Source organism: Kitasatospora sp. NPDC127116 (assembly GCF_042677365.1).
GTDB lineage: Bacteria > Actinomycetota > Actinomycetes > Streptomycetales > Streptomycetaceae > Kitasatospora > Kitasatospora lactacystinica.
The window spans coordinates 1-45882 of sequence record NZ_JBHXTL010000084.1 but is presented as its reverse complement, the minus strand read 5'-3'; the positions used below and the strand labels follow the sequence as shown (position 1 = coordinate 45882).

Annotated in this window: 18 protein-coding genes, 1 pseudogene and 1 CRISPR repeat array; of the genes and pseudogenes, 11 read left to right on the top strand and 8 right to left on the bottom strand. The window is 73.6% G+C overall.

Annotation, left to right across the window (positions count from 1 at the left end):
• Positions 1-35: 35 nt before the first annotated feature.
• Positions 36-726: direct repeats of the CRISPR family, unit length 37 nt; unit sequence GTGGCGGTCGCCCTCCGGGGCGGCCGAGGATCGCAAC.
• A 75-nt stretch (positions 727-801) separates the two neighbouring features.
• Positions 802-951 (top strand): hypothetical protein, encoded by a 150-nt coding sequence (locus ACFVHV_RS28990; RefSeq protein WP_380354792.1) that lies wholly within the window; start codon positions 802-804, stop codon positions 949-951.
• A 132-nt stretch (positions 952-1083) separates the two neighbouring features.
• Here the strand turns inward: ACFVHV_RS28990 and xerC are convergent, their stop codons facing one another.
• The 6 genes from xerC to ACFVHV_RS28960 form a co-directional block, all read right to left on the bottom strand.
• Entirely contained in the window at positions 1084-2244 is a 1161-nt protein-coding gene (gene xerC / locus ACFVHV_RS28985) for a tyrosine recombinase XerC (protein ID WP_380354789.1), read from the bottom strand.
• A 1194-nt stretch (positions 2245-3438) separates the two neighbouring features.
• Entirely contained in the window at positions 3439-5868 is a 2430-nt protein-coding gene (locus ACFVHV_RS28980) for an ATP-binding protein (protein ID WP_380354786.1), read from the bottom strand.
• 78 nt (positions 5869-5946) lie between these two features.
• Complete coding sequence (locus tag ACFVHV_RS28975; RefSeq protein ID WP_380354784.1) at positions 5947-9111, bottom strand: hypothetical protein; 3165 nt, start codon at positions 9109-9111, stop codon at positions 5947-5949.
• Positions 9108-12755 (bottom strand): AAA domain-containing protein, encoded by a 3648-nt coding sequence (locus tag ACFVHV_RS28970; protein ID WP_380354781.1) that lies wholly within the window; start codon positions 12753-12755, stop codon positions 9108-9110. Before ACFVHV_RS28970 ends, ACFVHV_RS28975 begins: the two co-directional genes overlap by 4 nt.
• A 23-nt stretch (positions 12756-12778) precedes the next feature.
• On the bottom strand, positions 12779-16450 hold the full coding sequence (locus tag ACFVHV_RS28965) for a hypothetical protein (protein ID WP_380354778.1): 3672 nt from the start codon (positions 16448-16450) through the stop codon (positions 12779-12781).
• Between the two features lie 3 nt (positions 16451-16453).
• Positions 16454-17884, bottom strand: a complete 1431-nt coding sequence (locus ACFVHV_RS28960) for a hypothetical protein (RefSeq protein ID WP_380354777.1) — start codon at positions 17882-17884, stop codon at positions 16454-16456.
• Between the two features lie 1335 nt (positions 17885-19219).
• Between ACFVHV_RS28960 and ACFVHV_RS28955 the strand changes: the two genes are divergently transcribed.
• The 3 genes from ACFVHV_RS28955 to ACFVHV_RS28945 are packed head-to-tail and all read left to right on the top strand — an operon-like array spanning position 19220 to position 21544.
• Entirely contained in the window at positions 19220-20023 is an 804-nt protein-coding gene (locus ACFVHV_RS28955) for a methyltransferase domain-containing protein (protein ID WP_359898524.1), read from the top strand.
• The gene (locus tag ACFVHV_RS28950) at positions 20020-20664 is read left to right on the top strand and encodes an AAA family ATPase (protein WP_359898525.1); all 645 of its coding nucleotides are present in this window, start codon (positions 20020-20022) and stop codon (positions 20662-20664) included. Before ACFVHV_RS28955 ends, ACFVHV_RS28950 begins: the two co-directional genes overlap by 4 nt.
• Before the next feature lie 10 nt (positions 20665-20674).
• Positions 20675-21544 (top strand): NAD-dependent protein deacetylase, encoded by an 870-nt coding sequence (locus tag ACFVHV_RS28945; RefSeq protein WP_380354774.1) that lies wholly within the window; start codon positions 20675-20677, stop codon positions 21542-21544.
• A 72-nt stretch (positions 21545-21616) separates the two neighbouring features.
• Here the strand turns inward: ACFVHV_RS28945 and ACFVHV_RS28940 are convergent, their stop codons facing one another.
• Positions 21617-22273: a hypothetical protein gene (locus ACFVHV_RS28940; protein ID WP_380354771.1), complete on the bottom strand. Its 657-nt coding sequence runs from the start codon at positions 22271-22273 to the stop codon at positions 21617-21619.
• 698 nt (positions 22274-22971) lie between these two features.
• On the opposite strand from ACFVHV_RS28940, the gene ACFVHV_RS28935 reads away from it, so the two are divergent.
• The 3 genes from ACFVHV_RS28935 to ACFVHV_RS28925 all read left to right on the top strand — a co-directional run bounded on the left by ACFVHV_RS28935 (position 22972) and on the right by ACFVHV_RS28925 (position 25254).
• On the top strand, positions 22972-24249 hold the full coding sequence (locus ACFVHV_RS28935) for an MFS transporter (RefSeq protein ID WP_380354768.1): 1278 nt from the start codon (positions 22972-22974) through the stop codon (positions 24247-24249).
• Between the two features lie 84 nt (positions 24250-24333).
• Positions 24334-24786 carry a very short patch repair endonuclease gene (locus ACFVHV_RS28930; protein WP_380354766.1) on the top strand — a complete coding sequence of 151 codons (453 nt, stop codon included), beginning with the start codon at positions 24334-24336 and terminating at the stop codon, positions 24784-24786.
• A gap of 33 nt (positions 24787-24819) precedes the next feature.
• Positions 24820-25254, top strand: a complete 435-nt coding sequence (locus ACFVHV_RS28925; protein ID WP_380354763.1) for a glutaredoxin domain-containing protein — start codon at positions 24820-24822, stop codon at positions 25252-25254.
• Between the two features lie 79 nt (positions 25255-25333).
• On the opposite strand, the gene ACFVHV_RS28920 is transcribed toward ACFVHV_RS28925, so the two are convergent.
• Positions 25334-28375, bottom strand: coding sequence for an AAA family ATPase (locus tag ACFVHV_RS28920; RefSeq protein ID WP_380354795.1), 3042 nt, complete (start codon positions 28373-28375; stop codon positions 25334-25336).
• A 230-nt stretch (positions 28376-28605) separates the two neighbouring features.
• On the opposite strand from ACFVHV_RS28920, the gene ACFVHV_RS28915 reads away from it, so the two are divergent.
• The 4 genes and pseudogenes from ACFVHV_RS28915 to ACFVHV_RS28900 all read left to right on the top strand — a co-directional run.
• Positions 28606-29751, top strand: coding sequence for a transposase domain-containing protein (locus ACFVHV_RS28915; RefSeq protein WP_380354761.1), 1146 nt, complete (start codon positions 28606-28608; stop codon positions 29749-29751).
• A 700-nt stretch (positions 29752-30451) separates the two neighbouring features.
• Positions 30452-31189 carry an alpha/beta fold hydrolase gene (locus tag ACFVHV_RS28910; RefSeq protein WP_359898533.1) on the top strand — a complete coding sequence of 246 codons (738 nt, stop codon included), beginning with the start codon at positions 30452-30454 and terminating at the stop codon, positions 31187-31189.
• Positions 31190-31353: 164 nt separating this feature from the next.
• Positions 31354-32607, top strand: a complete 1254-nt coding sequence (gene ccrA / locus ACFVHV_RS28905) for a crotonyl-CoA carboxylase/reductase (protein WP_359898534.1) — start codon at positions 31354-31356, stop codon at positions 32605-32607.
• Between the two features lie 262 nt (positions 32608-32869).
• Positions 32870-45882, top strand: a pseudogene (locus ACFVHV_RS28900) (type I polyketide synthase); the annotation flags it as partial.

Below are 45882 nucleotides of genomic sequence, written 5' to 3'. Positions count from 1 at the left end.
GGGGAGGCCATGCTTCACGTTCTCCTGGAGCACCAGTGGCGGTCGCCCTCCGGGGCGGCCGAGGATCGCAACCCCGTCGAGAGGAAGGATCGGCACGCCATCTGCTGGTGGCGGTCGCCCTCCGGGGCGGCCGAGGATCGCAACTCAGTTGGGAAGCCAAAGAGCTCTACCGTGCTCTTCGTGGCGGTCGCCCTCCGGGGCGGCCGAGGATCGCAACCTGCTGGACGAGCACCTGATCTACCACCGGCAGGCCGTGGCGGTCGCCCTCCGGGGCGGCCGAGGATCGCAACGATCTCGCCCAGGGCGGGGCGTACCAGGACGGAGGCGTGGCGGTCGCCCTCCGGGGCGGCCGAGGATCGCAACTGACGTCTCGGCCATGCGAGGAGTGCGACGTCTGCGGTGGCGGTCGCCCTCCGGGGCGGCCGAGGATCGCAACCGCATCGCCCGCTCGCCCAGCATCCGGTCGTCGAGTGGCGGTCGCCCTCCGGGGCGGCCGAGGATCGCAACCTCAGCCTGCTGATGAAGGCGAAGGAAGGCCGGCCGTGGCGGTCGCCCTCCGGGGCGGCCGAGGATCGCAACTGCGCGGGCAGGGCCACAGCCCCTACCGGGACCTGCGTGGCGGTCGCCCTCCGGGGCGGCCGAGGATCGCAACGGTGTGGCAGGTCTGGTTGTGCAGAGCGACCGCGCGTGTGGCGGTCGCCCTCCGGGGCGGCCGAGGATCGCAACCGGCGCCCCGTCAGGACCCACGCCCTCCGGGGCGGCCGAGGATCGCAACTCCTCCAGCCATCGGGCGACGTCCTCATGCTCTACAGCTCCCGCTTCGACGGCATTGAGGATCCCGACGGCGACGCCAACCGGCAGCTCGGTGTGGGGGACCTGCGCGCGCAGGCCTGGTTCGAACCGTTCGGGAACGTCGAGGCCCGTGACCGCCACCGCAGCTTCCGCCGCTGAACGGCCGAGCCCGCGCCGGACGGCGGGCGGAGGCACCTTGTGTGCCTCCGCCCGCGGTCCGCGACAACCGGGTAGGAAGGCCGACTGGGCACTTTCGGCCCGGCACGGCAGGTCGGGCGACCGACCGGGCGGCTATGCGGCAAGTGGCAGGTCGTCGTCGCCAGGGGGGACGGCTCGGAGCCGCCCCCCCTGGGCTTGGTCGAGGGCTCGGGCGAGGGCGTTGACGGCTTGGTCGGCGGAGTCCTTGAAGAGGTGGCCGTAGAGGTTGATCGTGGTCGCGAGGGTGGCGTGGCGCAGGGTCTTGGACACGATGGCGATGGGGATGCCTTCGGCGATCATGATGCTGGCCGCGGTGTGCCGCAGGTCGTGCAGCCCGATCTTCGGGAGGTCGAGTTCGGCGGTGCGGTTGCGGAGCTGGTCGAGGACCCACTGGGGCCGCAGGGGCGATCCGTCCGCGTGGGCGAAGACGAGGCCCTCCAGCTGCCCCGTGGGGTGGGCGGACATTTGGAGGGCGGCCTGGCGGTGGAGGGCGGTCATGACTCTGGGGGAGAGGCTGATCCAGGCGCGGCTGGCCTCGGTCTTGGGCTGGTTGAAGTGGAGGTCGCCGTTGTCCACGGCGGACAGGGTCCAGCGGACGAACAGCTTGCGGTCCATGAGGTGGACGTCCGACCAGTGCAGGGCAAGAACCTCACCGCGGCGCATGCCGGTACCGAGCAGGACCTCGAACAGGTCGGCCAGCTGGTCGGCGTACTGCTCGGCGTTGTGCCGCAGGAACGCCGCAGCCTGCGCCGGGGTCCAGCAGGTCCGCTCCTCGGCGCGGGGCTTGGGCGGCACGCAGTGCTCGGCCGGGTTGAACTTCAGCCGCCACGACCGCACCGCGTGGTTCAGCGCGTTGCGCAGCGTCGAGACGACCCGGTACAGCGCGACCCGGCCCCGACCGGCCTTGCGCTGCGCGGCCATCCAGTCCTCGATCTGCTTCGGCCGCAGGTCCAGCAGCCGGCAACGCCCGAACGCAGGGATCAGGTCCCGCTCCACGTACGCCTTGTAGCCGGCGTAGGTGTTGACCGTGAGCTCCTCCTTCCGCGCCGCCAGCCACTCCCGCAGGTACTCCGCCACGGTCGTGCGACGCTCCTCGTACGCCCCGCTCAGCTCACCCTCCAGCACCGCCGCCAACTCCTGCGCCGCCTCGGCCTCGGTCGCGAACCCGCCACGACGCCGGGTACGACGCCGGCCGTCCTCCGGTGCCAGATCGACGCAGTACGTCCACGACCCGTGCGCCGCCTCCTCCAGCAACCGCTCACACCATGCACCCAGCTGCTTCCCGCCCTCGTCCCGGCACCCGCACCGCCGGTACACCCTGCCCCGCTGCGCACGCTGTCCCATGAGCTTCCCCTTCTCCCGGACTGCCTGGTGAATCTGGGGCAAGAGTGGCTGTTGTGTCGGGTGTGGCGGCAGAGCGCGTTGGGCGGTGCGCGAAGCACTCAGAGCCGGAAGGCGAGGACACGCTCAAGACGACACACCGCCCGGAAGATCACGATCCGTAGTTGGTGGGTAAGCGACCGTGATCCGCCCGCAGGAGCCGGCCCCGCGAGCCGGCCAGCGCCGTAGATACAGCGGCTGTTGGGATCGCACGGTGGTGCTTGCTGAAGGGCCGACAGATCTCGGTCACCGGCAGTAGCTGCGGCGGAGCGGCCAGCCTGGGGACCATTTTGGGACCACACCCGATGAGCGCTCATGAACGCTGATGGTCGAAAGCGGACGCTTGTGCGCAAAGTAAACACTGGGCCACCGTCAGCGGCCCGTAGCATCACTTCCGCTAAGAGTCTCCAACTCACGTGCACCTCAGGATAGTTGAGCATCAAAGAAGCCGAGATCTTGAGGTCTCGGCTGTCGACAATAGTTGAACCCCTTGACTGGGGGTCAAGGGGTCGCAGGTTCAAATCCTGTCGTCCCGACTGGGGTTCGCCCCATTGTCGCAGGTCAGAGGCCGTTTTCTCGTTCGCGAGGAAGCGGCCTTCGGCGTGCTTTGGGCCTGCCTCTCACATTCGTCTCACGGTTTTGCGGTTGTGACGCTGTGGCTGGGAGTTGTTTGGTGTGGCGAGCGAGCGGCTGCATGTGGCTGTTCTGCCGGGATGTCCGATCTTTCGGTCACCGTAGGGGATCAGCGGTTGCTTACCGTGATCGCGAATCCTGAACGACGGTTTGGCACTTGACACTATTTGGTGCTCGGTCAAGTGCAGGCCGGGTGCTCCAGCGGCAGCCCGGCCCCAGCGTTCTTCGCGTAGTGAGCTCAGCGGTATGTACTGCTGGCTGTGACGCCAAATAGATCGCTGGCCACGACGGGCGGCAGCCCGCTGACGGCGTCGATCACGGCCGTATCTCGGGCACCGGCGCTTTGCAGGTCGTGCTGAGCTATGAGGATCTGGAGCCTGGGCCTCCTCCGCCGGGCCTGGTGCGGGCCGGGACGCCTTCGGCCGAGCGTCGGTGTCATCGGCCGACCCCGCGCGAGGGTTGGGGAAGGTCGAGGTGTACGTGCGCTCCCCGCAGGGTTGGGTGCGCGTCTCCTGCTGGTCCGACGGTGATTTCGGCGGGGCCCTCGGCTACGTCGGCGAGGATGCTGCGAACCTGGTGCAGCCCGTGTCCCCGGTCGGGTCCCTTCGTCGTCTGTCCCTTCCGGAACACCAGGGTGGGGCGGTCCTGAAACTGTCCTAGGAGTCCCTCCCCGCTGTCGAGGATGTCGATGACGAGGTCGGGTTCGTCGATCTGGACACTGACCTGTACGGTCCCGCCGCCTGCGGCGGACACGGATTCGGCCGCATTCTCCAGGATTTCGTAGAAGACCACTCGTAGAGCGTCCGCCGAGAGGGCGGCACGCGCGTCAACAGGGCAGCGGATGTCGACCTCCACCTGCGCGTGGGCCGCGCTCAGCTCGACCACCAGTTCCCTAAGTACCTGGTCCAGCAGTGAGGTTCCGTCAGGCGCAAGCCGGTCTCCGGCCTCGGTTTGGGCGAGCATCCGGCGGGCAGTGGAGAGCAGTTCGTTTCCGTCCGTGGAGTCCGCGCTGTTCAGGGACTGGTAGGCGGCGAAGGCGGGGGCGAGGCGGTGCCGGTTGAGGTGCCAGTCGGTGAGCCGCGCGAGCAGAAGTGATCGGGTGCCCGGGGGTTCGGCGGCCGCTGCTGCGGGGAGGCGGGCGACGGCATGAGTCAGCCGGTCCTCGGCGTGGTGGGCGAGCATGCCGAGGACCTTCGCGCGGGGCAGCAGCCTGAGGTCGTCCTCGCCGTCCGGGCGCAACAGTCCGTCGGCGGCCAGCGCTGCCGCCCCGGCGGCCACCGCGGCTGCGGTGTCCTTCTCGCTTGTCGCCGCCATGGCGGCCGCTGCTCGAACGTCGTCCATGCCGACACGGCCGTCGGAATCCGCGACGTACAGCGCCGCCCACAGGGTGACCAGGGCGACCTGGTCCGGGCAGCGGCCCGCCAGGTGCTCCTCCATGGCGCGGACCAGGTCGGTGTCGTCCTCCCACGAGGCGAAGCGGCCGCTCGGGAGCAGAGCGGTCCGGGGCTGGCCGGGCGCGGCCCGGTGCAGCATGGTGTGCAGCAGACCGGTGTCGAAGCCGGTCGCCGACTCCATCTCGTCGACGGCGACGGCGTCACCGAGGCCCGCGAGGTCGACGATCCAGCGGAGGCGCTGCCATCGGGTCTCGCCGCTGCCGAGTAGCCGGTCCAGATCCTTGGGGGTCCGGCCGGCGAGGACGGTCAGTGGCCACTGCCTGGCCAGCAGGCGGAGCATGGCGGTGGGCCGGTGCTCGGTGACGGGAAGCAGCCGCAGCAGGTCGCGGGTGGACAGTACGGCGCCGGGCTGTCCGCCGAGGTAGCCCGAGGGTTCGAGGCCGTGTCCGACGGCGACGCACTGGTTCAGCCCGGCGAGGTCGCCCGGCAGGCCCGGGCTGTTGGGCGCCGCGACGAACAGGTCGACCCTGCCGGTTTCGTGGAGGTGGCGCAGCGGGTCCTCGGCGAAGAGCCCGTCGAAGGAGGTCATGAATCCGGTGCCGTCCGGGCGGGCGGTGACCGGTGCGTGCTGGTCGCCTCTTCCGAGGAAGCGGCCCAGCGCGGAGGTGAACGTTCCCACGGCCTGCCGGGTGCAGCCCTCCTCGGACATCAGGTCGTCGTAGGCGTCCAGCAGCGCTCGGGCACTCGCGTCGGCGGGCTCCCACCGCTGGTACTCCGCCACCCGCGGGGCACTCGGGTCCACCAGGACCTGCCGGACCACCTCGGGGTCGAACGAGGTGCGCCAGGGCGGGAGTTGCGGAACCGCCTCCGGCAGTAGCGCACCGGGCGGCTCCCGTTCCAGTACGGCGCGGGCGACCCTCAGCTGGCCGGCGGCGAGGAGGTCGTTCACGAAGGCGGTCTGGGCCGGTTCCCGCTCGTCGGTTCCGGCGCTCTCGCGCAGTGCGCCGACGGCGGTCTCGATGTCCCGGGCCAGGATCTCCTCGTACTGCGCCAGCTGGGCTGCGACCGGGGCGGTGCGCAGGCGTGCGCGTTCCCTGAGCCCGGCGGCGGCCAGTCCGGGGGGCGGCGCGATGTCCGCGTCCTCGGCCCGCCGCAGCAGTTCGCCGACCTTCAGTCGCACCGCTTCGTCAGCCGCAGCCCGTGCGCGGCTGAGCGCCTGCCGGAAGTCGACGGCGCCGTCGCGGAGTTCGGGGCAGTCCGTCAGCATGCCGCCGGCGACCTGGAACTCGCCCGCATCGAGGAGGCGGCGGTACACCTCGGCCGGGGCGGCCGGGCCGTGGTAGGTGGCGAGCAGGGCCGTGGCCAGCTCCTGGGGGTCGGGGTCCGTGCCCGCCGCGAGCGCGGTCAGGACGGCCTGGTGCCGGAACCGGCCGCGCCAGTCAGCGAGCAGGCCGTGCAGCGGGATGATCATGTTGTCTCCTGTGTCGACCTGCTGCCGCCTTGTGCGGCGGGTTCCACCCGATGACTTCACCTGCCCGACTCCGCTCTCTCACTCGGTCTCCTCCACGAGGTTCGGGCGGTGCAGGCGGCGCAGCAGCGCGAGGGCGGGCTGTGCGTACAACGGACCCAGGGCCTCGGCCTCCCGGAACAGCTCGTCCCAGCGCTCGCGGATGAGGAGGGCGACCGCGTGGTGGTGGCCGGTGACGTCCGTGCCGCCGTCCCGGATCGAGGCGAGTTCCTTCATGAGCGCGACGACCTCGCGGGCGCCGTCCACGATCTCGGCGGCCCGGTCCGCGTAACGCATCAGGTTGTAGTTGGTCCACTGGACCGGGGGGTGGTGGCCGTCGGCGACGATCTTGTTGAGGTGCCCGAGGATGTCCGGGCCGGGCGGCAGGACCGACTCGAGTTCCGCGTACGTGCCGGCGGTGTACGGGCGCGGGGCTGCGGCGACTTCCTGGATGCGGGTCATCAGCCCGTTCGCGGCGAACAGCTGGTCGTGCAGGTAGTAGCCGCCGCGGAAGGCGAAGGCCTGTCGGGAGGGGCGGAAGTCCTCGACGCGCTGCGCCAGTGCGCGCTGGGCCCGGGCGGCCTGCTCGGTGAGCCGAGTGCGTTCGGCTTCCGAGGCCAGCTGCCGCAGCGGCAGTGGCCCTCCGGTGGCCGCGTGGTAGGCGACGGCTCTTTCTCCGAGTTCGCGCCAGGCGGCGGGCAGGGGAATCCCGGTGGCCTTCTCCGACAGCTCGGCGTAGACGTCCGCGCCCGCCGGGCCGCCCCACAGCAGGAGTTCGGCGATCGCTCCGACCAGGCAGACGGCCCGCTCCTCGCTCCGAGCGGGCAGATCGAGCGCCGCGTAGAAGAGCGGGTCCCCCGTCGGGCCGTGTTCGATCGGCACGGCGACGGCGCTCAGCTCGGCTGTCACCCGGCCCGGCCCTGCCGTCAACGGCGCGAGCAGGTGGGCTTCCACGAAGGCGTGGCGGTGCCAGGCGTCCTCGACCAGCCAGTTCGCCCAGCGCTGCCACTGCGGTTCCTCCCGGGGGCGGGAGAGGAGCGTCGTGACCGCCTGTTCGCGCAGTTCGACGCGTTCGACACCTGACTCCTGGGCCTGCAGGAGTTCTTCCAGGTCGCTCCAGGCACGATCCTCCGTCACCTCCGTGACCTCCGCCGGTGCGGCCGGGGCCCCCTCGGCCGGTGCGCCGTGCCAGTCGGCGATGCCGAGTCCACGGGTGTGCGCGGCGGCGAAGTCCCCGCTGCGGACGTGGAGTCCGACGTGTCCGCTGAGCACGTCGGGGTCCGACCGGTGGGACCGGCGGGCCAGTGGTGAGCAACTGCCGACGACGACCGTCAGGTCGCACACCACCGACCGGGTCGCCGCCTTGCCGTGGCGCAGTGTCCTCGTGCGGCGGACGGCGGTGGTGAGCTGTTCGAAGGCTTCGGAGGCGGCGGGTCCGGCCGGTACCGGGTGGAAGAGGTGGACGGTCGCGCCGTTGTCGAGCTGTGCCTGCAGGTGGTGTCCGAGGGCGTCGCCGCAGACTTCGTGTTCGGCGTGGTCGTCCGTGACAGCGATGCGGCTGGCCTCGGTGTGGAGCGCCTGGTGGATCAGGGCCTGGTACTCCGCGTCCTGGACCGTCAGGACCACGGGAACTCCGGTGTGGAGCTTCCTGATCGCACCGGTCAGCCGGGTGGCGGTGTCCCGCCAGTCCGCGGCCCAGCGGATCCGGGCGGCCGGGCTGTCCTGAATCGCTTCGTCGGGGAGCTCGGGCAGGACGCGGGCGACCGGCACGGGGGCGGGGGCCGGATCGGCGTCAGGGGTGCGGCCGAGGTCCTCCGGGCGGAACGCGATGCGCCGGCTGGTCTGCCAGTCGGGGAAGAAACTGCGCGCCCAGATGAGCAGGTCCACGACGCACCGTGCGGGTGCGGCTGAACCCTCCGGGCGCTGGACGAGCACACCGGCGCCGGAGTCGACGGTCAGCAGGCTGCGGGAGCCGACGCAGGCTCTTTCGTCGTCCTGGATCATCAGGCTGGCCCGGATCCGGGCACTGCGTTTGGCGAAGATCATCCGATCGCCGTACCGGGTCTTGAGGTCGTGGAGCGCGTTGCCCACCTTGTCCGGGAAGGCGGCGTTCACCGCGGTGCCCCAGAGGAGCACGACGGTGACTCCCCGGCCGAGGGCGTCGTCGAGGTCCGGCAGGATCTCCTTGAGCGGCCCGTACTCGATGGTCGGGGCGGCGATGACGAGCTGGTGGCGGGCCGACTGGATGAGGTCAGACCTGGTCCAGCGGACTCCTTCGCCGGCCGAGACCGGTTCGGCCTCGGCCCGGAAGGCGGTCAGGTAGTCGATCCGTTCGCCGAGCTTGCGGGCGGCGGCCCGGAGTTCCTCGTCGGCCAGCTTCAGCTTGGTGGGCGCCGTGGCCGCTGCGGCGTTCGCAAGCCTCGTGAGCCGGCTGCCGAGGTAGGCGAGGTCGGTGCGGGCGGGGCGGCTCGGCTCGGCCTTGCCCCGGAGCCTGTCGATGAAGGGGAGGGGCGGGTCCTGTTCGGCGAGGAGCGCGATCTCGTCCCGAAACCGGTCTCTGGCCTGCTGGTTCCATTCGTCCTCGGAGATCTCGACGGACAGCCGTCCCGTGTCGAAGTCCTGGTGCACGGTGCCGCGGACGGACAGCCAGCGCATCGCGCCGTCGGTGTTGACCAGCGGGTTGCCGAAGGAGACGTCGAGGATGTTCTGGCGCAGGCCGCGGGTGCGGCGGTCGTAGCGGATCATCGAGCGCACGGCCCGCAGCAGTTCGCCGCGGGGCAGGTCGTCGGTGTCGGTCCCCTGGCGGACCGGGACCTCGATCGCTCCGGCGGGCGGGGAGGACACGGACGAGGAGAAGTTGAACACGCTTCCGGTGATCGGCTCGTAGACGAATTTCCGCTGCTCGTGCTGGGTTCCCGCCTTCGTGAGGGCCGAGCCCTGGGCGATCTCGTCCCTTGCGGTGTCGGTGAGTTCGAGCTGACCTTCGGAGAAGTCCACCGAGACGTAGCCCTTGGTCCACAGGCCGTGCACCACGTCGAGCATCACGCGGTGGGGCAGGGTGAAGAGTTCGGCGAGGTCGCCGACCGTCCGGCGGCCGGCGGCGACGGCCCGGGCGGCCAGTCCCTCCAGGGTGGTCGCACCGTGCTCGGGGCCGAGCACCAGGGTGAGGGTGACGGCACGGGCGGGGACGGCGATGGTGACGTTCATCCGAGCGGCTCCTGGGCGGCGGCGTCCTTGATCTTTCCGATACGGCGGAACACGGTGGTGACGTGCTTCCACGCCTCGCCGCCGTGCTCCTCGAAATGGGGCAGGTCGCCGACCACGACGAGCAGTTTGCGGGCCCGGGACAGCAGCACGTTCACGAGCTCGGCCTGCGCCACGTGCCCGACGTTCTGGCGGACGTCCGGGCCCTGCACGGTGGAGCGGACGAGTGAGACGATCACCAGGTCCGCCTCCTGCCCCTGGAACGAGTGGACCGTGTGCACCCGGCCCCGCAGGTTTCCGAACTGCTTCAGGGCGTTCACCTGCTGGACGTAGGGGGTGAGCACGGCGAAGTCCAGGGAGCCGCTGTCGGCGGTGCCGGCGAGCTGACCCACGAGCTCGGTGACCAGCCGCGCCTCGCCCTCGTTGCGCCAGTACGGCTTGTCGGCGCAGTCGCGGCGGTGCGAGGTGTCGAGCCAGACCAGGGGACTGCCGGCGACGTACGGGGGTGCGGTCAGCCCGTGCCGCTTGGCGTGTCCGGTGGCCGGGGTGGTGAGGAAGGTCTCGGGCAGTCCCGTCGAGTCGTACTTCACCTCGTTGTTCTCGTCGCGCTGCTGGTAGAAGGCCCGCGCCACGGGTTCGGCGATGTCGGGGTGCATGCGGAACTGGTGATCGAGCTTGTCCAGGGGTGAGTTGGGCTGCTGGTGCTGCTGGTTGTTCTCGAAGAGCGTTCCGAACAGTTCGAGGTGGGCGAGGTACTTGTCGGCCATTTCGACGTGGCGGACCAGCTGCGGGTTGCCGCTCTCCCGCAGCGTCTCCAGGAAGTTGCGCACATCGGTGGCCCGGTGCGGGCCGAGCTGGCGGTGGTCGCCGATGAGCGTCCACCGTACGCCGAGCACCAGCGGCATGATGATCTCGGTCGGCCAGGCCTTGGCCGCCTCCTCGATGAGCACCCAGTCGAAGATGTCGGAGGCGTCCCGGATCTCCTCGCTGAGCGTGCCGGCGATCGAGCAGGTCGCGAGGACGATGTTGGCGCCGGCCTTGATCCGGTCGGAGACCTCCAGCAGGTTGTTCTCGACCAGGTCCGACCACTCCTGGGCGAGCCTGAGTTCGGCCCGGTCGAGGCCCTCCCCGTCCGGGCCGGTGAGCGCCATGCGCCGGGTGGCCTCCCGGATGGTGTCCCTGAGGCTCTCGGAGAGTCGCGTCAGCGTGTACGGCTGCAGGGCCGGCGGCAGGCTGCCCGCTCCGCGCGAGTCCGGGATCTCCCGCAGCAGCAGTACGCGGCAGTCGGCGAGTTCGGTCCGCAGCTGTTCGACGAGCCGCAGCCCGAGGTGGTCGAGCGCACCGTTCGACTGTGCGCTCACCAGGATTCGGGCCCCGGGCTCGGCGCGCAGGTAGCGCTGGACGGCATGGGTCGCGACGGTCGTCTTGCCGGTGCCGGGCGGGCCCTGGAGAGCGAAGAAGGGGTGGGTCTCCAGCATCTTGCCGACGATCTTCTCGCCCTTGCCCGTGAGTTGCGGGCCCTCGCCGGAAGCGTCGGGCGACCACTGGCTCCGGTTGAGGGTGATCGACGAGGGCGAATGCAGGGAGCGCATCAGCCCGGACTTCTGCCGCAGCGCCTCCACCCCGCGCGCCATCCGGCTCAACTGGATCGCCGTGCCGCGGTCCTGGGCGGGCCGCAACCAGCCGACGGCCGGGAACTGCCGTACGTCGGGGGCGTGCACCTCCACGGTGTCCGCGTCCTTGCGGGCGACCAGGGTGACGTGCACCCGGTCGCGGCCGAAGTAGGGTGTGCCGTCCCCGGCCACGATGTCCAGCACGACTTCGCCGGCCTTCTCCGCCTGCTCCCCCAGGAGGGAGGCCGCGAAGTCGCCTAGGGGCGCGCGCAGCCGGGGATCGCCCGCGAAGGCGGTCAGCAGGGGGTTACTGTGCCGGTAGTCGAGGTCGCGGTCGCGATCGATCTGCAGGACGTGGGTCCTGCCGCTGCTGCCCTCCGCGACCCTGACGTACGGGTACTGCCGGGCCCGCTGCATGACGCCCTGGTATTCGAGCATGAACTCCATGGACCTCAGCAACTGCTGGTTCCCGGGGTCGTGGGCCGTCCGGCCGGCCTTCACGGCCTCGGTCAGCGGCGTCCAGTCGGGGCGGTCCTTGAAGTGGGAGCTGAGGTCCTGCCGGGCGCGGTACGCGACGAGGTCTATCCTGCCGATCCGGCGCCGCGGCCGGGCGGCGAGGATCTCCTGAGCGAACCGCCGGTCGACCAGGTACTTGATGACCAGCGTGCGGGTGTGCTTGGTCCGGATCCGGCCGGAGAGCGTTTCGTCGTAGAGGAACGCGCAGAACCAGACGGCCTGTTCGCCGATCAGGGCCCACTCGGCCTGTTGCAGACGCTCCTCGGGCCCGGCGACGAAGCCCTTCGCGCCGCCCGGGGACCACACCAGTTCGGCCTGTCGCAACTCCCACGCGAGGAAGTCCCGCAGCTCGTCGCGGCCGGTGGCCTCCTCCGGGCTGTGGGCGATCCACTGGCGCTGCCGGTACACGGTGTCCACCGACTCGGCCGGCATGAACGCGACCAGGTACGGCTGTCGTTCGGGGTCGATGCTCTCCCACAGGTCGCAGATCGACCCCCAGTGTTCCTCCAGCGAGCGGGCCGCCTCGAACGACGAGTGCCGCGCGCCGGGCTCCGGGTCGAGCATCCCGAGCAGGACCCGGGCCAGCTCCCGGGGGACGGCCCGGCCGGACTGGATCTGCAGATGCCGGCGCATCGTCGTGTGCAGTGCCCCCAGGGCGCCGAGCAGCTCGCCCGGACCGGCGGCGGACACCGCGGTGTACGCCTCCGGCAGCGTCTCGGCGAGGGGCCCGCAGAACAGTTCCCAGCCGAAGACGCCGAGGCCGAAGACATCGGTGCTGGTCCAGTCCCGCCGGGGCTCGGGGACCTCGTCGAAGATCGACGGCCAGGTCTCGGGCGCGAGGTAGGCGAGGTGATGGGCGCGTTCGATGCCGGCCGGCGGTTCCAGGTAGAGCGCCTTCATCAGGGTGCGGTACTCCTCGTTCCTGGACGGCGCGTACAGGGTCCTGACCAGGTTGCCGAGCAGTGCGCTCATCTCGAACCGCCCGAGCGCGAAGGCGTACCGGTTCTCGCCGGTCTGACGGATGGTGATCGCGCCGGGGGTGAGGTTCCGGTGCAGGATCCGGGCTCCGTGCAACTGGCTGAGCGCGTCGACGAGGAGGCTGTACTGCTCGAAGGCGAGGCCGCGGTTGTCCCTGACCCATTGGGGGAAGTCGTCCCGGGTCCAGACCTCGCTCAGCCGGGTTCCGGTCTGGCGCGTCATGGTGAAGGCGACACCGAGTCCGGCGTCGAGTCCCCCGTCGACGATCTCCGGCAGCGCGGGGTGCCCGATCGCCTGGAGGCGCAGGAGGTTGCGGACCTCGTGCTCCCAGAGCTCGCCCGCCACGCCGAAGATGTTGCCGAACAGGAGGACGTCGAAGAGGTCGGACTCGTCCCCGGGGCGCTGGAGCGTGGCCCAGAGCATGCGGTCGCCGATCGGTTCGGGCGTCTTGACGCACGTGTACGGGCCGTAGGGCGCGTCCTTCCCCACGAACAGCTTGTCAATGACTTCCTGAGGGCTCGCGCCGTCGAATGCCACCATCCGGAAACCTGTTCCCCTCGTGTCTACCGCTCGGTCGGCGCCGTCTCCAGCACCACCACTCCGTCCTCGACCAGTACGGCGGTCCGCCCGCGGTCGAGTGCCGCTCGGCCTCGTACGGGCGCCCCCAGGTCGTCCGGTATGCCTCCGTCGCACGGTGCCAGCGGTGCAGGCCTGGCGCCGTCGGCCTGACGCCCGGTCCCGTCGGAGGCGGCGAAGGTCCGTGCCGTGCCGTCGTCCCAGTGGACCGTGATCAGTTCTTCGCCGTCGGCGGCGAGCATGCGGGTGACGCGCTGCCCGCGCGCGGTCACGACGGGAAGGCCGGCCGCCTGCGGGGGCGTCGGGTCCCACACCCGGATCCGGGTGTCCAGCGAGCTCGCCGTGACCGGGAGGACGGTGGCCTCCGCGTATCCGGGGGGACCGGCGACGGTGGCGATCCGGGCCCCGCCGACAGGTCCGTCGGCACGGATCTCGGTGATGCTGCTGCGGGTGGTGAGGTCCCACAGCCGCACGCCGTCCCTGGTCCCGGTCAGCAGCCCAGGGGTTCCGCCGGGGCGGGCGATCCCGGCGAGGGCGACCAGTCCGGCCGGTCCGGTGGCCATGGGAGCGCCGTCGGGTGCGAGGCGGTCGTTCCCGTCGACCGTCCAGAAGGTCACTCGGCGCCCGCCGTTCTCGGTGTCGGCGCCGACCAGACGCGTCGGCCGCCCGGCACCGGGCAGCAGGGTGAGCGAAGCCTGTGGCTCGTCCGCGGGTGCCTTCGCCACGCGTTTGGGCGCCTCCCCGGCGACGTCCCAGAGGACCAGGTGGGTGTCGGTGCCGGTGACCACCCGCCGCGCGTCGAGGGCGACGACGGCGTGCGCTTTGCCGTAGGGCGGGCCGGTGCGCGGGCGCGGCACCTGGTCGTCGAGGTCGACCACGGCGATGTAGCGCGGCCCGACCAGGGTCAACCGCCCGCTGCATCCCGGCGCGACGGCCATGTCCACCACGAAGTCGAGCGTGTCGAACTCCGCGACCTTCCGCGGTCCGGCGGAGACGTCCCACACCCGAACGGTCTTGTCGCCGTGAGCGACGGCCACCATCGGCCCGCGGCCGCCGGCCGGAGCGAGGGCCGCCAGCGCCGTGAGCCCCACGCGGGGCGGACCCGGCACGACCGCGACCGGGGCGTGGCTGAACCACGGATCCCAGACCATGACCGAGCCGTCCTCCGCCCCGCTGACGAACCTCGGGCTGCTCTCGTTCCAGGAGGCCAGGGCACGGACCGGCCGGGTGTGCCCGCCGAGGGTCAGGTGCGGGGCCCGGCGGTGCAGCAGCCCCCAGCTCACCCGCCACGACGCCCCCGGGCCCGCCTGGGGCAGCCGGCCGGTGGTGCGCAACGCACCCAGCTGGCGCAGTCCCGGTCGGTCGGCGGGCCGGGCGGCACGGATCAGCGGGGCCGCGGTCAGGCTGCCGAGCACTTCCGGGGGGAGGTGCTCGGCGGGGCCTCCCCGGGGAAGCGTCAGGCGGGCCGCGAGGACGTCCCGGCCGAGATCGGGCAGCGCGGTCTCGTCCAGAGCACGCGGGGACGCCGCCAGTTCACGCCAGCCCGCCGGTCCTGCGGCGGCGGCGTGGCCGGAGAGGTGGCGTGCGAGGTAGCCGTTGGCCGGGCTCTCGGACAACTCGGTGCCGCGTTCCACGAGTTCGGTCAGGGCGCGGACGACGGCGACCTGGCGGCCGGTCCCGGACCGTGCCCTGAGCGCGTCGGCGAACGTACGGTGGGCGAGCCGGTGCACGGTCTGCCGTTCGTCTCCGTCGATCAGGACGTAGGCGGCGGCGCGGCCGAGCAGGCGGGTGATGTCGGTGTCGGCAGGGGCGGCGCCGTCCGGGGCGAACGCCCCGGCGACGGTGGCCCACACCTGGTCCGCGCGTGGCAGGCCGCGGCCCCGGGTGTGGGCGAGGGCCGCGAGCAGGTGCTCCGCGGCGGGGAACCCGTCGGTGATGCGTGCGAGCGCACCGTCCAGGAGCCCGCCCCCGTCCTGGGCCAGCAGCCGATCGAGGTCAGGGCGAAGGCCGGAGGTGAGCAACTCCGGTCGGTGCTCGATCTCCTGGACGACGAGCGCCGTCTGGAGGAACTGCCACGATCCGTCCGCGACGCGTTCCGCCGCGGCCTGTGCGACGAACGCGACGGCCTCCGGGTTCCCGAGTGCCCGCAGGCTCGCCGCGACGTAGCTGCGGACCGCTGCCGGATCCCCGGCCAGCCGGAGCACCCGCGCCTGCCCGGTTCCCTCGCCGAGCGCGTCGAGCAGCGTCCGCGCCGGAACTGCTCCCGGTTCTCCCGGCGTCGCGTCGGGGCGAGTGCCCACGATCAGCCGGACGCCGGGCAACTGGGCCAGCGCCCGCAGGAGGTCGGCGACGAGCAGCGGCTCGTCAGCCTCGTCGAGGGCGTCGGCGAGGACGTTCAGCCGGCCGCGTTCGCAGAGGGCGGCTTCGAGGGCGACGAGGCGGCTCTCGGCCGAGTGCTCGGGCACCGGAGCGCCCGGGACGCCGAACGCGGCGGCGAGTTGCTCGATCACCTCGCGGGGGTCGGCCCCGGCGAGGTGCAGGACGGCGTCGAACGGCGGCAGGTCGAGTCCCGGCTGGAGCTGTTCGCCGAAACCGGCTGCCTCCAGCTCGGCGCCGATCCCCGGGTGCGCGTGCATCAGCAGGTTGCCGAGGAACGCGGACTTGCCGACACCGGGGTCTCCGGTGACGGCGAGGATGTCCGGTGCCGAGGTGTCGGCGAGCCACTCGACGACGGCCTCCCGGTCGCCGGTGCGGCCGGTGAATCCCCAGGACAGCTCCGCGGGCCCGCTGGAAACCCCCTTGCGCAGGAAGTGGGCGAGCGCGCTGTCGCCCGGTGCGTCGAGCAGGCGGTGAAGGCGCCGGTAGTCCTCGACCGTGGCCGTCACCGGCAGCGGCCGCACGGGGCGTCGGCGCAGCGGCAAGGAGCGGCCGATGCCGATCTGCTTGACGACCAGCCCGTGGCCGCCGTCGAGCCGGGAGGCGAGGTCCGCCGGGCGTATGTCGGCGTCGTGATCGGTGTAGCCGGCCAGGACCCGGGCGAGTTCGGTGTACAGGGTTCCGAGGTGCCCCGGAGCGTGGTTCTCCCCGGATCCGATCAGCAGAGCACCGAAGTCCCCGCCCGCGGTCCGTTGCAGCCAGCGGAGCTCGCCTTCCACCTGGTCCATGAAGCCGGCGGCACCGCAGGCCTCCACCATGACCAGGGCCCAGTGCCGTTCTTCCCGGGACAGGTACTCGTCGTCGAGGTGGCGGGCCAGGCTCTGCGGAACGAATCCGGCGTCCCGCTCGCTGTCCGCCCTTGCAGGGACGAGCAGTTCGGCCCGGGCTCCGAGCGTTCTGCCGTGGCCGATCCAGAGCAACGCAGAGGTCCTGGCACCGCCCCCTGCGGCCCAGGCGGCCAGCCGGTCGTCGATGGCGGTCAGGTCGGTCGGCACTGTCCGTTCCCACGGGCGGGCGACCGCGCCGAGCTGGCCCAGCAGTTCTGTGATGCGGGCGGCCTCCGCGGTGGCAGCGACGTCCTTTTTGCCGTTGAAGGTGTCGACGGGGATGGCGAAGACCGGCATTTCCGCCACGTGGTCCTCGCCGTACCCGCTGCCGGGCATCGTGTCGGCTGCGCCGGTGCACGCCTCGCCGTCGTCGGTGCCGGGTTGTGTGCAGCGCATCGATCAGGCGTTCGCCGCTGCAGTCATGATGAAGTGCGAGATGGGTTCGGTGCCTCCGGAGACCTCAATGCGGTAGAGGCCGGGTTGGGTCAGGGTGCAAGCAGCGGAGAGGGTGTCCGTGTTCTCGCGGTCGCGGCGCAGCACGGTGCGGACGCTGGCGCGGGATCCCGTCACCTCCTCCACCGTGCAGTTCGCGGCGGCGGGGTTCGAGGTGCCTGCCAGCCGGATGGTGAACTCCTCTCCGAGCCTGACAGCCTCGGGCGCGTCGAGGGTGAACTCGCCGTCGCCGAGAACGTCGCCGAGTTCCTCCAGTCCGCGGACGCGGCTGAGCAGGGACACTGCCATGTTGCGCACCAGGTTGCCTGACATCAGCGTTCCGTGCTTGCGTGCAACGGGGATCTCTACGGCCGCACCATGCTGCGCCGCGGCGGTGCAGACGGTGCCGTCGCCGCCCAGGACCTGGCGCATCGGGCTGCCGTCCGGATGCCGTAGCAGAACTCCGTCCTTCCGCCTCGGCAGTTCCCCGGAAGCCACGACTTCTCCGGAATCGATGTGCAGGCTGGCAGACGTGGACTGCCGGACGCCGACCACCAAGCGGTGGTCACGGAGCCGGACGCTTGCCAGTTGCTGCTGCCAGGAGAGCGTGTCGGCCGCCAAGTCTGCGTCGCCGCCGATCGCCACGATGTCCTCGGCCGACAGATGCTTGGTTGCTTCACCGTCCCACAGGCACCGGTAGTTGGGCAGGAGGTCGTACAACCCAGGCATGGTCCGTCCGACCTCGCGCAGCTCCTCGCGAGGAAGCCACGGGGCACCGTTCCTGCCGGTGCTGAGGACGACCGCTGCCTTCACGGAACCGGCGAAGGGGGTGCCTGCTGTGAGCACGCCGGCTACTTCGTCCGCCGCCCCCGGCGTCGCGAACACCTCACGGACCAGTAGCCCGCCCATCGAGTGCGCGACGAAGAGGAGTTGCCCGGGCCGGTCCTCTCCCGTGCTCACCATGTGCCTGCCGTGTTCGGGGTGGGAACGCCACGTCGCCAGGTGCTGGTTCGCGAACTCGGCGAGCCTGGCTCCGTTGTGACGGACGGACAGTCGCCAGTCGTAGGCGAAGGTCGCCACCGCATGGGGGTGGACAGCATTGGCCCGGAGATCCCCGACGAGCTTGCTGTACGGCTCTATCCCACCAAGGTTGGGGAACCACTCGTGGACGGATAGCAGTCCCCTCGGCGTAATCCGCCCAGTGCTCCCGGCGCGTTCGTCGTCGGTCAGGGCCAACGACTTGAACCGGTCGAGTTGCATCCGGGCTGAGTACCGAAAGAGGTGCGGCGCACCCCAGAGCACCTTGCCGGCATCCGTGTCGATCAGCTCACTGCCCATGATCCCAGGGACGACGACCACCGCGTCGTGCAACAGCCGTTTCTGTCCCGCCACTGCCACTGCACGTCTCCCGGCGCTCGGTTGTCGGTCTGCTCATTATCCTGACGATGCATCAGAACAGGCATAAGATTCGGCCAAAAATCCCAATGTTGGCTTCGCGTCCTGGACGCACTCCTTGCCGCGTTCTCGGAGGTGCCGCTTCCAAGCGCGGGTGCGAGAGTTCGTCCGGCCAAGCCGGATGCACCCCGCTGCAGCCCGATCTCCGCGCAGGGCTACAGAGCGACGCATCGACGGCGCGGTCTTCAGCACGCCGCCTCAGGCACCTCCAGTCGCTGATCGCCAGCAGGTGCCGGGCGGGCTCGATGACAGGCCGGTTCATTCGCAAAATCGACGAGTGGCCATCGTAGTGTTGCTCGAGGGGTATGGATAGTCGCGTTGCGCCAGGATGGCCCTCGCCAGGCAACCGCAGTTCGAGATGGTCTTCCACATCGAGCGCGGCGAGGCACTTCGCGCCGCCGACGCGTGGATCCCCCGGCCGCGTCCAGAGGAGAGCGCGGACCGGTTCTGCGGCCTTGACGCGTATCGTGCGTTGGCCTTCCAACTGGTCGAGCAGTTGCAGGAGATGGGTCTGGCCGTTCTCCACGACGAGCCGGGCTCCTGGGCCGTCCCCAGGTTCTCCCTCGGCTTCACCTGCTCCGTCGGCCACGTGGTGACGCTCGACACTGGCGGTGAGTCTCCTGCTTCTGGCTGCACCCACGTGCCAGTGCGGTCCTGGCGCGGTCGGATCGAATGGCAAGTCGAGCGTGAGGCAAGTCACTCTCGAACTCTCGCTCGCGCGCCGCCTCTCACGCGCCTCTCACGGACTGGGTGTCATGAGTCGGCATCAAGCGTCATGCGGGGTGGACGAGATAGGCCCTGACCTGCGAAATCTGGACTGGCGAGCATCAGTCAGACGCCAGTTCGACCGCTGGGGGTCAAGGGGGTCAGTTCCGCCGCGTCGGCGGCCGGGGCGCCTCTGCTTCACATTGCTGCTGGGGACGCTGTGAGGCGCAGGTTGTCGGGCGCAGTGGAGCTGCAGAGGGTCGCGACTACAATGACACCCTGTTCGACGGGCCGAAGCGCATGGGAAAACCTCTTCCTCGGTGAGGGGCGAGAAGACGTCCTCTCGCGGCTCCCGAGCGGTGGGGACCGGGGAGCGCGCGGCGTTTCCGGTTTCCCTACGGTCCAGCCGTGACCGTGCGCCGTCAAGGCGATGGGACGAACTTGCTGACTTTTCGTCAATAAACCCCAACTCGCCGTCTCCGGAGGCGGCTTGAACGCCGGCTCACCGACCCGGCCCCGCGGCCCCGAGGGGCCGGAGCACCCGGCGACCCCGCCGCCTGCGAGAATTCCGGCATGGCTGAGCACGACAGCGACCACGGCTACCTCCTGGACAACCGCCAGTCGGAGGCGGGCATCCGCTTCCGCGCCCTCGCCGAGCTGTTCGACCCGGTGACCTTCCGGCACGTCGACGCCCTCGGGATCGGCCCCGGCATGCGCTGCTGGGAGGTCGGCGCGGGCGGCCCCTCGGTGCCGCTCGGGCTCGCCGAACGCGTAGGCCCGACCGGCACGGTGGTCGCCACCGACATCGACGTCTCCTGGACCGCCCCCGCCGCCGGCGGCGTGATCGAGGTGCTGCGCCACGACGTGGCCGCCGACCCGCCGCCGCCCGGCGGCTTCGACCTGGTGCACGCCCGGCTGGTCCTGGTGCACGTCGCCGACCGCGCCGAGGCCCTGCGCCGGATGGTCCAGGCGCTGCGCCCCGGCGGCCGGCTGCTCCTGGAGGACGCCGACCCGGCCCTCCAGCCGCTGCTCTGCCCGGACGAGTCCGGGCCCGACGAGCGCCTCGCCAACCGGCTGCGGTCGGGCTTCCGCACCCTGATGGCCGGGCGCGGCGCCGACCTCGCGTACGGGCGGACGCTGCCCCGGGCGCTGCGCGAGGCCGGCCTCGTCGACGTCCGGGCCGACGCCTACTTCCCGATCACCTCGCCGGCCTGCGCGGTCCTGGAGGACGCGACGGTCCGGCAGATCCGCGGGCTGCTGGTGCGGGAAGGGCTCGCTACGGACGAGGAGATCGACCGCCACCTGGCCAACGTCGCCGGCGGCCGGCTCGACCTGGCCACCGCCCCGATGATCTCCGCCTGGGCGCGCCGGCCGTGAACCGCCGCCCGGCCGCGGACCGGACTCCGGCCGCGGACCGCCGCCCGGCCGCGGACCGCCGCCCGCGCCTGCTCGTCGTGAGCGGCCCGCCCGGGGCGGGCAAGACGACGCTGGCGCACGCCCTCGCCGACGCGCTCGGCCGGCCGGCGGTCTGCCGGGACGAGATCAAGGAGCGGATGGCCGCCGCCGGGGAGGCGCCGGCCGAGGACCTGGACCGGCGGACGCTGCACGAGTTCTTCCGCACCGCCGAGCGGCACCTGCGCGCGGGAACGGACCTGGTGGCCGAGGCGGCCTACCAGGACCGGCTGTGGCGGCCCGGGCTGACGCCGCTCGCCGACCTCGCCGAACTGCGCATCGTGCGGTGCACCGTGGACCCGGAGGCCGCCCGCGAGCGGATCGCCCGCCGGGCCGCCGGGACGCCCGGCCGTGCCGTCCACGCGGACGGCGAACTGCTGCGCCGCATCGCGCGCGGCGAGCGGCCGATCGAGTCCTGGACACCGATCGAGCTGGACGCCCCCTGCCTGGCCGTGGACACCACCCGGGGCTGGAACCCGCCCCTGGAGCGGATCGCGGCCTTCGCCACCGGCGCCGCCGAGGATCCCTCCGGCCGGGAGGGGAACCGGGGGCCGTCGTCGGTCTAACCTCGACGGTATGGACGCGTTCGAACACCCGGGCGGACGGGCCGCCGTGCCACCGGGGGAGCGGCTGGAAGCCCTGGTAGGGCTGCTGGAGCGGCGTGGCACGGTGGTGCTCAGCGGGGCGGGCCTGTCCACCGAGTCCGGGATCCCCGACTACCGCGGCGCCACCGGCCGCCGCCGCAGCGGCACCCCGATGACGTACCAGGAATTCACCGGCAGCGCCGACGCCCGGCGCCGCTACTGGGCCCGCAGCCACAGCGGCTGGCCCGCGATCGCCGGAGCCCGGCCCAACGCCGGACACCACGCGGTGGAACGGCTGCGCCGGGCCGGGCACGTCGCGGCGGTCATCACCCAGAACGTGGACGGTCTCCACCACGCGGCCGGCACCCGGGAGGCCGTCGAGCTGCACGGCGGACTCCGCCGGGTGGTCTGTCTCGACTGTCGCCGCTCCAGCGCCCGGGCCGAGCTGGACCGGCGGCTGGAGGAGCTCAACCACGGCTTCCGGCCGACCGGGGCGGAGCTGCGGCCCGACGGCGACGCGCGGCTGCCGCAGCCCGTGGTGGACGGCTTCCGGGTCGCCGCCTGCACGGACTGCGGCGGAGTGCTCAAGCCCGACGTGGTCTTCTTCGGCGAGAACGTCCCGCCGCCCCGGGTCGAGCACTGCTTCGAACTGGTCGACGCGGCCAGTTCGCTGGTGGTCCTCGGCTCCTCGCTGGCGGTGCTGTCCGGGCTGCGCTTCGTGCGCCGCGCCGCCCGGTCGCGGCTGCCGGTCGCGATCGTCAACCAGGGGCCGACGCGCGGCGACGAACTCGCCGCGCTCCGGCTCGACCTGCCGCTGGGGCCGGCCATGACGGAGGTCGCCCGGCTGCTCGACGCGGCCTGACGGGCCTGTTCGCGGCCCTGGTGGGCCCGGCGCGGCTCGGCGGCCGGGCCGGGCCCACCAGGGCGGGCGCGCTCAGCCGGCCGGCAGAGCGGGCCGGCCCGGCACCCACAGCGGCACCCGGCCGTCGCGCGGCATGGAACGCGCCGCGTCCTGTTCCAGCCACCCGCCGACCCGTTCCGGATCGCCCTCGCACAGCTCCACCAGCGCGGCCGCGGCGATCCGGGTGCAGCACAGCACCAGCGCCAGGGTGTCCTGGCGGCGGTGCCGCTCCCGTACGTACGCCTCGCCGCGCTCCTCGATCCGGCGGGCGTGGCACGGCCCGTCCTCGGCGGTCAGCGCCTGGACGCCGTGCCACACCAGGGTCAGCGCACAGGGCTCGGCCGGGTGCGAGGCGCCCTCGCGCTGCGCCTGGTCACGAGCCTCCGCCGAGCGCTGCCCCAGCCATTCCAGCGCCGCCGGCCCGTCCTCCCGGCAGGAGCGCAGCACCAGCTCCGCGGCCCGGGCCACCAGGGCCCGCAGGAGCGCCGGCGCGGGCACCCGCAGTCCGGACGCGGGTCCGTCGCCGAACGCCAGCCAGGCATCGGCGAACGAGGCCGCCCGCAGTCCGCCCATCCAGGCCGGTTCCCCGGCCTCCGTACTCAGCCAGTCCTGTGCCCCCAGCCGCACCAGCCCCACGGCCGTCAGGCGCGCCGCGTCCCCGTCCAGCTCCCGCAGCCATCCACTCCGCACCAGTACACACCCCCGTCAGCGGTTCATCCCCGTGAGGCCTCATCCCACCACACCAGGACGGGAACGAACTAGACAGGGGCACGTCACAATCTGGAAGCGAGTCCTCCGGGTAGTCCTCCGGCGGAGTCGGCCGGGAGCCGGCCGGGGCGGGGCCGGGGCGACCGGCCGGGGCGCCGTGGTGCGGCCGTGGCGCGTTTGGCCCCCCGGGGTGTGGGCGTCGGCTGAGTTGGGCAGGGGCACGTCAGGACCCGGGCGGCTGTGCGGACGCCCGGTGCGTCGGGGCGGGCCGGTTGCGGCCTGCCATCACTGTGGTGCGAGCCCGTCGATCGGGGCGAGGGCGTCCTCGACCGATCCCGCCGGCTCGATCACCGGACAGAGGACCCCGCGGACAGTGCGGGTGGCGTCCAGTACGAGGGTGAGCCGCCTTGAGCCGGTCGACGCCCGCCGCCCGGAAGGTGGGCAGGCGCGGCGCGGCGGTCACCGTCCAGGTGGCGCCGGGTGCCACGGGGTCGGTCGACTCGCCTGTGGCGGCGGGGAGTTCCGGCTCGGGCAGCCGGTGGTCGGTCCGGCCGTGCACGCGGCGGGCCGCTTCTCCAGCACCCCGGCGGCGACCGGCGCCTTGAGGCGGTCGGTGAGGACGCGGCGGCTGACGCCCGGTCCGGTGCAGTGGACAGGTTGCGACAGAAGGGGTGGGCCCGATGGTGGATGTGACGACGCGGACAGCGGTCGCGGCGGACCGGGGAGCGGAGCACGAGGCGCGACGCCGGACTTCGGCAGGAGTGTTCTGGCGCTACTGGACGGGATCGCTGGTCAGCCGGCTCGGGGACCAGGTGACCAGTGTCGCCCTGCCGTTGATCGCCGTGCTCACCCTGCACGCGACGGCCTGGCAGGTCGGCCTGATCACCGGCGCCGGGTACCTGGCGTGGCTGCTGGTCGGACTGCCGGCCGGCGTCCTGGTCCACCGGCTCCCGCTGCGCGGCACCCAGGTGGTGACGGACCTGGTGCGCGGGCTGGCCGTGGCCTCGGTTCCGGTGGCGGCCGCGCTGGGCGGCCTCGGCCTGCCGCACCTGGTGGCGGTCGCGCTGCTGGTCGGGCTGGCGAGCGTGGTCTTCGACGTCGGCAACTCCACCTTCCTGCCCTCCATCGTCCCCAGGGAGGAGCTGACCGCCCGCAACAGCCTGCTCTCCGGCAGCAGCGCCGCGACCGAGCTGGCCGGCCCCTCGCTCGGCGGGGTGCTGGTCCAACTCGTCGGCGGCGCGGCCGCGATGGTGCTGGACGCGGTCAGCTACCTGGTCTCGGCGGCCCTGCTGCGCAGCCTGCCGCGCGCGGAACGGTCCGCCGTCGCCCGCCCGGCCGGCGCGGGGATGCGGGAACAGATCCGCGAGGGCTGGCACTTCGTCACCCGGCACCCGGTGATCGGGCCGTGCGCCGCCGACGCCACCGCGGTCAACTTCGTCGCCGGCGGGCTGATGACACTCACCCCGGTGTTCCTGGTCGACACCCTCGGCGCGCCGGCCGCCGCCGTCGGCGCCCTGATGGCCACCGGCGGCCTGGGCAGCCTGATCGGCGCCGCCCTCACGCCCCGGGTGGTCTCCCGGATCGGCAGCGGCGGCGCCCTGCGGAGGTCGGCGCTGACCGCCGCGCTCTTCACCTTCCTGCTCCCGGCGGCCGGCTCCGGCTGGGCGGCGCTGGTGTTCGCCGTCGGCAACGCGGGCTTCTCGGCGGGAGTGGTGGTCACCAGCATCGTCACCCGCACCCACCGGCAGACCCACACCCCGCCGGAGCTGCTGCCCAGGGTGATGGCCACCGTCCGGTTCGTCTCCTGGGGCGCCATCCCGGTCGGCGCGGTGCTGGCCGGGGCCGCCTCCACGGCCTGGGGCCCGCGCACGGCGCTGCTCCTGCTGGCGGTGTGCAGCCTGGCCGGCCCGGCGATCCTGCTGGCCGGTTCGATCCGCCGGGTGCGCGACCTCGCCTGAGCGGGGAAGCCGAGGGACGGCGGCGGGCGACCGGCCTCTCCCTGGCCGCGTACGACTGTCGGACGGGTGGACGAGAATGGCAGCATGTCGCCGGTACCGTCCACACCCGCCGTCTCCGCCCGCATGAGCCGACAGGCATCGCGGGACACCGCCCAGGAGCTGGCCGTCCGCCGTCTGCTCCATGCCGGCGGGTACCGCTACCGTGTCCAGCGGCCGGTGCCGGGCATGCCTCGCCGTACGGTGGACATCCTCTTCCCGGGGCCGAAGGTGGCGGTCTTCCTCGACGGCTGTTTCTGGCACGGGTGCCCGCAGCACGCCACGCACCCCAGGAGCAACGCCGAATGGTGGCGGACCAAGCTGGGCCGCAACATCGAGCGCGACACCGAGACGACGGAGCACCTGCGGGACGAGGGCTGGACGGTGCTCCGCTTCTGGGAGCACGAGAAGCCCGAGGAGGTCGCGCTGCGGGTCGCCGAGACGGTGGACCACGAACGGAAGCGCCCCGCCCGGGCCGCCCCGTCCAGGCGGGGGGTCTGACGGGTCGGAAGCGGCCGGATAACCTGGGGCGCCATGATGCGTGTGTGGATGTTGCCGCTGCTGCTGGTGCTCGGCGGTGCGGCCGTCGCGAGCGGCCCGGCCCTCGAAGGGAACGGCGGGGTGGCCGTCCTGTTCCTGGTGCCGTTCGTCGGGCTCGCGGCCGTGAACTCGCCGCTGGTCTTCCCGAAGTCGCTCGGCGCGGCCGAGGCGCAGCGCCGCAGCGCGGCCGACGGCCGGCCGGTGGTGTACTGGCGGCCGGGCTGCAAGTACTGCCTGCGGCTGCGTTTTCGGCTCGGCCGGTCGGCCCGGCGGCTGCACTGGGTCGACATCTGGAGCGACCCGGAGGCGGCGGCGGTCGTACGGGCGGCCAACGACGGCAACGAGACCGTGCCGACCGTCGTCGTGGACGGCCGGCCGCACACCAACCCGGACCCCGCGTGGGTGCGCGGCCGGCTGTCCGCCACCTGAGCGGCGGGCGCGCCGCCGCACCCCGTCGACGCGGAGGGCGGTGCCACCGATCCGCTCGGTGGCACCGCCCTGGTCGGTGTCAGCCGACGGCGACTCCGTCGGCGCCCAGGCCGGCCGTGTTGCCGACGGCCTTCAGCGCATCCGCGGAGGAGGCGGCGCGGCACGCCATCTCCACGGCGTGGAAGCCGACTTCGGGTCCGACCCGGTCGGCGGGGCCGCCGGGTGCGTCGCGGAAGACGGCGACCTCGCCCGGGAGCAGCTCCGAGCGGAGCAGGCTCGCCAGGCCGGCCCGGCCGCTCAGGCTCAGCTTGCGGTAGATGCGCGTCAGGTGCTGTTCCACCGTGCTGACGGTGATCCAGAGCTTGTCGCTGATCTCCCGGTTGCTGTCGCCCTCGGCCGCCAGTTTCGCCACCCGGAGCTCGGCCCGGCTGAGGCCGGTGAGCAGCGAGCCCACCGCCCCGCCCGGGGTGGTCGCCGGGGGCGGTCCCAGCGGGAGCGCCGGCTCGTCGTCCTCGCGCGGGCCGTCCTCGGCCGGGCGGCGGTCGCCGCAGTCCCCGAGCCCGGTGTCGGTGAGCGGGTCCGCGCGCGGTTCCTCGTCGGGCCCGAACCCGTCGCCGACGGACCGCCCGTGTTCCACGGCCGGGGCGAATCCGGCCCGGATCCGCTGGGTCCCCGCCTCCGTCCGGGCCGGTTCGAGCCGGTCGCCGGGCGTCCGCAGGCGGTCGACGGCCTCCTGCAGCAGGGCGGGCTTCTCCCGGCCCCCGTCGTGGTCGGCCAGGATCCGGAGCAGGGCGCCGCGGGTGCGGTCGTCCAGGGACGGTTCCCGCAGCTGACTTGCCGCCAGGTCCCGGGCGGCGACCGGGTCACCGGCCTGGAAGGTGGCCTCGACCAGGCTGGCGGTCAGCGGGATCAGGGCGGGGATGTCCAGTTGCCAGACCCTGAGCCGACGGGCGCAGGTCCGGAGGTCGTCGAGCGCCTCCGTGGTCCGCCCGGCCGCCAGGGCGAGCCGGCCGCGGGCGTGCAGGTAGCGGATGCCCATCACGGTCTCGAACATGGCGCTCGGGACCTCCCGGCCGGCCTCCTTGGCGGCGTCGTCCGTCCGGCCCAGCGCGAGGTGGGCCTGGATGAGCACCGACAGCGGGTAGCCGATCGACACCCCCCAGTTCTCCTCGCCCGCCAACGACAGGGCGTCCGAGGCGAGTTCGGCGGCGGTCTCGGGGTCCCCGTCGCGCAGGCACACGTCGGCCCGGGCCGCCTTGAGCTGGGCCAGCCAGGTGGTCGCACCCCGACGGGTGGCGTGGCCGATCAGCTCGTCGCACCAGAGCAGGGCCCGGCCGGGCTGGTCCCCGTCGGCGAGGGCGAGGATCGCCGTGGTGATCGCTTCCAGCGGCATCCCGTCCACCCGGCAGGAGGACAGGACGCGTTCGGCGAGCGAGGCGCTCTCCGCGTCGCCGCCCCGGGCCCAGACCCGGGAGAAGACCCCGATCGCCTCCGCGGCCGCGGGCAGGCAGGCGCCCCCGCTCCCGGTGCCGCAGAGCTCGTCGAGGTTCCAGGACCGGGTGAAGGACGGGCCGAAGAACCAGTGGAAGACGTGCAGGAGTTCGACGCCGTCCTCGTGCCCGAGGGTGAGGTGCGAGCGCTTCGCCTCCGCGAGGACGGTGGAGACGGTGGTGAGGTCTCCCCGCCACAGCAGCGCCCGGATCAGCGCGACGACGTCCTTGCCGGTGAGCTTGCCCTCCACCAGGGCCTCGCGCAGCGCGCTGGTGTGCGGGGCGACCGCGCTGGGGTTGGTCTGCCAGGTGGAGTGGACGTAGGTGCGCAGGGTGGCCAGGTGCTGGTCGTCGTTGGCCGCGGCCAGCGCCAGGTTGAGGTAGAGGTGTGCGGTCGAGGTCTTCCCCTCGGCCAGCTCCTGCTCCGCGGCGTCGGTGAGGATCGGTACGGTCCAGTCGCCGTCGGCCTCGCCCGCGGCGACGATCTGGGCGGCGATGACCGTGGTGGCCATGCCCAGGTCGCGCCGGAGCTTCGTCGCCCGGGTGTACAGCGTGGTCTGCTCGGTGCGCGAGAGCGAGGCGAGCACGGCGGCCGCGACGTTCGGGTGACGGAACTCGTCGCCGGCGGTCAGGCCGGCGTTGGTGAGGATCTCCAACGCGTGCCCGACGCACCGCTGGTCGAGGTCGAGCAGCCGGCCGAGCAGCGCCGGGGAGGCGTGCTCGCGCAGGACGGCCATGCCGCTGGCGACCGCGAGGATCTGCGGTTCCCAGCGGTAGAGGCAGGCCAGGACGGCCATTTCGAAGGACCGGCCGACGCGCGGCAGGTCGTCGGGCCGGGACCGGTCGTGGGTGGCGTCGAGGTGGTTGTCCTCGATCAGGGCGTGGACCAGGATCGGGTTGCCCCCGCTCAGCCGGTGGACGGCCGGGGCGAGTCGCGGCGCGATCGAGTGGTCCGGGGTCCGTTCCAGGATGGTGCGGACGGTGTCCTCGGACATCGGCTTGAGCTGGACCCTGCTGTGCGGCGCGCGGGTCACCTCGGCGCGGAACAGCGGCAGTGTGGGCTGCGGCCGGTCCCACTCGTTGAGCACCATGAGCATGCGCTGGGGGCGCATGCGGCGCTGGAGGTAGAGCAGCGCCTGGAGCGAGGCGGTGTCCGCGAAGTGCACGTCGTCGATGCCGACCACCACGGACCGGCCCTCGCAGGCGCCCAGGAGGACGTTGCAGAGCCGACGGATGGTCTCGTTCTCGACGGCCTGCGGCCGTTCGAAGCGGTGGTCGGGTTCCAGGTGGTCGCCGAACGCCTCCGCGACCAGGGCGGATATTTCCGCGGCGAGTTCGTTCGGCAGTTCGGCGCAGCGCAGCAGCTGCTCGATGACCCCCATGGGGAGATCCCGTTCCGCCCGCGAACCGGTCGCCTGGAGGACCAGTGCTCCTTCTTTTGCCGCCAGCGCCGAGAAATCGTGCAGAAGTTGGGTCTTACCACTTCCCAGGGTTCCGCTGACGAGGACCACCCGACCGTTCCCGCAGGACAGTCCCTCGAACAGGTCCAGTAAATACTCCAACGCTTCATGCTGTTCGGCTCGAATCAGCAAGAATGCCTCCGAGTTGTTGTGTAAAAGCCTTGCATCCACCGCAACGGAAAGGCTGACTCCCCCGTTTTGCCTTGAGCCTCCATGACGTTGCGTGATCACTCAGATGCACGGTGTACACAGCGCGAGGGGAACGCCGGCGGGACCGAGTGCCCGGGTTTGCATCTACTTTCACCCTAGGCGAACTTCAACGGCGAACGCTAGGGACTCCGTTCAGCGCAACACCGGTGACTTAAGCATCGTGCGTGTAGCGTGGTTTCAGGAGGTGTCGGATGTCGCGACCAGGGCAGTTCGGCCCGGAACCGGGCGGGGGACTGCCCGACCGCATCGCGGTCGGGCTGCTGACCGGGTCGTTCCCGCCGGAGCTGGTGGAGCGGGTGGTGGCCCGGTGCGGGCGGGAGGGGCAGCGGAACCGCCTGCTGACGCCGAAGGTGACGGTCTACCTGGTCCTGGCGATGTGTCTGTTCCCGGGCCACGGCTACCAGGAGGTCGCCCGCAAGCTCGTCCGGGGACTGGCCTGGGCGGGGCGCTGCACGGCGCCGGGGCAGGTGCCCAGTACGGCGGCGATCTCGCGGGCCCGGGTGAAGCTGGGGGCGGAGCCGTTCAGGGAGTTGTTCGCCGAGGTCGTCCGGCCGGCGGCGGTCGAGGAGGCCGGGCGGGCCGGGCAGGTCGGGCAGGTAGGGGGTGTCCGGTACCGGGGGCGGCGCCTGGTCGCCGTCGAGGGCGCGGCGATCGAGGTGCCGGACAGTGCCGAGAACGTGGCGTACTTCGGACCGCCGGAGCCCGGGGGCGGGTACCCGCGGGTGCGGCTGGCGGCCCTGGTCGAGTGCGGCACCGGCGCGGTCGCCGCGGCGGCCACCGGCCCGTCGGCGGCCGCCGTGCCGAACCTGGCCCGGGGCCTCTTCGACCGCCTCGGCGGCGGGGACCTGCTGCTCGCCGACCAGGGCGGGTTCGACGCTCCGGCGGTGTGGCGGGACGCCTCGGCCGGCGGGGCGGACCTGCTGTGGCGGGTCGGTCCGGACGCGGTGCTGCCGGTGCGTCAGCTGCTGGGCGACGGCTCGTTCCTGTCCGGGTTCGCCGCCGACGGGGGCGGTCGCGGCGGTGGCGGGTCGGGCCGGTCGACGGGGTCGGCGGGGGCGCCGGTGGTGCGGGTGGTCGAGGACCCCTCGGCGGGGGAGCCGGGCCGGCTGCTCACCACGATCCTCGACCCGGGGCGGGCCCCCGCCGCGGAGCTGGCCGCGCTGCACGGCGCGTGGAGGTCGGGGGCGAGGGCCCTGCGGGACCTGGCGGCCGATCAGCTGGAGGCCGTGCGGGTGCTGCGCTCGCGCTCGCCCGAGGGGGTCGAGCAGGAGGTCTGGGGGCACCTGCTGGTCCATCACGCCCTGCGCCGGCTGCGGGTCTCCGGCCCGGATCGTTAAGTCACCGGTGCGGTGAAACTGAATCAGCCGTTCCACTTCTCCGTGATGGCCGAAACGTGACGGCGCATTCCGGATCGGTGCGCATATCCGATGGGACGGAGGGCCCGGGGGCTTTTCGGTGGTGCCGGAACGGATCGGAGGCGTTCGTTCCGCACACGTTCTGCCTGCCAGGCCCGCAGGTCCCACCGCCGGCCCCGGGGATTCCCCGGCCGGGCGCCGGCGGCGGTTCCACCGGTGGAATCAGCGCGTCCGGTTCGATCGGTTCCGCCGGCCGGCACCCCTAAAGTTGGCCGGGCACCGCCCCCTAACCTCCCCCCCGGTCCGACGAGGCGCCCTTGCCCCGACGGCGCCGCCGACATAGGGCGTGCCCCGGCGCGACCCGACCGCCCGCGCGGCCGCCGCGCTCCAGCGGCCCGGGAAGGTGCCGGGCGCCGGCGGGCATCCCCTACCAGGGCGGCCGCAGGACCACGCGCGCGTGCGCCCGCGCCGTGCGGCTAGGGGTTGTCGGGCCGGGCCGGGCCGGTCACGGTAGGAGCCGTTGAGGTCCCGACAGGACAGCGGGCGACCGGAGCCGGCCACGAACCCTCGTGCGCTCCCGCCCGCGGATCAAGGTGAGACGCGCGGTCCCGCAGGTCCGCGGGCGGTGCCTCACCGGTGTCGCGGTCCCACCACGCCGACCGCCGGAGGGATTCCAGTCACCATGGCAGCTATCGACGATCTGTGGGTGCGCCGCTACCACCCCGCGCCCGAGGCCCGGCACCGGCTGATCTGCCTGCCGTACGCGGGCGGGTCCGCGAGCTACTTCTTCCCGGTGTCCCGCGCGCTGTCGCCGCAGGTCGACGTCCTCGCGGTGCAGTACCCCGGCCGTCAGGACCGGCGCCAGGAGCCCTGCGTGGAATCCGTGCAGGAACTGGCCGACCTGCTGGTCGACGTCGTCAAGCCGTGGGCCGACCGCCCGCTGTCGCTGTTCGGCCACAGCATGGGCGCCTCCGTGGCGTTCGAGCTGGCGCTGCGGCTGGAGGACCTCGGCATCGTGCCGCACACGGTGTGGGCCTCCGGGCGGCGCGCCCCCGGCGCCCACCGCGACGAGCGGTTCCACCAGCTCGACGACCAGGGCCTGCTCACCGAGATCAAGCGGCTGGACGGCACCGACAACAACCTCCTCGACGACGAGGAGATGGTGCGGATGGTCCTCCCGGTGCTGCGCAGCGACTACCGGGCCGCCGAGACCTACCGCCCCACCCCCGGTGCCGCGCTCACCGCGCCGGTCCTCGCCCTGGTCGGCGACGACGACCCGAAGGTCACCGTGGACGAGGCCCGGAAGTGGGCCGAGCACACCTCGGGCCCGTTCGAGCTCGAAGTCTTCCGCGGTGGCCACTTCTACCTCAACGCCCACGCCAACACCGTCGTCGACCGGATCCGCACCAGGCTCGGCTGACCGCTCCGCCGTTCCTCCGCGTCATCCGTCCACGCGAAGTTCCGCCGCGTCATTCATCCACGCGAATCGACCGTGTTGAAGGGCAGCCGGTTTCGAACCGGTTCTAGAGCTGCTCTGCGAGCCGGTCCTCGGAAATCCCGGAAAACTGCCCAGAGGAGTCGTTCGTGTCCAAGTCGCTCTACGAACTCGGTGAGATTCCGCCGCTCGGCCTCGTGCCCGAGCAGATGTACGCGACCGTCATCCGGCAGGACCGCTTCGGCGAGCCCCTCAAGGCGATGCAGACCGAGGTCGTCGACGTGCCGGAGCCCGGTTACGGCGAAGTGCTGGTGTACGTCATGGCCGCCGGAATCAACTACAACAACGTCTGGGCGTCGCTCGGCGAACCCATCGACGTCATCGCGATGAGACAGCGGCTGCTCGGCGAGAAGGAGGATTTCCACATCGGCGGCAGCGACGGTTCCGGAGTCGTCTGGGCCGTCGGCGAGGGCGTCAAGCAGTTCAAGGTCGGCGACGAGGTCATCCTTTCCGGAGCGACCTGGGACGAGACGGCGGAGGACGTCCGCACGGGCGTCGACCCGATCGCCTCGAAGTCGCTGCGGGCCTGGGGCTACGAGACGAACTACGGCTCCTTCGCCCAGTACACCGTGGTGCGCGAGCACCAGCTCCACCGCAAGCCGGCCAACCTGTCCTGGGAGGACGCCGGCGGCTACCTGGTCACCGGCGCCACCGCCTACCGGCAGCTGACCGGCTGGGCCCCGCACGACGTCCGCCCGGGCGACCCGGTGCTGATCTGGGGCGGCTCCGGCGGCGTCGGCTCGGCGGCCATCCAGATCGTGAAGCTGCTCGGCGGCATCCCGATCGCCGTGGTCTCCAACCCGGACCGGGTCCAGTTCTGCCTGGACCTCGGCGCCGCGGGCGTGATCGACCGCCGGGAGTTCACCCACTGGGGTCGGCTGCCGGACCTCGACGACGAGGCGGCCGGCCGGGCCTGGACGGCGGAGGCCCGCCGGTTCGGCGCGAAGATCTGGGAGATCCTCGGGGAGCGCCGCAACCCGAAGATCGTCGTCGAGCACCCCGGCGAGGACACCCTGCCGACCTCGCTGTTCGTCTGCGAGAACGGCGGCATGGTCGTGCTCTGCGGCGGCACCAGCGGCTACAACGGCGACCTCGACCTGCGCTACCTGTGGATGCGCAGCAAGCGCCTCCAGGGCTCGCACGCCTCGAACACCCGGGAGAACCGCGCGGTCATCGGGCTGATGGCGGACGGCCGGCTCGACCCGTGCATCACCTGGTGCGGCACCTTCGACCAGATCGGCGAGGCCCACCAGATGCTCTACGCGAACCAGCAGGGCGTCGGCAACCTGGCCGCCCTGGTGAACGCCGCGGCACCGGGGCAGACCTCGCTGCGGACCGGCTGAACGACGGGACGGGAGCCGCGCCGCCCCGGCGGCGCGGATTTCCGGAGCGAATAACGGAGCGGGAACCGCGCGAATGCGGTTCCCGCTCCGACGGCGAACGGCCCGGAACGGCCCGTGCCATCTGATGTCCTTTTTTCTGGGGTCGGCTAGGGGTATCGCGCGGGGATTCTCTCCCTAGGATGCGAAACGCTGCGGTCTCACGGGTAATCGGTACCGGCTGCGGTCCACCGCCGGCCGGGAGTAGGGGTTGATCAGCGTGGGGGAAGAGCAAAAGTATCTCGAATACCTGAAGCGGGTGACGGCCGATCTCCGGCGCACACGTCGTCAGCTCCAGGTGGCGGAGATGCGCGAGCGCGAGCCCATCGCGATCGTCGCGATGGCCTGCCGTTACCCGGGCGGCGTGAGCTCGCCGGCCGACCTGTGGCGGCTGGTGACCCGCGGCGGTGACGCCATCACCGGTTTCCCCGAGGACCGCGGCTGGCCGGCCGGGTCCGGCTACGCCGACGAGGGCGGATTCGTCGACGGGGTCGCCGAGTTCGACGCCGCGCTGTTCGGCATCTCCCCGCGCGAGGCGCTGGCCATGGACCCGCAGCAGCGGCTGCTGCTGGAATCCGCCTGGGAGGTCGTGGAACGGGCCGGGATCGACCCGCGCTCGCTCTCCGGCAACCGGGTCGGCGTCTTCGTCGGCGCCTCCGCCTCCGGCTACGCCGAGGGCGCCCACTCCCTGCCCGAGGGCGCCGCCACCCACCTGGCCATCGGCAACGCGGCCAGCGTGGTGTCCGGCCGGGTCGCGTACGCGCTGGGCCTGGAGGGCCCGGCCGTCACCGTCGACACGGCCTGCTCCTCCTCCCTGGTCGCCCTGCACCTGGCCGTCCACGCGCTGCGCGCGGGCGACTGCGAGCTGGCGCTGGCCGGCGGCGTCACGGTGATGTCCTCGCCGAGCGTCTTCGCGGAGTTCAGCCGCCTCGACGGCCTGGCCGGCAACGGGCGCTGCAAGGCCTTCGCCGAGGGCGCCGACGGCACCGGCTGGGGCGAGGGCGTCGGCCTGCTGATGGTCGAACGGCTCTCCGACGCCCAGCGGCTGGGGCACCCGGTGCTCGCCGTGGTGCGCGGCAGCGCCGTCAACCAGGACGGTGCCTCCAACGGCCTCACGGCCCCCAACGGCCCGTCCCAGCAGCGGGTGATCCGTCAGGCGCTGGCCGGCGCGGGGCTCGCCCCGGCCGACGTGGACGCGGTCGAGGCGCACGGCACCGGCACCCGGCTCGGCGACCCGATCGAGGCCCAGGCCCTGCTCGCCACGTACGGGCGGGAGCGTGCCGAGGGCGGTCCGCTGTGGCTGGGCTCGGTCAAGTCCAACATCGGGCACACCCAGGCCGCGGCCGGCGTGGCCGGTGTGATCAAGATGGTGCAGGCGATCCACCACGGCGTGCTGCCGGCCACCCTGCACGTGGACGCGCCCACCCCGCACGTGGACTGGAGCGAGGGCGGCGTCGAGCTGCTCACCGAGGCCCGGTCGTGGCCGGAGACCGACCACCCCCGCCGGGCCGGCGTCTCCTCGTTCGGCATCAGCGGCACCAACGCGCACGTGATCATCGAGGCGGCGCCCGCGCCCGCCGAGCCGCAGGCCGAGGGCGAGGCCGGGCCGGACGCCGGCACCGAGCCGGCCGCCCAGGCCGCCCAGGTCTCCCAGGCCGACCCGGCCCCTTCGGCCCCTTCGGCACCCGCGCCCGCCGCCGGCCGGCCGCCGCTGTGGCCGCTCTCCGGCAAGGGCGCGGCCGGGCTGCGCGCCCAGGCAAGCCGACTGCGCGCCCACCTCGCCGAGACCGAGGCGCCCGACCCCGTCGACCTCGCCTGGTCGCTCGCCACCACCCGCGCGGGCCTGGACCACCGCGCGGTGGTCCTCGGCGACCTCCTCCCGGGCCTGGACGCGCTCGCCGGGGGCGACCCGGCCGCGGCGGTGACCGGCGTGGTGGGCGAGGGCCGCTGCGCCTTCCTGTTCACCGGCCAGGGCTCGCAGCGCGCGGCGATGGGCCGGGGGCTGTACGAGGCCTTCCCCGCCTTCGCCGAGGCCTTCGACGCCGTCTGCGCCGAACTGGACCGCCACCTCGACGGATCGGTCAAGGACGCGGTCTTCACCGGCCGCGGCCTCGACCTGACGATGTGGACCCAGGCCGGCCTGTTCGCCGTCGAGGTCGCGGGCTTCCGGCTGCTCGAATCCTGGGGCGTGGCCCCCGACTTCCTGCTCGGCCACTCCGTCGGCGAACTCGCCGCGGCGCACTGCGCGGGCGTCCTCACGCTCGCGGACGCCTGCGCCGTGGTGGCCGCGCGCGGCCGGCTGATGCAGGCGCTGCCGTCCGGCGGCGCGATGCTCGCCGTCCGGGCCACCGAGGCCGAGGCCGTCGAGGCGATCGCCGGACGCGCCGACGTCGCGGCGGTCAACGGGCCGTCCTCGGTCGTGGTCTCCGGCACCGCGGAGGTGATCGACGAACTGGCCGCCCGCTGGGCGGCCGAGGGCCGCAGGACGAGCCGGCTGACGGTCTCGCACGCCTTCCACTCCGCCCTGATGGAGCCGATGCTCGCGGACTTCCGCGCGGTGCTGGAGACGGTCTCCTTCGCCCGCCCCCGGATCGCGATCGTCTCCAACCTGACCGGAGCCGTCGCCGCGCCCGACCTGCTCACCACCCCGGAGTACTGGGTGCGGCACGTGCGCGAGGCCGTCCGGTTCGCCGACGGCGCCGCCTGCCTGGCCGCCCGGGGCGTGACCCGCTTCGTCGAGCTCGGCCCGGACGGCGTGCTCTGCGGGATGGCCCAACAGGCCGGTGCCGAGGGCGTGTTCGCCCCGTTGCTGCGTCGCGACCGGGACGACGCCGAGTCGGCGCTGACCGCACTGGCCCGGATCTGGACGGCCGGCGTCGAGGTCGACTGGCGCACCGTGCTGCCCGAGGGCCGCCGGGTGGAGCTGCCGACGTACGCCTTCCAGCGCGAGCGCTACTGGCCGCAGAGCATGGCGGCGCCGGTCGGCCCGCCGCGCGAGGCCTCGGACCAGGACGTCCGGTTCTGGGCGGCGGTGGAGCGCGCGGACCTCACCGAGCTGGCCACCACCCTGAAGCTGGAGGAGGCCCCCGGCCTGCTGGACGAGGTGGTCCCCGCGCTGGCCGCCTGGCGGCGCTCCCAGCGGCAGGAGTCGACCGTCGACTCGTGGCGCTACCAGGTCACCTGGAAGCCGCTGACGGGCCTCGGCGACACCGCCCCGCTCACCGGCGACTGGCTGCTGTCCGCCGACCCCGAGGACGGGCGGGCGGAGGCCGTCGAGCAGGCCCTGCGGGCCGCCGGCGCCACCGTCCTGCGCTGCGCCCCCGGGGCGTGGCCGACGGCCGACCCGGCCGGCCTGGCCGGTGTGGTCGCGCTGCCGGCCGGCGCCGACCCGGCCGCCGAGGCGCTGGCGACCGTCCAGGGCCTCGGCGAGGCGGGCATCGACGCACCGCTGTGGCTGCTCACCTCCGGCGCCGTCTCGGTGGGCCGGTTCGACCCGCCGAGCGACCCGTCGGCGGCCCGGGTGTGGGGGCTCGGCCGCGTCGCCGCCCTGGAACTCCCGGACCGCTGGGGCGGGTTGATCGACCTTCCGGCCACCCTGGACGCCCGGGCCGGCGCCCGGCTCGCCGCGGTGCTGGCCGGCGCCACGGGCGAGGACCAGGTCGCCGTGCGCGGCTCCGCCGGCTACGGACGCCGGCTGACCCGCCCGGAGCCGGCCCGGACCGCCGAACGGCCGTGGACCCCCTCGGGCACGGTGCTGGTCACCGGCGGCACCGGCGCCCTGGGCGCGGCCGTCGCCCGCTGGCTGGCCGAACGCGGAGCGCCGCACCTGCTGCTGCTCGCCCGGCGCGGCGCCACCGCACCGGGCGCCGAGGACCTGGTCGCCGAGCTGACCGCCACCGGCACCCGGGTGACCGTCGAGGCCTGCGACGTCGCGGACCGGGAGGCGCTGGCCGCGGTGCTCGCGCGGATCCCGGCCGACCTCCCGCTGACCGGCGTGGTGCACGCCGCCGGCGTCGCGGCGCACGGCCCGATCGAGGAACTGCGCCCCGCCGACCTGGCCGCCGTCGTCGACGGCAAGGCGGCCGGCGCCGCACACCTCGACGAACTCACCGACGGCCTGGACCTGTTCGTCACCTTCTCCTCGATCGCGGCGACCTGGGGCAGCGGCGGCCAGGCCGCCTACGCGGCCGGCAACGCCCACCTGGACGCGCTGGTCGACAACCGCCGCAGCCGCGGCCTGTCCGGCACCTCGATCGCCTGGGGCCCCTGGGCCGAGGCCGGGATGGCCACCCGCGGCGAGGCGGCCGACTTCCTGCGCCGCCGCGGGCTGAACGCGCTCGACCCGGCCCTCGCCGTCCGCGCCCTGGCGCGGGCCGTGGACCACGGCGAGGGCTGCGTGACCGTCGCCGACGTCGACTGGGGGCTGTTCGCCCCGGCCTTCACCCTGGGCCGACCCAGCCCGCTGCTGGCCGACCTGCCCGAGGCGGCGCCGCCGGTCGAGGGGGAGGGCTCCGACTTCGAGCTGGGCACCGCGCTGCGGCAGCGGCTCACCGCCGGGCCCGCCGGTCAGCGCCACCAGGTGCTGGTGGACCTGGTCCGGGAGCGCGCGGCCGCCGTGCTGGGCCACCGCACCGCCGAGGCGGTCGACCCCGAGCAGGTCTTCCGCGACCTCGGCTTCGACTCGCTGACCGCCGTCGAACTGCGCAACCTGCTGAACGCGGAGACCGGCCTCCGGCTGCCCGCCACCCTGGTCTTCGACCACCCGACGCCGACCGCCCTGGCCGCGTACCTGCTCGGCGAACTGTTCGACGAGCCGGACGCGCCGGCGGCGCCCACCCGTGCCGCGGCCGCCGTCGCCGCCGACGACGACCCGGTCGTGATCGTCGGCATGAGCTGCCGCTACCCCGGCGGGGTGGAGTCCCCCGACGACCTGTGGCGGCTGGTGTCCGAGGGCGAGGACGGCGTCACCGGCTTCCCCGCCGACCGCGGCTGGGACCTCGCCGACGACGAGGGCTCGTACGCCCGGCAGGGCGGCTTCGTCGCCGGGGCGACCGGCTTCGACGCGGCGCTGTTCGGCATCTCCCCGCGCGAGGCGCTGGCCATGGACCCCCAGCAGCGGCTGCTGCTGGAGGCCGCCTGGGAGGTCCTCGAATCGGCGGGGCTGGACCCGCGCTCCGTCCAGGGCGCGCAGATCGGCGTGTTCGCCGGAGCGTCCAACTCCGGCTACGGCACCGGCGGCCTCGGGCTGGCGGGCGCCGAGGGGCACCTGCTGTCCGGCACCGCCAACAGCGTCATCTCCGGCCGGGTCGCGTACACCTTCGGCCTCGAAGGGCCCGCCGTCACCGTCGACACCGCCTGCTCCTCCTCGCTGGTCGCCCTGCACCTGGCCGTGCAGGCGGTGCAGCGCGGCGAGTGCGAGCAGGCCCTGGCCGGCGGCGTCACGGTGATGGTCTCCCCGGCGGCCTTCGGCGAGTTCGACCGCCAGGGCGGGCTCTCCTCGACCGGACGCTGCCGCTCCTACGCGGGCGCCGCCGACGGAACGGGCTGGGGCGAGGGCGTCGGCCTGCTGCTGGTCGAGCGGCTCTCCACCGCCCGGCGCGAGGGCCACCGCGTGCACGCGGTGATCCGGGGCAGCGCGGTCAACCAGGACGGCGCCTCCAACGGCCTCACCGCGCCCAACGGCCCCGCGCAGCAGCGGGTGATCCGGCAGGCGCTGGTCAACGCGGGCCTGTCCACCCGGGACGTCGACCTGGTCGAGGGCCACGGCACCGGCACGGTGCTGGGCGACCCGATCGAGGTCCAGGCGCTGCTGGCCACGTACGGTCAGGGACGGCCGGAGGACGGCCCGCTGCTGCTCGGCTCGATCAAGTCCAACATCGGCCACACCCAGGCCGCCGCGGGCGCGGCCGGCGTGATCAAGATGGTGCAGGCACTGCGCCACGGGATCATGCCCGCCACCCTGCACGTGGACGAGCCCAGCCCGCAGGTGGACTGGTCGCGCGGCGCGGTGGAACTGCTCACCGAGGCCCGGTCCTGGCCCGAGCTGGACCGGCCGCGCCGGGCCGCCGTCTCCTCCTTCGGCATCAGCGGCACCAACGCCCACGTCATCATCGAGCAGCCCCCGGCCGTCGAGGCCGAGCGGGCCCCGACCCCCGCGCTCGCGCTGCTGCCGCTCTCCGCCCACACCCGGGACGGCCTGCGGGCCCAGGCGCAGCGGCTGCGCACCTTCCTCGCCGACTCGGACGCCGACCCGCGCGACACCGGTCACGCGCTCGCCACCACCCGTGCCGCGCTGGAGCACCGCGCGGTGCTGGTCGGCGACGACCGGAAGGAACTCCTCGGCCGGCTGGCCGACTTCGACGGCACGACGGCCGCCACCGCGGTCCCCGGCGGCACCGCGTTCCTGTTCACCGGCCAGGGGGCCCAGCGGGCCGGCATGGCCGAGGAGCTGTACGCGCGCTTCCCGGTGTTCGCCGACGCCTTCGACGCGGTCTGCGCCGAACTGGACCCGGCGCTGGACCGGCCGGTCCGCGAGGTGGCGGCCGACGGCGTGGACCTGAACCTGACCGGCTACGCCCAGACCGCCCTGTTCGCGGTCGAGGTCGCCACCTTCCGGCTGCTCGAATCCTGGGGCGTGGTGCCGAACCTGCTGCTCGGGCACTCGATCGGCGAGGTCGCGGCGGCGCACTGCGCCGGGGTGTTCTCGCTGGCGGACGCCTGCCGGCTGGTCGCGGCCCGGGCCCGGCTGATGCAGGCGCTGCCGGGCGGCGGCGCGATGCTCGCGGTGCGGGCCGAGGAGGCGGAGGTCCGCGAGGTCCTGGCCGGCCGGGCCGACGTCGCCGCGGTCAACGGGCCCGCCGACCTGGTGGTCTCCGGCGACGCGGCGGTGATCGACGAACTCGCCGCCCGCTGGCGGGCCGAGGGGCGCCGGACCGCGCGGCTGGCGGTCTCGCACGCCTTCCACTCGGCGCTGATGGAGCCGATGCTCGCGGACTTCCGCGCGGTGCTGGAGACGATCGCCTTCGAGGCGCCGCGGATCGCGATCGTCTCCAACCTGACCGGCGCCCTCGCGGACGCCGACACCCTGGGCACGCCGGACTACTGGGTGCGCCACGTCCGGGAGACCGTCCGGTTCGCCGACGGCGTGGCCTGCCTGCGCGAGCACGGCGTCCGCAGGTTCATCGAGCTGGGGCCGGACGGCGTGCTCTGCGGCATGGCCCAACTGACCGTCACCGACGGGGTGTTCGTAACGATGCAGCGTCGGGACCGGACCGGCGCGGAGGCGGTCGCGGAGACCGTCGGCGCGCTGTGGACGGCCGGCGTCGCGCTGGACTGGCGGGCCGTGCTGGGCGGCGGCCGGCGGGTCGAGCTGCCGACGTACGCCTTCCAGCGCGAGCGGTACTGGCCCGAGCCGGGCCCCGTCCCCGCGCCCGCCAACGGCGCCGTGGACGCCCTGGACGCCCGGTTCTGGGACGCGGTCGAGCGCGCGGACCTGGGCGAGCTGGCGAGCACCCTCGCCGTCGATTCGGCGGGCGAGCTGGAGCCGCTGCTGCCCGTGCTGTCCTCCTGGCGCCGCCGTCGCCGGGCCGACGCCGTCGTCAACTCCTGGCGCTACCGCGTCACCTGGAAGCCGGTCACGGACGGGCTCGGCGCGGGGGCGCTCACCGGAACGTGGCTGGTCGTACTGCCGGACGGGGCTGACGGCGCGGGCGAGGCGGCCGGGCTGCCCGCGGCGCTGCGGGCCGCCGGGGCCGAGCTGGTCGAGCTCCGCTGCGACCCGGTGGCCGAGGGCCGGGCGGCGCTGGCCGGACGGCTCGCGGAACTGCCCGCCGAGTACGCGGGCGTGCTGTCGCTGACCGCGCTCGGCCCGGACGGGCTGACCGCCTCGGTGGTCCTGCTCCAGGCGCTCGGCGACGCCGCGATCGGCGCGCCGCTCTGGACCGTCACCAGCGGCGCGGTGTCGGTGGGCGGCTCCGACCCGCTGCGCGATCCGCTCCAGGCCCAGGTGTGGGGTGCCGGGCGGGTCGCCGCGCTGGAGCACCCGGACCGCTGGGGCGGGCTGGTCGACGTCCCCGCCGCCGTGGACGGCCGGGTCGCCGCCCGGCTGGCCTCGGTGCTCACCGGCGGCCAGGGCCTGGACCAGGTCGCCGTGCGCCCCGCCGGGGTCTACTCCCGCCGACTGGTCCGGGCGGCCGCCGAGGACGTCCCGGCCGAGCCGTGGACCCCCTCGGGCACGGTGCTGGTGACCGGTGGCACCGGGGCGCTGGGCGCGGAGGTGGCGCGCTGGCTGGCAGGTCGGGGCGTTCCCCATCTGGTGCTGACCAGTCGTCGCGGTTCGGCTGCCGAGGGCGTGGACGCGCTGGTGGCCGAGCTGGCCGGGCTGGGTGCCCGGGTGACGGTCGCCGCCTGCGACGCCGCCGACCGGGCGGCGCTGGCGGCCGTGCTCGACGCGATCCCGGCCGAGCTCCCGCTGACCGGCGTGGTGCACGCGGCCGGCGTCGCCGAGACCGCACCGCTGGACTGGACCGGCCCCGCCGACGTGCGCTCCTCCACCGGTGGCAAGGTCACCGGCGCGGCGCACCTGGACGAGCTCACCGCCGGGCTGGACCTGGAACTGTTCGTCACCTTCTCCTCCATCGCGGGCGTCTGGGGCAGCGGCGGGCAGGGGCTCTACGCCGCCGCCAACGCCTACCTGGACGCGCTGGTCCAGCAGCGGCGCTCGCGCGGCCTGGCGGGCCTCTCGGTGGCCTGGGGCCCCTGGGCCGAGGCCGGGATGGCGGTGCGCGGCGAGGCGGAGGACTTCCTGCGCAAGCGCGGACTGCCCGCCCTGGACCCGAAGCTGGCCGTCACCGCGCTCGCCGCGGCGGTGGACCGGCGGGAGACCTGCGTGGTGGTCGCGGACGTGGACTGGGAGCGGTTCGCCCCGGCGTTCACCTCCAGCCGCCCCAGCCCGCTGCTGGCCGACCTGCCCGAGGCCGCCCAGCGGCCGGCCGCGGAGGAGTCCGCCGCCGAGGGCGGCACCGCCCTGGTGCGCCGGCTCGCGGCGGCCCCGGTCCCGCAGCGGGGCCGGATCCTGCTGGACCTGGTGCGGGCGCGGGCCGCCACGGTGCTCGGACACGGCACCGCCGAGGCCGTCGGAGCGGACCGGGCCTTCCGGGACCTGGGCTTCACCTCGCTGACCGCGGTGGAACTGCGCAACGCCCTGGGCACCGAGACGGGCCTGGCACTGCCGGCCACCCTGGTCTTCGACCACCCGACCCCGAGCGAGCTGGCCGAGCACCTGGCCGGTGAACTGCTCGACGACCTGGACGGCCCGGACGGCCCGAACACCGCTCCGGAGGCGGTCCGGGTCGACGGCGGGGCCGCTCCCGGCACCGACGACCCGATCGTGATCGTCGGGATGAGCTGCCGCTACCCCGGCGGCATCGCCTCCCCGAACGAGCTGTGGGAGCTGGTCGCCACCGGCGCCGACGGCATCTCCGGCTTCCCCGTCGACCGCGGTTGGGCGTTCGCGGACGCCGAGGACTCGTACGCCCGGCAGGGCGGCTTCGTCGCCGGGGCGACCCGCTTCGACGCCGGGCTGTTCGGCATCTCGCCGCGCGAGGCGCTGGCGATGGACCCGCAGCAGCGGCTGCTGCTGGAAGCCGCCTGGGAGGCCTTCGAGTCCGCCGAGCTGGACCCGCGCTCGGTGCGCGGCCGGCAGATCGGTGTCTTCGTCGGAGCCTCCTCCTCCGGCTACGGCGGGGGCGGCGCGCACGGCTTCGAGGGAGCCGAGGGGCACCTGCTCTCCGGCACCGCCAACAGCGTGATCTCGGGCCGGGTCGCCTACTCCTTCGGCCTGGAGGGGCCGGCGGTGACGGTGGACACCGCCTGCTCGTCGTCCCTGGTGGCGCTCCACCTGGCGGCCCAGGCGGTGCAGCGCGGCGAGTGCGCGATGGCGCTCGCGGGCGGTGTCACGGTGATGGTCTCGCCGGCCACCTTCGGCGAGTTCGACCGCCAGGGCGGGCTCGCCTCGGACGGCCGCTGCAAGGCCTTCGCGGCCGCGGCGGACGGTACGGGCTGGGGCGAGGGCGTCGGCGTGCTGCTGGTCGAGCGGCTGTCGGACGCCCGGCGGCTCGGGCACCGGGTGCTGGCGCGGGTGCGCGGCAGCGCCGTCAACCAGGACGGCGCGTCCAACGGCCTCACCGCGCCCAACGGCCCCGCGCAGGAGCGGGTGATCCGCCAGGCCCTGGCCACCGCCGGACTGACCACCGCCGACGTGGACGTGGTCGAGGCGCACGGCACCGGTACCCGCCTCGGCGACCCGATCGAGGCACAGGCGCTGCTGGCCACCTACGGTCAGGGGCGGCCGGAGGGTAGCCCGCTGCTGCTGGGCTCGATCAAGTCCAACATCGGGCACACCCAGGCCGCCGCCGGCGTCGCCGGGATCATCAAGATGGTCATGGCGATGCGTCACGGCGTCCTCCCGGCCACGCTGCACGTGGACGAGCCCACCCCGCACGTGGACTGGTCGGCGGGCGCGGTGGAACTGCTGACGCGGGCCCGGCCGTGGCCGGAGGACGGTCGGCCGCGCCGTGCGGGCGTGTCCTCCTTCGGCATCAGCGGCACCAACGCCCACGTCATCATCGAGGCCATGCCGAGCCCCGCCCCGGCCGAGCGGACGGCGGCGGCGCCGCCGGTGGTCCCCTGGCTGCTGTCGGGCAGGACCGAACCCGCCCTGCGGGCCCAGGCCGAGCGGCTCGCGGCCTTCCTCGGCTCCGGCGACGGGGCCGACGGGCGGCCGCAGCCGGACCCGGCCGACCTCGGCCACGCCCTGCTCGGCCGGGCCGCGCTCGCCCACCGCGCGGTGGTGCTCGGAGCGGACGCGGCGGACCTCGCCGAGGGGCTCGACACCGTGACGACGGGCACCCCGTCGGCGCACGTGGTCACCGGTGCGACGGTCGAAGGCCAGACGGCGTTCCTGTTCACCGGTCAGGGTGCGCAGCGGGTCGGCATGGGCCGGGGGCTGTACGAGGCGTTCCCCGCCTTCGCGGAGGCCTTCGACGCGGTCTGCGCGGAGCTGGACCTGCTGCTGGACCGGCCGGTCGGGGACGTGGTGTTCGACGGTGTCGAGGATCTGGACCGGACGGTGTGGGCGCAGGCCGGGCTGTTCGCGGTCGAGGTGGCGTCCTTCCGGTTGCTCGAATCCTGGGGCGTGACGCCCGACTTCCTGCTCGGGCACTCGATCGGCGAGATCGCCGCCGCCCATGTGGCGGGCGTGTTCTCGCTGGCCGACGCCTGTGCGCTGGTGGCGGCACGCGGCCGGCTGATGGACGCGCTGCCGAGCGGCGGGGCGATGCTGGCGGTCGAGGCCGCCGAGGCCGAGGTCCGTGACGCGATCGGCGGGCGGCTGGACGTCGCGGCCGTCAACGGGCCCACCTCGGTGGTGGTTTCCGGTTCGGTCGAGGCGGTGGAGGAGTTCGCCGCCCGGTGGAAGACCGAGGGGCGCCGGATTCGCAGGCTGACCGTCTCGCACGCCTTCCACTCGGCCCTGATGGAGCCGATGCTCGCCGAATTCGCTTCCGTGCTGGCCGGGTTGACCTTTGCCGAGCCGCGCGTTCCGATCGTGTCGAACCTGACCGGCGGGATCGCCGGGCCCGGTCTCCTCACCACCCCCGACTACTGGGTGCGCCAGGTCCGTGAGGCGGTCCGCTTCGCCGATGGCGTCGCCCACCTCGACGGGCAGGGCGTCACCCGCTTCGTGGAGCTGGGCCCGGACGGGGTGCTCTGCGGAGCCGCCCAACAGTCCGCGCCCGACGGGGTGTTCGCCCCCGTCGCCCGCCGCGACCGGGAGGACGTGGACACCGCGCTGCGCGCGCTGGCCCGGATCTGGGTCGCGGGCGCGGACGTCGACTGGCGGGCCGTGCTGCCCGCCGGCCGACGGCTCGAACTGCCGACGTACGCCTTCCAGCACGAGCGCTACTGGCCGGAGGCGGTCCCGCCGGCCGGCGACCCGGGCACGGTCGGCCTGGAGCCGGCCGGCCACCCGCTGCTCAGCGCTGCGGTTCAACTGGCCGGTGACAACGGCCTGCTGCTGACCGGACGACTGTCGGTGGCCACGCACCCGTGGCTGGCCGACCACGTCATCCTGGACCGGGTGGTGGTGCCCGGCGCCGCGCTGGTCGAGATGGTCTGGGCGGCCGGCCGCCGGGCCGGCTCCCCGGCGATCCGGGAGCTGGTCCTGCGCACGCCCCTGGTGCTGCCCGAGCACGCCGGGGTGCAGATCCAGGTGAGCGTGAGCGCCGCCGGCGAGACCGGTGAGCGCACCGTCGAGGTCTACTCGCGGCCCGAGGGTACCGGCGACGCCGTCTGGATCAGCCACGCGGCCGGACTCCTGGCCGACGAGGCCGCCGCTGCCGACGCCGGACCGGACCTCACCGTCTGGCCGCCGGCCGGTGCCACGGCGGTGCCGTTGGAGGGTTTCTACGAGGCTCTGGCCGAGGTCGGGTACGGCTACGGTCCGGTGTTCCGGGGTCTGGGTGCGGCCTGGCGGGTGGGTGGGACCGTCTACGCGGAGGTCGCGCTGCCCGAGGCGGCGGCGGGTGAGGCGGGCGGTTTCGGTCTGCACCCGGCGCTGCTGGACGCGGCACTGCACGCGGTCGGGCTCTCCCCGGCCGCCCAGGCCGGGGGCACCCGGCTGCCGTTCGCCTGGACGAGTGCCCGCCTGGACGCGGTGGGTGCCTCGGTGCTCCGGGTGCGGGTCGAGGGTACGGCGGACGGCGTGTCGCTGCTCCTCGCCGACGGCGTGGGCGAGCCCGTCGCGACCGTCGCATCGCTCGCCATGCGGGAGGTTTCGGCGGAGGCGCTTCGGCCGGTCGGTGAGGGTGGGCCGGAGGCGTTGTTCGCGGTGGACTGGGTGCCGGTGCCGGTGCCGGTTCCGGTTCCGGCGGGTCCGGAGGGTGCGGGTTCGTCGGAGTGGGTGGCGATCGGTGAGGTCGCCGGTGTGCGGGGGTTCGTCGATGTGGCGGGCCTGGTAGGGGAGTTGGAGGCCGGTGGGCTGGCGGTGCCGCCGGTGGTGGTGCTGCCGGTGCCGGTCGAGGGCGATGTGTATGCGCTGACGGCCCGGGTGCTGGGTGTGGTGCAGGAGTGGCTGGCGGAGGAGCGGTTCGGCTCTTCGCGCCTGGTGGTGCTGACGCGTGGGGCGGTTGCGGTTCCTGCCGCTGGTGGGGCCGATCCGGTGCAGGCGGCGGTGTGGGGTCT

Excerpts from the sequence above, each read along its gene's own strand:
- ACFVHV_RS28975 (WP_380354784.1), bottom strand. The coding sequence starts at position 9,111 with ATGAACGTCACCATCGCCGTCCCCGCCCGTGCCGTCACCCTCACCCTG.
- ACFVHV_RS28980 (WP_380354786.1), bottom strand. The coding sequence starts at position 5,868 with ATGATCATCCCGCTGCACGGCCTGCTCGCTGACTGGCGCGGCCGGTTC.
- ACFVHV_RS28930 (WP_380354766.1), top strand. The coding sequence starts at position 24,334 with ATGTCGCCGGTACCGTCCACACCCGCCGTCTCCGCCCGCATGAGCCGA.
- ACFVHV_RS28965 (WP_380354778.1), bottom strand. The coding sequence starts at position 16,450 with ATGCGCTGCACACAACCCGGCACCGACGACGGCGAGGCGTGCACCGGC.
- ACFVHV_RS28910 (WP_359898533.1), top strand. The coding sequence starts at position 30,452 with ATGGCAGCTATCGACGATCTGTGGGTGCGCCGCTACCACCCCGCGCCC.
- ACFVHV_RS28945 (WP_380354774.1), top strand. The coding sequence starts at position 20,675 with ATGGACGCGTTCGAACACCCGGGCGGACGGGCCGCCGTGCCACCGGGG.
- ACFVHV_RS28925 (WP_380354763.1), top strand. The coding sequence starts at position 24,820 with ATGATGCGTGTGTGGATGTTGCCGCTGCTGCTGGTGCTCGGCGGTGCG.
- ACFVHV_RS28935 (WP_380354768.1), top strand. The coding sequence starts at position 22,972 with ATGGTGGATGTGACGACGCGGACAGCGGTCGCGGCGGACCGGGGAGCG.
- ACFVHV_RS28955 (WP_359898524.1), top strand. The coding sequence starts at position 19,220 with ATGGCTGAGCACGACAGCGACCACGGCTACCTCCTGGACAACCGCCAG.
- ACFVHV_RS28990 (WP_380354792.1), top strand. The coding sequence starts at position 802 with ATGCTCTACAGCTCCCGCTTCGACGGCATTGAGGATCCCGACGGCGAC.
- ACFVHV_RS28970 (WP_380354781.1), bottom strand. The coding sequence starts at position 12,755 with ATGGTGGCATTCGACGGCGCGAGCCCTCAGGAAGTCATTGACAAGCTG.
- ACFVHV_RS28915 (WP_380354761.1), top strand. The coding sequence starts at position 28,606 with ATGTCGCGACCAGGGCAGTTCGGCCCGGAACCGGGCGGGGGACTGCCC.